Annotated in this window: 39 protein-coding genes and 2 tRNA genes (1 of these 41 running past the window's edge); 21 read left to right on the top strand and 20 right to left on the bottom strand. The window is 65.2% G+C overall.

All coding sequences use genetic code 11. From position 1 onward, the window contains the following. Nucleotides 1-72: 72 nt before the first annotated feature. Nucleotides 73-1,197, bottom strand: coding sequence for a CaiB/BaiF CoA-transferase family protein (locus D619_RS0106560; RefSeq protein ID WP_017667778.1), 1,125 nt, complete (start codon nucleotides 1,195-1,197; stop codon nucleotides 73-75). 175 nt (nucleotides 1,198-1,372) lie between these two features. On the opposite strand from D619_RS0106560, the gene D619_RS18310 reads away from it, so the two are divergent. Further along, complete coding sequence (locus tag D619_RS18310) at nucleotides 1,373-2,041, top strand: PEPxxWA-CTERM sorting domain-containing protein (RefSeq protein WP_017667779.1); 669 nt, start codon at nucleotides 1,373-1,375, stop codon at nucleotides 2,039-2,041. Nucleotides 2,042-2,062: 21 nt separating this feature from the next. Continuing rightward, complete coding sequence (locus tag D619_RS15875) at nucleotides 2,063-2,383, top strand: adenylate/guanylate cyclase domain-containing protein (RefSeq protein ID WP_017667780.1); 321 nt, start codon at nucleotides 2,063-2,065, stop codon at nucleotides 2,381-2,383. 10 nt (nucleotides 2,384-2,393) lie between these two features. Here the strand turns inward: D619_RS15875 and D619_RS0106575 are convergent, their stop codons facing one another. Together D619_RS0106575 and D619_RS0106580 are read right to left on the bottom strand one after the other, a co-directional pair. Continuing rightward, complete coding sequence (locus D619_RS0106575) at nucleotides 2,394-4,394, bottom strand: NAD(P)-binding protein (protein ID WP_017667781.1); 2,001 nt, start codon at nucleotides 4,392-4,394, stop codon at nucleotides 2,394-2,396. Between the two features lie 33 nt (nucleotides 4,395-4,427). Next, entirely contained in the window at nucleotides 4,428-4,970 is a 543-nt protein-coding gene (locus D619_RS0106580) for a hypothetical protein (RefSeq protein WP_017667782.1), read from the bottom strand. Nucleotides 4,971-5,073: 103 nt separating this feature from the next. Between D619_RS0106580 and D619_RS0106585 the strand changes: the two genes are divergently transcribed. The 3 genes from D619_RS0106585 (at nucleotide 5,074) to D619_RS0106595 (ending at nucleotide 7,885) form a co-directional block, all read left to right on the top strand. Continuing rightward, nucleotides 5,074-6,936 (top strand): NAD(P)-binding protein, encoded by a 1,863-nt coding sequence (locus tag D619_RS0106585; RefSeq protein ID WP_051033469.1) that lies wholly within the window; start codon nucleotides 5,074-5,076, stop codon nucleotides 6,934-6,936. 113 nt (nucleotides 6,937-7,049) lie between these two features. Next, complete coding sequence (locus D619_RS0106590) at nucleotides 7,050-7,391, top strand: arsenate reductase family protein (protein ID WP_017667784.1); 342 nt, start codon at nucleotides 7,050-7,052, stop codon at nucleotides 7,389-7,391. Beyond that, the gene (locus D619_RS0106595; protein WP_020480410.1) at nucleotides 7,388-7,885 is read left to right on the top strand and encodes a GNAT family N-acetyltransferase; all 498 of its coding nucleotides are present in this window, start codon (nucleotides 7,388-7,390) and stop codon (nucleotides 7,883-7,885) included. Before D619_RS0106590 ends, D619_RS0106595 begins: the two co-directional genes overlap by 4 nt. On the opposite strand, the gene D619_RS17595 is transcribed toward D619_RS0106595, so the two are convergent. Continuing rightward, nucleotides 7,886-9,061 carry a NosD domain-containing protein gene (locus tag D619_RS17595; protein WP_193743263.1) on the bottom strand — a complete coding sequence of 392 codons (1,176 nt, stop codon included), beginning with the start codon at nucleotides 9,059-9,061 and terminating at the stop codon, nucleotides 7,886-7,888. Nucleotides 9,062-9,221: 160 nt separating this feature from the next. Here D619_RS17595 and D619_RS0106600 point away from each other — a divergent pair, with 160 nt between their 5' ends. Beyond that, nucleotides 9,222-9,824, top strand: coding sequence for a TIGR02466 family protein (locus D619_RS0106600; protein ID WP_017667786.1), 603 nt, complete (start codon nucleotides 9,222-9,224; stop codon nucleotides 9,822-9,824). 43 nt (nucleotides 9,825-9,867) lie between these two features. Here the strand turns inward: D619_RS0106600 and D619_RS17195 are convergent, their stop codons facing one another. Further along, nucleotides 9,868-11,220 carry a hypothetical protein gene (locus D619_RS17195; RefSeq protein WP_017667787.1) on the bottom strand — a complete coding sequence of 451 codons (1,353 nt, stop codon included), beginning with the start codon at nucleotides 11,218-11,220 and terminating at the stop codon, nucleotides 9,868-9,870. A 565-nt stretch (nucleotides 11,221-11,785) separates the two neighbouring features. Next, nucleotides 11,786-14,419: a TonB-dependent receptor gene (locus D619_RS0106610; RefSeq protein ID WP_017667788.1), complete on the bottom strand. Its 2,634-nt coding sequence runs from the start codon at nucleotides 14,417-14,419 to the stop codon at nucleotides 11,786-11,788. A 144-nt stretch (nucleotides 14,420-14,563) separates the two neighbouring features. On the opposite strand from D619_RS0106610, the gene D619_RS0106615 reads away from it, so the two are divergent. Next, a complete protein-coding gene (locus D619_RS0106615; RefSeq protein WP_017667789.1) occupies nucleotides 14,564-15,241 on the top strand; it encodes a GntR family transcriptional regulator in 678 nt (225 codons plus the stop codon). Here D619_RS0106615 and D619_RS0106620 read toward each other — a convergent pair. After that, nucleotides 15,217-15,852: an isochorismatase family protein gene (locus tag D619_RS0106620; RefSeq protein ID WP_017667790.1), complete on the bottom strand. Its 636-nt coding sequence runs from the start codon at nucleotides 15,850-15,852 to the stop codon at nucleotides 15,217-15,219. The two genes, D619_RS0106615 and D619_RS0106620, sit on opposite strands and share 25 nt — an antisense overlap. 57 nt (nucleotides 15,853-15,909) lie before the next feature. Between D619_RS0106620 and D619_RS0106625 the strand changes: the two genes are divergently transcribed. Genes D619_RS0106625 through D619_RS0106645 form a run of 5 tightly spaced genes read left to right on the top strand, consistent with a single transcriptional unit; the run spans nucleotide 15,910 to nucleotide 22,548 of the window. Continuing rightward, nucleotides 15,910-16,869, top strand: a complete 960-nt coding sequence (locus tag D619_RS0106625) for a hydroxymethylglutaryl-CoA lyase (RefSeq protein ID WP_017667791.1) — start codon at nucleotides 15,910-15,912, stop codon at nucleotides 16,867-16,869. Then, nucleotides 16,866-18,905: a hydantoinase/oxoprolinase family protein gene (locus tag D619_RS0106630; RefSeq protein WP_017667792.1), complete on the top strand. Its 2,040-nt coding sequence runs from the start codon at nucleotides 16,866-16,868 to the stop codon at nucleotides 18,903-18,905. The genes D619_RS0106625 and D619_RS0106630 overlap by 4 nt, the downstream gene beginning before the upstream one ends. Then, the gene (locus tag D619_RS15890) at nucleotides 18,905-19,420 is read left to right on the top strand and encodes an SRPBCC domain-containing protein (RefSeq protein WP_017667793.1); all 516 of its coding nucleotides are present in this window, start codon (nucleotides 18,905-18,907) and stop codon (nucleotides 19,418-19,420) included. The genes D619_RS0106630 and D619_RS15890 overlap by 1 nt, the downstream gene beginning before the upstream one ends. A 12-nt stretch (nucleotides 19,421-19,432) precedes the next feature. After that, complete coding sequence (locus tag D619_RS0106640) at nucleotides 19,433-21,325, top strand: hydantoinase B/oxoprolinase family protein (protein WP_017667794.1); 1,893 nt, start codon at nucleotides 19,433-19,435, stop codon at nucleotides 21,323-21,325. An 11-nt stretch (nucleotides 21,326-21,336) separates the two neighbouring features. Beyond that, entirely contained in the window at nucleotides 21,337-22,548 is a 1,212-nt protein-coding gene (locus D619_RS0106645; RefSeq protein ID WP_017667795.1) for a CoA transferase, read from the top strand. On the opposite strand, the gene D619_RS0106650 is transcribed toward D619_RS0106645, so the two are convergent. Then, nucleotides 22,541-23,128, bottom strand: coding sequence for a TMEM165/GDT1 family protein (locus D619_RS0106650; RefSeq protein WP_017667796.1), 588 nt, complete (start codon nucleotides 23,126-23,128; stop codon nucleotides 22,541-22,543). The genes D619_RS0106645 and D619_RS0106650 overlap by 8 nt on opposite strands. A 77-nt stretch (nucleotides 23,129-23,205) precedes the next feature. On the opposite strand from D619_RS0106650, the gene D619_RS0106655 reads away from it, so the two are divergent. Next, a complete protein-coding gene (locus tag D619_RS0106655) occupies nucleotides 23,206-24,132 on the top strand; it encodes a retroviral-like aspartic protease family protein (protein ID WP_017667797.1) in 927 nt (308 codons plus the stop codon). Nucleotides 24,133-24,168: 36 nt separating this feature from the next. Here D619_RS0106655 and D619_RS15895 read toward each other — a convergent pair whose 3' ends face one another. From D619_RS15895 to D619_RS0106700, 9 genes are all read right to left on the bottom strand, one after another. After that, complete coding sequence (locus D619_RS15895; protein ID WP_017667798.1) at nucleotides 24,169-24,810, bottom strand: hypothetical protein; 642 nt, start codon at nucleotides 24,808-24,810, stop codon at nucleotides 24,169-24,171. Between the two features lie 43 nt (nucleotides 24,811-24,853). Further along, nucleotides 24,854-26,779 (bottom strand): adenylate/guanylate cyclase domain-containing protein, encoded by a 1,926-nt coding sequence (locus D619_RS0106665; RefSeq protein WP_193743264.1) that lies wholly within the window; start codon nucleotides 26,777-26,779, stop codon nucleotides 24,854-24,856. A 57-nt stretch (nucleotides 26,780-26,836) separates the two neighbouring features. After that, a complete protein-coding gene (locus D619_RS0106670; RefSeq protein WP_017667800.1) occupies nucleotides 26,837-30,025 on the bottom strand; it encodes a CHAT domain-containing protein in 3,189 nt (1,062 codons plus the stop codon). Next, entirely contained in the window at nucleotides 30,025-43,593 is a 13,569-nt protein-coding gene (locus D619_RS0106675) for a hypothetical protein (protein ID WP_017667801.1), read from the bottom strand. The genes D619_RS0106670 and D619_RS0106675 overlap by 1 nt, the downstream gene beginning before the upstream one ends. Further along, entirely contained in the window at nucleotides 43,593-45,311 is a 1,719-nt protein-coding gene (locus D619_RS0106680) for a ShlB/FhaC/HecB family hemolysin secretion/activation protein (RefSeq protein ID WP_243442630.1), read from the bottom strand. Before D619_RS0106680 ends, D619_RS0106675 begins: the two co-directional genes overlap by 1 nt. A 451-nt stretch (nucleotides 45,312-45,762) precedes the next feature. Next, nucleotides 45,763-47,637: a cobaltochelatase subunit CobT gene (gene cobT, locus D619_RS0106685; protein ID WP_017667803.1), complete on the bottom strand. Its 1,875-nt coding sequence runs from the start codon at nucleotides 47,635-47,637 to the stop codon at nucleotides 45,763-45,765. Further along, nucleotides 47,637-48,098 carry a DUF3291 domain-containing protein gene (locus tag D619_RS0106690; protein ID WP_017667804.1) on the bottom strand — a complete coding sequence of 154 codons (462 nt, stop codon included), beginning with the start codon at nucleotides 48,096-48,098 and terminating at the stop codon, nucleotides 47,637-47,639. Before D619_RS0106690 ends, cobT begins: the two co-directional genes overlap by 1 nt. Before the next feature lie 3 nt (nucleotides 48,099-48,101). After that, nucleotides 48,102-49,088: a cobaltochelatase subunit CobS gene (cobS, locus tag D619_RS0106695; RefSeq protein WP_033373168.1), complete on the bottom strand. Its 987-nt coding sequence runs from the start codon at nucleotides 49,086-49,088 to the stop codon at nucleotides 48,102-48,104. A 5-nt stretch (nucleotides 49,089-49,093) separates the two neighbouring features. After that, complete coding sequence (locus D619_RS0106700) at nucleotides 49,094-49,627, bottom strand: J domain-containing protein (RefSeq protein WP_243442614.1); 534 nt, start codon at nucleotides 49,625-49,627, stop codon at nucleotides 49,094-49,096. Nucleotides 49,628-49,726: 99 nt separating this feature from the next. Between D619_RS0106700 and D619_RS0106705 the strand changes: the two genes are divergently transcribed. From D619_RS0106705 to D619_RS0106715, 3 genes are all read left to right on the top strand, one after another. Continuing rightward, on the top strand, nucleotides 49,727-50,005 hold the full coding sequence (locus tag D619_RS0106705; protein WP_017667807.1) for a BolA family protein: 279 nt from the start codon (nucleotides 49,727-49,729) through the stop codon (nucleotides 50,003-50,005). Next, nucleotides 50,005-51,078, top strand: a complete 1,074-nt coding sequence (locus D619_RS0106710; protein ID WP_017667808.1) for a succinylglutamate desuccinylase/aspartoacylase family protein — start codon at nucleotides 50,005-50,007, stop codon at nucleotides 51,076-51,078. The genes D619_RS0106705 and D619_RS0106710 overlap by 1 nt, the downstream gene beginning before the upstream one ends. 59 nt (nucleotides 51,079-51,137) lie before the next feature. Next, nucleotides 51,138-51,212 (top strand) — tRNA-Thr (locus D619_RS0106715). On the opposite strand, the gene D619_RS17200 is transcribed toward D619_RS0106715, so the two are convergent. Then, entirely contained in the window at nucleotides 51,200-51,517 is a 318-nt protein-coding gene (locus D619_RS17200) for a hypothetical protein (protein WP_051033474.1), read from the bottom strand. The two genes, D619_RS0106715 and D619_RS17200, sit on opposite strands and share 13 nt — an antisense overlap. Before the next feature lie 175 nt (nucleotides 51,518-51,692). On the opposite strand from D619_RS17200, the gene D619_RS0106725 reads away from it, so the two are divergent. Further along, nucleotides 51,693-52,913 (top strand): acyl-CoA dehydrogenase family protein, encoded by a 1,221-nt coding sequence (locus D619_RS0106725; protein ID WP_017667809.1) that lies wholly within the window; start codon nucleotides 51,693-51,695, stop codon nucleotides 52,911-52,913. 97 nt (nucleotides 52,914-53,010) lie between these two features. Next, nucleotides 53,011-53,097 (top strand) — tRNA-Leu (locus D619_RS0106730). Between the two features lie 213 nt (nucleotides 53,098-53,310). Here the strand turns inward: D619_RS0106730 and D619_RS15900 are convergent. Beyond that, a complete protein-coding gene (locus D619_RS15900) occupies nucleotides 53,311-53,592 on the bottom strand; it encodes a hypothetical protein (RefSeq protein ID WP_017667810.1) in 282 nt (93 codons plus the stop codon). A gap of 106 nt (nucleotides 53,593-53,698) precedes the next feature. Here D619_RS15900 and D619_RS0106740 point away from each other — a divergent pair, with 106 nt between their 5' ends. Together D619_RS0106740 and D619_RS15905 are read left to right on the top strand one after the other, a co-directional pair. Next, nucleotides 53,699-54,766, top strand: coding sequence for an MBL fold metallo-hydrolase (locus D619_RS0106740; RefSeq protein ID WP_026090795.1), 1,068 nt, complete (start codon nucleotides 53,699-53,701; stop codon nucleotides 54,764-54,766). 24 nt (nucleotides 54,767-54,790) lie between these two features. Next, nucleotides 54,791-55,771 (top strand): glutathione S-transferase, encoded by a 981-nt coding sequence (locus tag D619_RS15905; protein WP_017667813.1) that lies wholly within the window; start codon nucleotides 54,791-54,793, stop codon nucleotides 55,769-55,771. Here the strand turns inward: D619_RS15905 and D619_RS0106750 are convergent. After that, entirely contained in the window at nucleotides 55,768-56,565 is a 798-nt protein-coding gene (locus D619_RS0106750) for a formylglycine-generating enzyme family protein (RefSeq protein ID WP_347574769.1), read from the bottom strand. The genes D619_RS15905 and D619_RS0106750 overlap by 4 nt on opposite strands. Nucleotides 56,566-56,816: 251 nt before the next feature. Between D619_RS0106750 and D619_RS0106755 the strand changes: the two genes are divergently transcribed. Continuing rightward, a protein-coding gene (locus D619_RS0106755; RefSeq protein WP_243442615.1) for an arylsulfatase crosses the window boundary here: on the top strand, nucleotides 56,817-57,671 show its 5' portion. Its footprint extends 999 nt past the window's final position; the window shows 855 of its 1,854 coding nt (coding positions 1-855); its start codon is at nucleotides 56,817-56,819; its stop codon lies beyond the right edge, outside the window.

Consider the following 57,671-nt stretch of genomic DNA (forward strand, 5'->3'; position numbering starts at 1 on the left):
CCCCTCTCCCGCCGCGCGTGCCGCGCGAGTCGACCTCTCCCCGGCGGGGAGAGGTGAAGTACAGGTCTCGCCTCACTTCACCACCCCACCCGCCTTCAACGCCTCCACACGGCCGCCGTCATAACCCAGCTCCGCCAAAATCGCGTCGGTATCGGCCGCCTTGGTCATCCGCGGTGCATCGCTCACCGTCGCCGAATAGCGCGGGGCCGGGGCTGGCTGCATCACGCCATCAGCTTCCACAAAGGTGCCGCGCGCGGCGTTGTGCGGATGATGCGGCGCTTCGCTCATGCTCAGTACGGGCGCAAAGCACACGTCGGTCATTTCCATGTCCGCACACCATTCGTCGCGCGTGCGGGTCTTGAACAGCGCGGTCAGCCGCTCTTTCAACGCCGGCCACTGCGCCGAATTCATCTGTGCCGCGAAATCTTCATCGTCCTTCAGCCCGGTCTTTTCCAGCAGCAGCGCATAGAATTGCGGTTCCAGGCTGCCGATGCTGATCCACTTGCCGTCGGCGCATTCATAGGTGTCATACATGTGGGCGCCGGTATCGAGCAGGTTCACCCCGCGCTCGTCCTTCCAGATGCCGTTGGCGCGGAAGCCCCAGATCATCGCCATCAGCGCCGCTGCGCCATCGGTCATGGCGCAATCGATCACCTGTCCCTGGCCGGTGGTCCTGGCGTGCAGCAGCGCCGAAACCATGCCAAACGCCAGCATCATGCCGCCGCCGCCGAAATCACCCACCATGTTGATCGGCGGCGTCGGCTTGTCGCCGGCGCGGCCATAGGCGTGCAGCGCGCCGGCCAGCGCGATATAGTTGATGTCGTGGCCCGCCGCCTGGGCATAAGGCCCGAACTGCCCCCAACCCGTCATCCGGCCATAAACCAGCTTCGGATTGACCGCATGGCACTCCGCCGGACCCAGCCCAAGCCGCTCGGTCACGCCGGGGCGGAAGCCTTCGAACAACGCATCGGCGCTCTTCACCAGATCGAGCACCAGCGCTTTGCCTTCCGCGCTCTTCAGATCAACGCCAATCACCCGCCGACCCCTCAAGAGCGGATCGCGCGCATCGATGCGCGCGCCCGGCCGATCGACCCGGATCACCTCCGCGCCATGATCGGCCAGCATCATGCCGGCAAACGGCCCCGGCCCGATCCCGGCCAGTTCGATGATCCTGATTCCCTGCAGCGGCCCGGCCATATTCGTCACTCCCCTTGGCTGTATGCCCCACCCGTGCCACGGCGGCACAGAAGGTCAAGCTGTCGGGGGTGGCAGGGGCCGCAGCCCGTCAGGCCGTCCGGCAGAGATCGCCGTTTGACGCAACCAAGATTAACGCTTAGCTGCCAATGAGTAAACGTTGCATCAGGGGGACATCATGCGCTTCACTCTTCTTGCCGCCGCCATCGGCATTGCCGCGGCGGCACCGGCCACCGCCACCGTCCACACGCTCACCTATTCCGCCGCGTCCTGCGACGGCGGCTGCGTCAACGATGGTGACCCGATCAGCGAATTGTTCGGCAGCAATACCGACGTCACGGTCCAAAATTTGCGTCTGGCACCCGGATATGTCCCCGCTGGTGGATTGAACTATTTCAATCGGGATTACAGCGGCAGTTCGGTGGCCTATGTCGAGGATTCGTCGGGGGGCACCCGCGGCGCGGTGGCGCTCTTCGTCAATCGCCCTGGCACCATCACCCTGCTGTCGGCCGATTTCGGCGGCTGGCCCAATGCCGCGGTCCCGATTGACTGGGAAGTGTTCGGTCGGTTCAATAATAGCGTCACCTTCGCCACGGGTACGGTCATCACACAAGTCTCGGGCCTGACGACGGTGAATTTCAACATCAGCGCCGGGTTTAACCAACCGATCGTCCTGATCTTTGGCCCGGATGCGTATAATGGCGGCGTTCAGAACGTGCGCTACAGCTTTGTTGGCGAAGGCGAAGGCACCGGCGTGCCCGAACCCGCCAGCTGGGCCATGCTGATCGTCGGATTCGGCCTGATCGGCGCTGCCAAACGCCGTCGGCGCGATCACATTACCGCCTGACATACCGGCAGCGCGGAACAGTTGCCGGCGTCCGCCGTGCGCTGCGCCCGCGAGATCCAGATCGCCCTCGCCCACCGCCGCGACGAACCGGGCGTTGATCCGTTGCAGGTGCGCATCGGTGCAGCTGCGGGAGAACCGGTGGAGCGCAACCAGGATCTGTTCGGATCAACAGTGCAACTGGCCGCCCGGCTATGCGCTCGCGCCGCGCCCGATGAAGTGCTGGTATCGGCGGTGCTGGCCGATTTGTGCATCGGCAAGGGCCTGCGCTTCGACGATCTGGGCGAAGACAATCTGAAAGGCTTCCCCGATCCGGTGCGCATGCGGCGCGTGCGGTTGGATTGAGCCGCCCCGCTCAGCCCGGCCGCTGTGCGGCGCTGATCATGCGCGGCACGAACGGGAAGGTCTGCCGCTCCACGATCTCGCTCACGGCGCGGTGGGCTTCCTCGAAGGCGGCATCGGTGTGCGGGCTGGCGGCGGCATCGGCGTTGGCGATGGCCACCAGGCCGAAGGGCTGGCGGCCGATCACGCACGGGCGGGTCGGGCTCTGGGCATAGACCCATTCCACCGGATCGGTGAGGCTGTTGTAGGTATAGCTGTAACCATGCGGCCAGCGGTTGACGGTGATGGCGGCAATGTCGCGCGCCGGATCAAAGCCGCCGGGGCCGAGCAGACGGGCGAGCTGCTTGCGCGTCTCGCGCTCGAAGGTTTCAAAGCTGGTGGCGAGCAGGCGGGCGCGTCCCACCTTGTGCTGATCGCGGCGTGGCAGGCCGGGTTCGGCGGGAAATTGCGTCAGGTGCAGCGCCACCGGTTCATCGGGGCTCTGGGCGTGCGCCACCCCGCCCAGGCTGGCAGCCTCGGTCAATGCCACCGTGTCGTGAAACATGGTCGGGCAGTAGAAGCTCGACACGCCCAGCCGCTGGAACGCCCGCCAGTTCCGCAGCACGACATTGGTGTAGACCAGCGGCCCCTTGGTGCCATAGCGCAGCGCCTCTTTCTGGGCGGCGGGCAATTCCGGCATGATGTGCGGGATCACCTCGTTCCAGCAGGCGAGCAGCACCGCCTTGGCCCGCACCGCTAGCAGCGTGCCATCCTTCACATAACGCACGGTGGCGCTGCTGGCGGTGGCTGCATCGCCATCGTGGCCGACGTTGAGGACGAGGCTCGAAAGGCGGATCCGCACAGCATTGGCCGGCCTGTCGAGCGCTGGATAATCGATGCGGGCGGTCGCCATGTCTTCCTGCGTGCGCGCGGGCGTCGCCCCAGGCACCAGGTGCGCCACCAGCAGCCGGGCCAGCGTGGCATTGCCGTCGGGGAAGTGGATGGACTCCTTGCCCTCGCGTTGGCGGCCATGGTGGCCACCGTGCAGATCGGCGAACAGGCCATCGGGCACCTCGCCGAGGCCGAGGCCCGAAAAGCCGGGATAATTCTGCACCCAGCCAAACAGCGCCGGCGTCGCATCGGCGCCGACGCAGAAGCTGGCACGGCCCATCGTCATGAAGAACCACATGGCTTCCGGCGCGATGCCAATGGTCTTCGTGTAATAATCCTGCAGCGACGTGCGGGCGAGGAAGGCCTTCTTCGCCGTCACGTCCATGCCGGCGAGATAATCGGGCTGATCGGCGCTGAGCAGCCGCGCCATGTCGGCCTTCGCCTTGGGCGAAAGCGGCGTGCGGGCGAGGAAATCGGCACCGAAGCGCGGCCCGCGCATGCCGCGCTGGGCCGGATCGGCGACCACCAGTTGATCCTTGCCCCAGCCCTCCTTGTCGAAGAAATAGCCGCGCCGCAGGCCCAGCCCGGCATAGAGGCGGCTGTTGGCATCATTGGCGCGCTTGTAGCGTTCCAGATCGATGCCGAGATCATCGAGGATGGATTGCGCCCACTTGTTGTAGCGTTCCGGCGATTCGATGTTGAGCGTGCCGCCATTGATGACGATCAGCTTGCCATCCACCACATATTCGTTGCGCTTGGCGTGGCCGCCGAAATCATCGTGATTGTCGAGGATCAGGATGCGCGCCTGTGGCCCGACCGCCTTCAAGTAGAAATGCGCCGCCGCCAGCCCGGAAAGGCCGCCACCAACGATCACCAGGTCATAGGCCTCGCCTGTATCCTGCGCATCGCCGGGCTTCATGCCGTCGCGCAGGGCGTGCGCCATCTCGAACGAACCGGGGTGGCTGCCGCGCATCCCGGTGCGGGACGGGGGGTAAGTCTCGTCCTGCGGGATCAGGCCCCCGGCTCGCGCTGCGCCCAGTGCCGGCACCCCGGCCCCGAGCGCGCCGACCGCCACCGCGACTCCGTTCACGAAATCGCGACGGCTGATGCGGGCGTTCATGCCCAGTGCGTCATCATCCAGCATCGGCCAGCCCCCGCCGTTTTGCATCCACCGTCGTTATTTCCGCCGCACCCACTTCAGATCATATTCGGTCGTCCAGGTCGTGCCGCCATCCTCGGTGCCCACCGAAAGTTCGCGGATGGTGCCATCGGGATTGGCAAACAATGTCCAGTGCCGCAGCCGCACCTTGCCGTTCGGCAGCGGCCGTTCGGTGACATAGCGCATCTCGCCGGGCTTGATCAGGCTGCCGCGGAAACTGGTGGTCGCCCCGGTATCCGTCGCCCAGTAATAGCCCCAGTTCTTCAAGAGCGGTGAATAGTTGAACAGGCCGACGCCATTGCCGCCGCGCGCCGCGTCGAGCACCGTCCAGCGTTCCTCGATCACGCAATCGTTCAGGATCAGCTTCATGGAGACTTCGGCGGTCTTCTTGTCGCCGGCAAACACATCCCATTCGCCCACGGTGAAATCCTGTTGGCGAAACAGGCTGTCGGCCCGGCAGGTTTCGGTGGGTTTGACTGAAGGCGGCGCTGCCGGGGTCTGGGCGGCAACCGGCACGGCGGCAGCCAGCATGATGGCGATCAACGGGATGGTCTGGCGCATCGGCCCCTCCTTGCACTGCGATGCCGGGATGCTAGCCTGTGTGCAGGGCCTTGTCTCGCTCGTCGGATGACGGAGGGGCAGCGCCGGCAGGGGGAACCAGGTGATGCGCGATTGGTCTGATCGGACGTTGGGGATGAACCGGCCGATTGCACGGCGGGATTTCATCAGCGGCGTGGCGGTTGGTGTCGCGGCGTCTGGCCTGTCGCTGCCGGCATGGGCGGCAGCGACACCCGACTATCCGCCACAGAAAACCGGCCTGCGCGGGCAATATCCCGGCAGTTTCGAAACCGCCCACATGGCCCGCGATGGCCAGTTTGGCGGCGCGATTGCGGCGGATGACAGCGGCGAACATTATGATCTGGTGATCGTGGGCGGCGGCATTTCCGGCCTGTCGGCGGCCCATTTCTACCGGCAGGCACTGGGCGACGACCGCAAGATCCTGATTCTCGACAATCACGATGATTTCGGCGGCCACGCCAAGCGCAACGAGTTCAACCACAACGGGCGCACCATCCTTGCCTATGGCGGCACGATGAGCATTGAATCGCCCTTTCCCTACAGCTTCACGTCGAAAAAGCTGCTGGCCGATTTGGGTGTCGATCTGACGAGTTACGAACGCTTCGAGACCAAGGCCTATGCCGGGCTGGGCAACGCCACCTTCTTCGACCGGCAACATTTCCTGAGCGACAAGCTGGTCACCGGCACCGGCAAGAAGCCGTGGGCGCAGTTCTTCGCCGAAGCGCCGCTGTCGCCGGCGGTGCGGGCTGACCTCACGCGCCTGCACACCGAGGTGAAGGATCATCTCCCCGGCCTTGATCCCGACGCCAAGGCCGCCGCGCTGAAGGCGATGAGCTATCAGGATTATCTGCTCAAACACGCCGGGATGCTGCCGGAAAGCCTGCCCTTCTTCACCGGCCAGGGCTATCGCAACAACAAGCGGGTGGACACGCTGCCGGCGTGGGAAGCGGCGCTTTCCAGGCGCGCGCCGGGCTTTGCCGGCATGGCCCTGCCCGGCCAGATCCATGCCGAGGCGCAGCATTTCCACTGGCCCGATGGCAATGCCTCCGTGGCACGGTTGCTGGTGTCGGCGCTGGTGCCGGGTGTGTTCCCGGGGCGTCTCGATCAGGAAAGCGTGGTGCTGGCCCCGGCCAATTATGCCGCGCTCGACAATGCGAAGAATGCGGTGCGCATCCGGCTGAACAGCATGGTGATCCGCGCCGAACATCTGGGGCCGGTGACGCGCAGCACCGAAAAGGCAGCGCGTGTCGTCTATGTGAAGGATGGCAAGCGCGTGAGCGTGACGGCGGCCAATGTGATCCTCGCCTGTTTCAACAACATCATTCCGTTCATCGTGCCCAGCCTGCCGCAGGCGCAGAAGGCGGCGTTGCTCTATCCGTCGAAGGTGCCGATGCAATATACCAACGTGCTGCTGCGCGACTGGCGGGCGTGGGCAAAGCTGGGCATCAAGGCCATCCACGCCCCCAATGGTTATCACACCACCACCGCGCTCGACACGCCGATGGCGATCGGCGGGTACAAGAGCGCGCAGAGCCCCGATGAGCCCGTGGTGCTGCACATGGTGCGCAATCCCAACAGCCCCGGCCTGCCGAGGAAGGAACAGAACCGCATCGGCCGCGCCGACATGCTGGCCACCGATTATGCCACCATCGAGCGCGAGATCAGGAGCCAGTTGCAGCGCATGCTGGGCCCGGCCGGCTTCGAAGCGGCGCGCGACATTGCCGGCATCACTGTCAACCGCTGGCCGCATGGGTACAGCTACACCTATGACACGCTGGGCGATCCGGATGTGCCCGATGAACAGCGCCCGCACATCCTCGGCCGGCAAAGCTTTGGCCGCATGGCCATCGCCAATGCCGATGCAGCGGCTTCGGCCTTCACCAACACCGCCATCGACATGGGCGCGCGGGCGGTGGACGAGTGCCTGATCAGCCGCGGGCTGATCTAGCAAAATTCACCGGCTCTGCCCGCTGGACTTCGCCCGCCACCCCATGTCAGACTATTGAAAACACGGCAGCCAATCCATGGCGGCCAAGGGGTTGGCAGCGGAAAACACGGCATATGTCCACGATCACCATCTGGCACAATCCCAAGTGCGGTACCTCGCGGGGCGCCTTGGCCCTGCTGCAGGATCAGGGCCATGATGTGCGCGTGATCGAATATCTGAAAAGCCCGCCCGATGCCGCTACGCTGGCCAGCGTGGCCACAGCCGTGGGCGGCGCCAAGGCCCTGCTGCGCACCCGCGGCACCGATGCGGAAGAACGCGGCCTGCCCGATGCCGATGACGCCACCATCCTGGCCGCCATGCTGGCCGATCCCATCCTGATCAACCGCCCGGTGGTGATCGGCCCCGGCGGCACCCTGCTCGCCCGCCCATCGGAACGGGCGCTGGAGGCGGCATGAGCATTCGCCCCGCCCGCATGGAGGACGCGCCGGCTCTGGCGGCCATCTATGCGCCCGCCGTGTTGACCGGCACCGCCAGTTACGAAGTCGAGCCGCCTTCGGCGGCCGAGATGGCGCAGCGACTGATGAAGGTGAAATCCCACGGCTGGCCGTGGCTGGTGCATGTCACGATGGGCACGGTGGACGGCTATGCCTATGTGACCCAGTTCCGGGATCGCCCGGCCTACCGATTCAGCGGCGAAACCAGCGTCTATGTGGCGCCCAACGCCCAGCGCACCGGCATCGGACAGGCGCTGCTGATGGCGGTGAGCAGCGCCGCGCGCACGGCCGGGTTCCGGCAATTGATCGCGGTGATCGGCGATTCCGGCAACAATGCCTCCATCAACCTGCATGCCGCCTGCGGCTTCGAACGCGCCGGCCTGCTGAAACAGATTGGCGAGAAATTTGGCAAGCCGCTCGATATCGTGATGATGCAGCGCAGCCTGATCGGCTGATCAGGCCGCCACCCACTTCGGCCCACTGCTCTGCCGCTGACGCAGGCGCAACTGACGACCCACTGCCAAGAAGCCCAACCACAGCATCAACCAACTGGCCGGTTCCGGAACGGCGGCACTGGACCCACCGCCTTCCCCCAGATCCAACCGGAAACCGAAACTACGATCATCCCATCTGCTGCCTACCAGCCCGGCGATATTCGGCACGAAAGAGGTCCAGGTTGGCGGTGGCAACCAGCCATCGGTACGTCCGCGGAGGTCGTAGGACATGTTGGTGCCAATGGTATTTGTTGGCGATGTACCAACCTTCAGAGTGCCGGCAGCACGAGCAGCGTCAGGCAGATTGGCCAGCACATTGTCAAAGAACGAACTGTGGGTGCAGTTCCCGCAAGATATCGTATGCGTGAACAACACGGCCGCATAGTTCCCGGCAAATGTAAGCTGCGTACCAGGCCCACCGAAGAACGCCTGCATGTTCCCGATCGCACTATTGTTCAGAACAAATATCTCAGATACCAATGGTCGGCCTCCAACACTCCAGAATTGAATACAGTCTGGGTGATTGTTACCTACGCGAACCGACCAATTGCAGGTGTTCGCAGATACAATCGAACGATGACTGTCAACGATCTGGATACCATCACTGGCAGATGCCGTCATATGATTCCGAGCGATAAGCGAATTTGTAGACGACAACAGCATGATCGCCCCAAGATGGCCCGAAAGATTGTTGTCCCGTACCGTAACATAGTCGGATCTCGCTATGCGTATGCCTGCGCCCAGCGAATTTCCATTGCCAACAACTGTCGCACCAGAAACGCTGACATGCGAACTATTATCGATTCGCAGCGTGCCCCAATCTCTCGTATCCCGGTCGGTGCGGCCAAAAACACCTCCGATAACGCTAATGTTCTGCACGTTCTGCAAGAAGGCACCTTCACGCATGACAGCATTGCGCCCATCAACAGTCACGCCACCAAAATCACGATTTCGAAACCGAACTGGTGTTTCGAACGTGCCTACCAGACGCAGCGTATCGCCTGGCCGCAGTGCTGCGATAACCGCGTCTTGATTGCTGGTCGGCAACAGATCGATCACGCGCTGCGCAGCTGCTGGCGCCGCGTTGACCAAGGAAGCCATTCCCAGCAGCATCAGGCGCGTCTTGATTGGCATCATTGTCATTCTCCCGATTGGCGAGCCGGAGGCGGGCTTCGCGTTCAGGAGCGATAACGGCGGTGGATTTGGCATTTTGCGCGCAGCAATCGCGTTGCTGCCAATTTGGATACTATTATCCCGACGCTTGCCGACGCCACATGAAGCCGGCATGGGGTGGCCCATGGCAATTCAATACCTGTTCCCTACTGCGCTGTGGAAAAGCCACCTCAATGATGCGGCCCTGCTGGCGGAACTGGCAGCCAGTTCTCACCAGTTGGCATTGGATGATGCCGCCGGCCGCAGATGGAGCCGGGCCCAGAATTATCGCGGGTATACCAGCTATGCTTCGTTGAATGATCTGCCGGTACGGGACCCTGCATTCGCCAGTCTCGCCCGGTGGCTGCAACGCCAGGCCACCACCTTTGCAGTCGCCGCCCATCTCGATCTGGATGGTCGCAAGCCAAGGCTGGACAGCCTGTGGGTCAACATCCTCAAACCTGGCGGCGGCCACAGCGGGCATATTCACCCGCACAGCATAATTTCTGGCACGCTCTACGTGGAGGTGCCCGCCGGCGCAGGCAACATCCGTTTTGAAGACCCGCGCCTACCGATGCTGATGCACGCCCCGCCCCGCAGCGCCGACGCCCCGGCCGAAAGCCGCAATTTCTTCCACATCGAACCGGCCGCTGGCGATCTTCTGCTCTGGGAAAGCTGGCTGCGCCACGAAGTCATGCCCAGCGCCGCCAAGTCGGAGCGGGTGTCGATCAGCTTCAACTTTGCTTGAGAATATGTAATGCCTCTGACGTGAATACCGCTTTTATCTGCGGTCAGGATGCAATCCACGCAACTGGCCAAACCTGAGGCGCCGAAGCACGCAGCAAGGCGGCGGCTTCGTCGATATGGCTGCCAGATGTGGCAACATCATCAATCAGGATCACTGGCTGCTGGACCCGCTGCTGCAACTTCATCGCCGGTCGGCGGATGTTACGGCGGGGATGCGAGGTGCCGCGAGGGGTTGCAATCGGGGCGAAGGCTTCGACCATGGCGATTCCCAACTGGGCAGCCACCGCAGCTGCCAGGCGGCATGCCAGACAATTAGGACCGGAACTGCCGCACGGGACAGGCACCACCACACAGGAATCAACCATGCCGTAAACCGAGCGGATAGCGCCGGCCATTTCGGCAGCAACTGTTGTGACAAAAGCATCTGTTGGTTCAGTTTTCAGCGCGCGCAATGCGGCGATTTGATGGGGCTTGATTGCAGTCCGCCACTTGCGCAAGCCAATATAGTTTGTCTCATAGTGTCGATAGAGACGTTGAGCACTGATCAATGTTTCCAGCAGGAACTGGCTTACCGGACCCACAGCGTCGGTTCCGGCCGGGGCTGCGACAGGCGGACCATCCCGAACCATGAAAACGCCTTGCTGCTCAGCCGCGGCAATGGCTTTGGCGCCGTCGTGGAACGCCAGAACGGCGAATTTGCCCAGTTCAGGGAACGTAAACGGGAACACGTCGAGCAATTGCCTGTCCCACTCAAGCTGCGCTACGGCCAACCATTGTTTGGGGATATCCGTCGCAAAGCCATCCCGAATTGATTGCCGCAATGCCGGCGTCAACCAGGGTCCAATCAAGGTCTGACCCGTGTGAAGGGTATCGCTGCCCAGTGTGGCGACCTTGCGGGCGAATGATTCTGAAAGTGCAACCAGTCTGAACTGGTCATCGATAATGCCCACGGGGATGTTGATCCGGGACAAGCCGGCCTGCAACACAGCCTTGATCACCCCGCTCGCATCGATTGTAACCGCAGCACGCTCGATTTGGCTGCTCAACCAGATCAGATCGCTGATCATGTCAGCATATCCACGCAGGATGCTCAGTACAGAGCCGCGCATCTCCCGCAGTTTCGTATCAGCACACGAAAGCGCGAGCACGCCATCATCATCCGGGAGTTGTTGCAGGCGAACCGGCACATTGGCGCCATAACGCCAGGATTTGGCGATCGGCACGATACTCAGCGCCGTCCATCCCGTCTGTTTCCGCAGATCGTCAACTTCTACTTCCCGGGCAAACAACGATGGCGCGAGCAATGTGGTTGGCACCCTATCCGTGTAGTGGGTCAGCGGAAATCCGTGAGTTGCGATGAACTCGTAGGTTTGGCCATATCTGATGCCCAGTACCATGAAGGGGATGCCGGTGGCATCTGCCGCACTCCTGACGATTCGATCGAGAATAGGCCGAATTGGTCCTGTTCGAAGGCTGGCTGCAAGTGACGCACTGCTCGTTCCGGCAGCACCCTGTTGAGGACCTTGTGAAAAGAACATTGGTCGAATTTGCCTCGCATCCGCGACCCTAGATTCGGCTCCTCTCCAGCCTCGTCAATATCGATGTAGCGCCCGATAACCGCCGTCAAGCGTTGGTTACAGCAATGCTGGGTTAATTTTACTATAGCGGCGATTTGTCCACACGAACGACATCGCACGGGAGGTGAACGCGCGCAATCAGAATGGCACACATATCTGACTGGCAGAGTCTTGGTGTAAGATTCGCGCTCGCTGGGTAAGCAGCGCCCTGTCAGGGCTTAGTTCGGAGACCATCGAGAAGCCGGCTGCTCGCGCCAAAAAATGACCGTCCACAGGAATCAAACGGCCCGTCGCTCCTGGGTGGGGGTGGAGCGACGGGCCGGGCGGGCCCTCCCCGCCAAGTGGGCCGACCCCGGGGGGAGGCGGCCCATGACTCGCGTTGATATCAGAACTTGAAGCTGACTTCACCGCCAATAATGCGACGTTGACCGGGCGAAATGAACGATCCACCGAACTCGATCGCCGGAATCACCTCGTTCAGCCACAATTTGTCGAGCAGATTATTGGCAAACACGGAAACCTGCCAGTTCTTGCCTTCGATGCCGGCACGCAGATTGACGACGCCGAACGCATCACGGCGTGTCACGTCATAGCGCGCGTTGCCCACCACCGCCGGCAGCGCCAGCGCCGAAATCGGCAGCAGGCCGCTGAACAGGGTCGGCTTTTCCTGATCCTGCACACTGTGGAACCAGGTCGGCCCGGTCAGGCGGTAATCGGCACGGAAATTGGCCTTCAGGCCATCGCTCACCGGGACGCTCACCTGCGTGCCAACGTTCAGCGTGTAATCGGCAGTATAAGGGCTCTTGTTGCCCAGCGTATCGGGCCGGCTGCGATTCGCCTTGATTTCGCTGTCGGTGATGTTGCCGCTGGCAAACACCGTCCAGCCATCGACGATCTTGGCATTCAGGTTCAATTCGGCGCCCCACAGATCGACCTTGTCGATGTTCGACACCACGCGCAACAAGCCGAAGCCGCCGACGAAGAATTCGAAGAACTGCATGTCGCGAACCTGGGTGTAATAACCCGCCAGATCATAGCTGATGCGGCCATCGAACAGATTGCCCTTGATGCCGGCTTCAAACGCCGAAGAGCGTTCCAGGCGATATTGATCGTTGATCGTCACCCCGGCGTTGATGGTGCCCGGCGTCACGCCATCGTTGAAATTGTTGTTCACGATCGCGGCCGAACCCTGGTTGTTGAAGCCACCGGCCTTGAAACCCACACCCCAGTTGGCGAACAGATTGGTATCGTCGTTCACCTTGTAGGACAGGGTGATCTTGGGCTGCAGCTGCTTGAAGGTGTTGGCCGACGGCGGGATAGGTCCGCCCACCTGGCCGGGGTTGATCTGCCCGCCGGTGATCGGATCGAGCACGAAGGGCACCAGATTCTCGGCGCGGCGGCGCTCGATGTCATACCGCAGGGCGAGACCCACGGTGAACTGCTCCACCGGCTTCCAGTCCAGCGAGCCGAAGGCGGCATAGACATCGGTGCGGAAGCGATCGTTGAACAACTGACTGGTCGGGTTCGACGAACCGGGCGCGTTGTACAGCGTGGGCGACACGCCGCGGCCGAGATCGGCGCCCAGGCTGATGCCGGTTTCGCGATCAATGTTGAGATAATAGAGGCCCACCGACCAGTTGATCGGGCCATCCAGCGTGGAGGCATAACGGATTTCCGCCGAGATGTCCTTCTGGCTGCGCGTCTGCAACTGGGTGCCGTCGCAGGTCGTCGGGCTATAGGCACCGAAGGTGGAGCCGTTGGCTGGCGCGAAGATGAACGGTGCCGGGATCTGGCCGATGAACGTGGGCGCCGCCAGCGGATAGCCGGTGAGGGCCGCCGTGGTGGAGAAGCACTGGTTCGACGCAGCCACACTGGTCGGCGTCGCGCCGGGGAAGGTGTAGCGGGCGAAATCGGCCGAGGTGCCATCGGCGGTCAGCGCCTGATCGACATCGGAATAGAGCGCCCAGGCCGAAAGCTTGCCGGGGCCGAAATCATGTTCGACGCGGGCCGAAAGCTCGAAGGTTTCCTGCTCGTTGGTGGGGCGGATATTGCCATAATAGCGGAACTGACGCTGGTTGACGTTCTCGTAGAAGGCCGGGTTGACGCCCGCGAAATTGGGCAGGTGGAAGCTGGCGTTGAAGTTGATCGAGGCGCCCGACAATTTGGCGTAACGGCTCTTCACGTCCAGCGTGGTGGCATCGCCGAGCTTGGCGACGACGCGGCCATCGATGCCATAATTTTCCTGATCATCGACCACCTTGGCATTGCCCAGGAACTCGTTGCGCCAGAAACCATCGGTGGTCTGGTAATTGGCCGACAGCACGAAGCCGACGCCATCCGTGACAGGCCCGGCGACATAGCCAAAGGCCTGGCCGGTGGCGAGCTCGCCGTAATTGGCGCGGAAGGCGCCTTCCAGCACATCACCCGGCTTCACCGTGGTCATCACGATGGCGCCGGCCGCAGCGTTGCGGCCATAGATGGCGCCCTGCGGCCCCTTCAGCACTTCCACCTGGCGCAGCGTGCCCTGCACCTGGTTCAGCTGCGCCGTGTTGGTTTTCAGGATGCCATCGACCACCAGCGCGACACTCGATTCGGCGTCGCGGGCGCCATTGAGGCCGCGGATGTTGATCTGGGTGTCGCCGGCTTCGGCCGAGCCCGAGACGATGGTCACACCTGGGGTGAGCTGCAATATTTCCTGGCTGCGGAAGGTGCCGGTGGCGGCCAGCGTTTCGGCGGTGACCACCGACACGGTGGCCGGCACATCAATCAGGCGTTCGCTGTTGCGGCGCGCCGTCACGAGGATTTCGCCGGCCTCGTCGTCAGCCGCGGCGGCCTGCTGGGCCATGGCCGGGGCGGTGGCCAGCATCAGGCCGGAAACGCCGATCAGCAGCTGCGCGAGGCGCGACGGCAGCCGATCGCCAGCGGGCGGCACCGCGCCGTCAGCCACCGGACCCGCACCGGCACGCACCGGCAGCGCCCGGATGCAATTGGCCTGCGTCTGGCTGCAAATCTGCGTCATGTTTCCCCGCTCCCGCCCGCTATGGCATCAGTTTCGTGACAAATGCGTTGCTGCTAATGTATACAAAATCGTCCATATGCAAGCGGGCTTTCGTCCGTTTCGCCGCAATCACCGAGGGCGCGACCATTTTGCCACAGGGGGATCATGCCGGGTAACGCCACCAGTGCCAGCCATGCCGCGGCCAGCGCTGCCGATCGCGCCTATGCCGAGATCCGCGGCCTGATTCTGGCCGGCGACGCCAGCCCTGGCACGCCGCTCAGGGAAGAGGCGCTGGCTGATATCGTTGGCGTGTCGCGCACGCCGATACGCGATGCCTTGCGCAGGCTGGAAGCCGAACTCTACGCCGTGCGCACGCCAGGAGGCCGCCTGGTGGTGGCGGATTGGAATATAGACGATGTCGTTGAAATATTTGCCTTGCGCGCCATGCTGGAAGGCCATGCCGCCGCCCGCGCCGCACGCCGCATAACAGCGTCGCAACTGGCCGAGCTGAGGAGTTGCAACGCGGCGATCGAGGCCGCGGTGGCCAATCCGGAGCCAGACATCGCCGGCTTCCTGGCGGGAAATCGCCGCTTTCATGACCTGGTGCTCGCCGCATCGGCATCGGTGCGCCTTGCCACGATGCTGACGGGACTGGTGGAACAGCCGATCGTGCGCCGTACGGCCACCCGCTATGATCGATCCGATCTGGCAAGATCAGCGCACGAGCATGGCCAATTGATTCAAGCCTTTGCCGCCCGCGATGAAGATTGGGCCCGCGCCGTGATGACCGCCCACATCCGCCGCGCCCTGCATGCCTTTCAGGACGCAAGCCCTTCGAAATAAGACATTATTTCGTCCACCCCGCGCAGCTCCGCCGATTTGGCCGCAAGGTCGAACAGATTGGCTTCATGCACGGCGGCCAAACGATCCCCAACGCCTTCGCGCACGATCACCGGAATGAAGCCGTGGCAGATGGCGTCCACAGCCGAAGCCCGCACGCAACCCGACGTGGACAGGCCGCAGATCACCAGCGTGTCGATGCCTGCGCTGTTCAGTCGCACCGCCAGATCCGTGCCAAAAAACGCCGACGGGAATTTCTTGGTGATCACCGTTTCGCCCGAAGCCGGCTCCAGCGGCGGCTCGAAATCCCCCATCGGGCTGCCAGCATCAAACAGCTTCAGCGCCGCGATCTTGCGGTAGAACATGCCGCCATCGGCGCCGCCGGGCTGATATTCCACCCTTGTGTGGAACACCGGCACGCCATGGGCGCGGGCTGCGACCAGCACCTGCGCGGCGGCATCGCGCGCCGATTCAACGCCGGCATAGAGCGGCGACCCCGCCGCGAAATAGGCACGGGCAAAATCGATCATCAACAGGGCCGGCCGCGGCCCCGGCTGCAGGCCCTGGCCGAACCCGGCGGCTGCATAGTCGCTATCCGCGCTGTGGTGATTCACGATTGTCCTCCGCGCGGCCGTCTATACAGACAGCAGGCATATTTGTATACAAAACCCATGATCCCTTTCCGCCCTTCCTGCACCGATCCGGTGTCCATCGTCGAGGTTTCGCCCCGCGACGGCCTCCAGAACGAGTCCGTGCTGGTCTCCAGTGACCACAAGCTGGCATTGATTGACCATCTGGTGACAATGGGTGCCAAACGTGTCGAAGTGGTGTCCTTCGTCAATCCGCGCCGCGTGCCCCAGATGGGCGACGCCGAACAAGTGGCACTTGGCCTGCCAGAAGCGCCCGGTGTGCGCTTCATCGGCCTGTGCCTGAACGAACGCGGTGTCACCCGTGCCATCGCCACGCAGGACAATCCACGCCCGCTGGATGAAGCCGGCTGCGTGCTCGTCGCCAGCGACACGTTCGGCGTCGTCAACCAGGGCCAGACCATCGCCGACGGCGTCACCGCCAACAGCACCATGCTGAAGATGGCCCGGGATGCCGGCCTGTTCGCGCAGGTGACGATCAGCGCCGCCTTTGGCTGCCCTTATGAAGGCCCGGTGCCGGCCGACCGTGTGGTCGATCTGGCCAAGCGCATGGCGGATGCCGGTGCACAGGAGATTGCACTGGCTGATACCATCGGCGTTGGCGTTCCGGCCCAGGTTGGCGATCTCACCGCCCGCGTGATCGAAGCCATCGCGCCCATCCCGATCCGCCTGCACCTGCACGATACCCGCGGTCTGGCCCCGGCCAACGCCTGGGCCGCATACCAGGCTGGCTGCCGCACCTTCGATTCGGCGCTTGGCGGCCTCGGTGGTTGCCCGTTCGCGCCGGGCGCGGCCGGCAATGTCGGCACGGAGGAGCTTCTCTATCTTTTTGGCCGGTCGGGCATTGCCACCGGCTATGATCTTGAAACGACCTTGGACGCCAATCGCTGGTTTGCCACCATCATGGGCCGGGCCCTGCCCAGCCGGGCCGGCAAGGCCGGGGACTTCGTGGCGCGGCCCATTCCCACCGGAGCAAACACGTGAGCTATCGCCTTGGAGTTGATGTCGGTGGGACCTTCACCGATCTGATCGTCATTGACGAAGCCACGGGCCGCGCCGTGCGCGACAAGGTGCCATCAACCCCGCATGATCCGTCCGAAGCGGTGATCGCCGGCGCCCGCCAGCTGTGCGAGAAGGCCGGGATTTCGGCGGCTGACCTTTCACTGTTCCTGCACGGCACCACGGTCGCCACCAATGCCGTGCTGGAGCACAAGATCGCCCGCGTCGGCCTGATCGTCACCGAAGGCTATCGCCACATCTTGCAGATCGCCCGCAGCCTCGTGCCGGGCGGCCTCGCTGCCTGGATCGTCTGGCCCAAGCCCACCCCGATGGCACCGCTGGAAGCCACGATCGAAGCCCCGGAACGCATCGGCGCCGATGGTGCGATCGTGCGCCCGCTCGATGAAGCCGCGCTGCGCAAGAACCTCAAGCAGCTGGCTGACGAGAAGGTGGAGGCCATCACCATCTGCCTGATCAACAGCTACATGAACGACGCGCACGAACGACGCGTCGCCGCAATCTGTGCCGAGGAACTGCCCGGCATCCCGGTCTCGCTGTCGGCCGACATCCTGCCCGAAATGCAGGAGTATGAGCGGGCGCTGACCACTGTGGCCAACAGCGCCGTGCGACCGACCGTGTCGCGCTATGTCGGCAATCTGGAAGCCGCGCTCAACGATTGGGGCACGCCGGCCAAACTCTCCCTGCTGCGTTCCGATGGCGGGCTGATGTCGGCCGAAAAGAGCCGCACCGCGCCGGTGAACCTGCTGATGTCCGGCCCGGCCGGCGGCGTGGCGGGCGCCGTGTGGATCGCCAAGAATGCCGGGCTGCCCAACGTGCTGACGCTCGACATGGGCGGCACCTCCACCGATGTCGCCCTGATCGAGGATTATCAGGCCCGCCTGCGCCGCGAAACCAGCGTGGGGCACCTCACGGTGCGCGCCTCCTCGCTCGACGTTAAGACAGTGGGCGCCGGCGGCGGCTCGATCGCTTCGGTGCCCGAACTTACCAAGGCGCTGCGCGTCGGCCCGCAATCCGCCGGTGCCGTGCCCGGCCCGGCCGCTTATGGCCGCGGCGGCGAACTGCCGACGGTGACCGATGCCAATGTGGTGCTCGGCTATCTGCCCGAAAACCTGCTCGGCGGCGCGTTCAAGCTCGACCGCGAAGCCTCCAGGCGCGCCGTGCAGACCGTGGCCGATGCGCTGGGCCTTTCGTTGCTGGAAGCCGCCGCCGGCATCATCGCCATCGTCAACGAAACCATGTTTGGCGCGCTGCGGCTGGTTTCGGTGCAGCAGGGTTATGACCCGCGCGATTTCGCGCTGATGGCCTTTGGGGGCGCTGGCCCGCTGCATGGCAATGCCATGGGCATGCTGATGGGATCGTGGCCGGTGGTCATTCCGCCCTCGCCCGGCGTTCTGTGCGCCTATGGCGATGCCACCACCCGCCTGCGCATTGATGCCCAGCGCAGCTTCAACAAATTGGTGACGCAGACCAATGATGCCGAGGTTGGCGCGGTGATCGAGGAGCTGATTGCCCAGACCAGCGCCGAACTGGCCGCCGAGGGCGTTACCGCCAGCGATATCGAGATCCGCGTCGAGATCGACGTGCGCTATGCCGGCCAGGCCTTCGAGGTACCGCTCTTCTCACCGCCCGGCTCCACCATCGCCAGCCTCGCCGCACGCTTCGATGCCGAGCACAAGCGGCTGTTCACCTTCAACCTCCGTGTGCCGCAGGAACTGGTCAACATCCGCGTCGTCGCGCTGGGCAAGGCCGCCAATGTGTCGGCCGAACGCATCGCCAGGGGTGATGGCAACCCCGCCTCCGCCCGCGTGCGCGATCATGAAGTGTGGATGGACGGCCAGGCCCGCGCCGCCGGCATCTACGACCGCGCGAAGCTGCGCGCCGGCGATATCGTGGCGGGCCCGGCGGTGATCACCGAAATGGACTCCACCACCCTCGTCCACAATGGCCACATCGCCACCGTCGATGATTTCGGCAATCTGCTGATCACGCCGGAGGGGTGATGCGCGCCATCGCCCTTGCCTTGCTGCTCGCCGCCGCACCGGCCGGCGCCGCTGTCACCAGCAGCGCGCCCGATGGCTTCGTCTCGCGCAGCGAAGCGGTGGTGCCGCAGCCGCCGGCCGCGATGTGGGCGGCGCTGGTCAACTGGGGCGCCTGGTGGGACCCGGCGCACAGCTACAGCGGCAAGCCGGGTGTGCTGACGCTGGAAATCAAGCCCGGCGGGCTGCTCCATGAACAATGGCCGGGCGGCAATGTCTGGCATGCCCAGGTCGTCAATGCGCTGCCGCCGGCATTGCTGCGCCTGCAGGGCGGCTTTGGCCCGCTGCAGGCGCTGCCGGTCAACGCTGTTCTGGATTTCACCCTGAAACCCGAAGGCAGCGGCACCCGCCTGACCATGACCTACCGCGTTGCCGGCTCGTCAGCATCGAAGCTCGACACGCTGGCTGCCCCGGTCGACGCCGTGATGAGCGCCGGCTTCGCCCGGCTCGTGAATTTTGCCACCACTGGCAAGCCCTGAAGGACCCTCCATATGCCCGCCCGCATCATCGAGACCAATCCGCGCCCGTTCGAGTCCAGGGCCATCGATCCGGTCACGCTCGACATCATCGAGAATGCGCTGCGCAACGCCCGCATCGAGATGGACGCCACGCTGGTGCGCACCGCCATGTCGCCCGGCATCCGCGAGCAGGGCGACGCCTTCCCGATGATCGCCAACCCGGCGGGCAAGATGATCGTCGGCCAGTTCGGCAGCTTCATCGATGGCTTCCTGAAGGGCTGGGACGGCAGCATCGAGGAAGGCGACATGATCTTCCTGTCTGACCCCTACAGCTGCGAGGGCGCCATCAGCCATAGCAACGACTGGCTGGTGCTGCTGCCGGTCTATCGCTCCGGGCGCCTGGTGGCCTGGACCGCCATGTTTGGCCACCAGAGCGATATCGGCGGCAAGGTCGCCGGCTCGATGCCGATCGATGCCCGCGCCATCTTCGAGGAAGGCGTGCGCATCCCGCCGGTGAAGATCTGGCGCAAGGGCGAGTATAACGAAGATCTGATCAAGCTGGTGATGCACCAGACCCGCAAGCCGGACTGGTGCGCGGCCGATCTGAATGCGCTGATCGCCTCGTGCCGGGTGGCGGCGCGGCGCATCGACGAGATGTGCGGCCGCTTTGGCGAGGACGAAGTGGTGGCCGCCATGGACGCGCTGCTGGCCCGCAACCACCGTGCCATGAAGGCGCTGATCGCCTCGTCGGTGTCGACCGACCAGGTGAGCTTTGAGGATTTCGTCTGCGACGACGGCGTGGGCTATGGCCCCTACAAGATCAAGTGCACGATGCAGCGCGTTGGCGACAAGGTGGTGCTGGATTTCGACGGCACCGATCCGCAGAGCGACGCCGCCATCAATTTCTATCTCAACGAGAACATGTTCAAGATGTTCTTCGGCATCTACATGATCATGGTCTTCGATCCGCAGATCATGTTCAACGATGGCTTCTACGATCTGATCGAGGTGAAGATCCCGGAAGGCTCGCTGTTGAAGCCGCGCTATCCCGCCGCCTTGTCGGGCCGCACCCATGCGCTGGGCCGCATCTTCGATCTGCTCGGCGCACTGCTCGGCCAGCGTACGCCGGAATTCCTCTGCGCCGCCGGTTTCTCGTCCAGCCCGCACCTGATGTACTCCGGCCGCGATCAACGCCCCGGCAAGAACGGTGAATGGTTCCAGCTGTTCCAGATCGGCTTTGGCGGCATCCCCGGCAAGCCGTTCGGCGACGGGCCCGATGGCCACTCGCTGTGGCCGGGTTTCACCAACGTCCCCAACGAGTTTCTGGAACGCTATTTCCCGCTGCGCATCGAACGCTATGAGGCGCTGGCCGATACTGGCGGCGCCGGCAAGTTCCGCGGCGGCAATGGTATCCTGATGACCTATCGCTTCCTGTCGGCCGGCACGGTTTCGATCCACGATGATCGCTGGTTCACCTATCCGTGGGGCGTGAACGGCGGCGCGCCCGGCAGCCGCGCCCGCAAGATCCTCGAAAAGGCCGATGGCACCCAGACCATTGTTGCCAACAAGCTCGACAGCCTCGATGTCGAAGCCGGTGATCAGCTGCACTTCATCACCTGGGGTGGCGGCGGCTGGGGCAACCCGCTGGAGCGTGATCCGGCGCTGGTGGGCCTGGAAATCCGCCAGGGGCTGGTGAGTGCGGCCGGTGCCCGCGCCTATGGTGTCGTCGCGGATGGCCATGGCGTGGTGGACGCGGCTGCAACGGCTGCCCTGCGCGCCGAACTGGCGGCGGCCCAGCCGGCACAAGCGGTGATCTTCAATCGCGGTGGCACCGTCGAGGAATTGCGCGCGGCCTGCGAAGCCGAAACCGGCCTGCCGGCGCCCAAGCCGCCCGTGTGGCACCACATGGCCATCGCGGCCGAATAAGGACGCCAGCGATGAATATCGAAGCCACCGGGCCGCTTGCCGGCATCAAAGTCGTGGAAATGGGCCAGCTGATTGCCGGGCCATTTTGCGGACAATTGCTGGGCGACATGGGCGCCGACGTGATCAAGCTGGAGCCGCCCGGCGAAGTCGGAAAGGGTGGGGGTGACCCAATGCGCGTCTGGGGCCGCGGCGATTTCCCGCTGTGGTGGGAAGTTGTCGCCCGCAACAAGCGCGCCGTATCCTGCAACCTGCGCCTTCCCGAAGGCCAGGCGCTGGCCCGCAGCCTGATTGCCAAGGCCGATATCCTGATCGAGAATTTCCGCCCCGGCACGCTGGAAAAGTGGGGCCTCTCACCTGAAACGCTGCTGGCCGCAAACCCTGGCCTGATCATCGTGCGTGTATCGGGCTATGGCCAGTCTGGCCCCTATTCGGAACGCGCCGGCTTTGGCGGCATCGGCGAAGCCATGGGCGGCTGGCGGGCGATTGTCGGCGATCCTGACCGCCCGGCGAGCCGCATGGGCGTCTCGATCGGCGACACGCTGGCAGCAACCTATGGCGCGATGGGCGCGCTGGCGGCGCTCAATCACCGCCACGCCACGGGCAAGGGCCAGGTGGTCGATTCCGCCCTGTATGAAGCCGTGCTGCAGGTGATGGAATCGCTGGTGCCGGAATATGTTGCATCTGGCTATGTGCGCGAACGCTCAGGCTCCGTGCTGCCCGGCATTGCACCGTCCAACGTCTATCCCTGCAAGGACGGTGAGTATCTGATCGGCGCCAATCAGGACACGGTGTTCGGCCGCCTGTGCGAAGCCATGGGCCGCCCGGAACTGGCAAGGGACCCGCGCTATGTGAACCATGTCGCGCGCGGCAAGCATCAGGAAGAGCTGGACAATCTGATCGGCGAATGGACCAGGACACTGACCATCGACGAACTGGAAGCCAAGATGGTGGCCGCCGGCGTGCCCGCCGGCAGATTGTACCGCCCGGCCGACATGCTGGCCGATCCGCATTTCCAGGCGCGCGAGGCCATCATCGGCGTGCCGCACCCGCGCTGGGGCGAAGTGAAGATGCAGAATGTCTTCCCCAAGCTGTCGGCCACGCCCGGCAATGTTCGCCGCCGCGCGCCCGAAACCATCGGGCAGGACAATGACGCGGTTTACGGCGAAATGCTGGGGCTGGACGCCGCCGCGCTGGCCGACCTGAAGGCGCGCAATATCATCTGAACAGCTGCGGCCATACGGCCACAAGTGCTGCCACCCCCACAGCGGCCAGCAGCACCGCCGCGCCGATGCGCACCGCCTTCAAAGGCACGCGCGCCAGCAATTTGTCGCCCAGCAGCACGGCCGGCACATTGGCCATCAACATGCCCAGCGTGGTGCCGATGGTGACGGCCAGCACATCATGATAGCGCGCGCCTAGTCCGATGGTGGCGATCTGCGTCTTGTCGCCGATTTCCGCCATGAAAAAGGCCACGCTGGTTGCCGCGAACGCCTGCGCGCTGCTGGCCACGGAGGGCAACTCGTCCATCTTGTCAGGCACGAGGGTCCACGCCGCCATGGCGATGAAGCCCAGCGCCACCGCCAGTTGAAACCACGGTCCGTCAAGCCAACCCGCGAGCGCTGCACCGGCCCAGGCGGCCAGCGCATGATTGGCCAGGGTTGCCACCAATATGCCGGCAATCACGGCGCCCGGCTGGCGAAACCGCGCGCTGAGCAGCAGCGCCAGCAGCATGGTCTTGTCGCCAATCTCGGCAAGCGCAACGACGCCGGTGGCGGTGGCGATGATGGCAAGACTGCTGGTCACCGCGCCGGCATAGGCTCCCAGCGGGGCGATGCAAGCTGCCTCTTGCGCCCGCCGTCCATCAGGCAGACAATGAAGCCATGCCCCTGTTTCCCCTTTTGCTGGCGGCTGCTGCTGCCAGCGTGACACCGCCAGCCATTGCCGTGCCCGGCCAGCCCCTGATCGCCCCGGCCACCATCGACAATGGTCTCGAGATTATTGGCGATCCGCTCGAAGCCGAGCAGCTGAAAAAGCGCATGTTTGTCGATGTGAAGGTGAACGGCGTCGGCCCGCACCGTTTCCTCGTCGATTCCGGCGCGGATCGCTCGGTGGTGAGCGATGGCCTGGCGACCCGGCTCAATCTGCCCGCCGGCGAATCGGTGCGGCTGCAGGGCATGGCGGGCTCCGTCAGCGTCGGCACGGTCGAGGTGGCCATGCTGACCATCGGCAAATCCGAGATCGGGCCGATCACGGCGCCGGCGCTATCGGCCAAGCATCTGGGTGCCGATGGCCTGATCGGCATCGACGCGCTGGCCGATCAGCGCCTGCTGCTGGATTTCGACAAGCGCACCATCACCGTGCAGGATTCGCGCAGCCCGTTTCTGGCCAGTGGTCAGGAAATCGTGGTCACCGCCCGCCGTCGCAAGGGCCAGCTGATCATCACCCAGGCATCGATCAACGATCGCGGCGTATCGGCCGTGATCGATACCGGCAGCGAAATCACCTTGGGCAACCGCGCCTTGCGCGAGCGCCTGTTTGGCAAGGGCCGGCCGGCCAAGATGATCGATATCGAGCTGATGTCGGTGACGGGCCAGGTGCTGAAGGCCGAAGCCATGGTTCTGAACAATGTGCGGGTCGGTGGCCTGATCCTCAACAATGTCGTGGTGGCCTTTGCCGATGCGCCGCCGTTCGCACTGTTCGGCCTGAGCAAGCAGCCGGCGATCTTCCTGGGATCCGATCTGCTGGCCAGTTTCCGCCGCGTTGCGCTGGATTTCGGCAACCGCAGGGTGCGCTTCACCATGAGGTGAAGATTGGGCGGTGAAGCGCTGCCCTGCCCGTCCGCCTCAATCCTGAAGCGTGTTGACCGCCAGCCGCTGGAACTGGCTCTGGCAACCGGCGTCAACCAGGGCCATGCCAAGGGCTTCGACATTGGTTGGTGCGGCCACCTGCTTGATGGTGAGTGTCACCGGCGCCTTGCCGCCCATGATCTTCAGTGCCCCTGCCTTGCCGGCCACTTCGGCGGGCAGATTGGCCAGCGCCTGGCCCGGGCCAAAGGTGAGCGAAGCCGTGGCGCCATCTTCGCGCGTGATGTTGTAGGTCTGTGCGGCCGTCGTATCGGCCCGCCACAGGGCAATGTTTGCCGGATCGATGGCGCACACCGTGTCGGACTGGCGGGTATCCAGCGCCCACACGCCGGGCGGCGTCGGCGGGCCCTGATCCTGACCAGCCGATCGCACGGCCCCGATGCGGGCACGGCGGGCGGGCTTCTGCACCAGCAGATCGGAGAAGGCGACTTGCGCTGCTTCGGCGCTGGCCGCCGTCAGGCTGAAGGTGCCGGGGCCGGAGAAGCTGCGCGTGCCCTTGGCATCCAGCACCACGATCGAATCGCCAGCCTTCAGCGTGACCGGCGCATCGGCAAGACGCTGGCCGGGCTTGAACTGGGCAGCAGAGGGGCCAGCGGCGCGCACCACCAGCGGGCCAGCCATGGCTGTGGTGGCGGCAAGCGCCAAAAATGCGGCTGCTATGGGCTTAATCGAGATCATAAACGCCTCCGGGTCCAATCTGTTCCAATCGCTTTACCAGATACGCAAGTGCGATGTCTTGCGGTGCAGCAGCTGAACGCGCCCTGAGCGAATCCAGTGCGCCGACATCGCCGCGATCAAACGCAGCATAGTCCGCTGCCAGTTCCTTGTCGTCCACTGCTGTGCCGGCACCGATCGGTTCAAACACCTCGATCGGCTTTTGCCGGCCACGCACGCGCACGCGGCCCATCGCGCGGAAGTTTTCCAGCCCCATTTGCGACGCCGCTTCATGGCTGACCAACGCTGCGGTCTTCAACGTCTTGTTGGCGCCTTCCAGTCGGGCAGCAACATTCATCGAATCGCCCAGTGCCGTATATTGAATGCGGCCTTCGCCGCCGAAATTGCCCACGACCACGTCGCCCCAGTGCATGCCGACACGGGTGCGGCCCATCGCCGGGCGCTCGGGCGTTGCCACCTTGAAGCGTTCGCCGGCCTGGGCCATTTCCACCGCGCAGGCCAGCGCGCGTGCCGCATCATCGGGCCGGGCCAGCGGTGCGCCCCAGAAGGCAACGACGGCATCAGCGACGAACTTGTCGATGGTGCCGCCGTGTTTCAGCACCACGTCGCTCATCGTGTCGAGATATTCGTTGAGCGTGGAGGCCACCACTTCCGGCGGCTGGCTCTGGCACATCGAGGTGAAGCCCTCGATATCGGTGAACAGCGCGAAGATCGGACGGCGCTCACCCTGCAGGGCCAGACGTTCGGGATTGGCCAAAATCTGCTCGGCCACATCACGCGGCAGATATTTGCCCAATGCGCCTTGCGCAAACTTGCGTTGCTCGGCGCCCACAATACGGGCCAGAGTCCCCGACGACATCAGCGACAACAGCCAGGCCACGCCCAGGCCGGCACAAGGCAGGCCATAGGTATCAAAGCCTTGCCCCTGCAGGCCGTAAGGCAACCAACCGAGCAGGAAAATCTCGCCAACCACCAACGGGCCGAGCAAACGTGCGCCGGAATCAAGTCCGCCGGTGACGGCTCCCATTGCGACCGCCAGCAGGGCCAGCAGCCACAGCACGATGGGCGGCAGCAGATCCAGCCGCTTGCCGTCCAATGCCTGCGCGATCAGCACGGCGTGCAGTTCCACCCCAGGGGTCGTGACGCCCGAAATACGCGTGAACGGCGTGATGAAACGGTCGACTTCTGGCAGATCGGCGCCAACCAACACGATCTTGCCGGCAATGGCGTCCTTCAACGCCGCCGCCGTATCGGGATCGCCAAACAGATCAACCGGTAGCGAGGCAAAGACCGGCCGATCGGCCAGCTGCGGTTTGCGGAACATCGCCGAGCCGCGATAACGCTCATACCCGGTTACGCCCGTGATGGCGTTGACCAGCAATTTGGGCGCGCTGCGGGCCGGGTTGGGCCATTGCCGCCACGTGTTGTCGTTGTCCACGTCCAGCCGGATATTGGCGGTGCGCACCGGCGCGCTGGCCACGCTGCCGAAAAATTCGCGCATGTGCGCTTCCTGCCACGGCATCACGAACTCGCCGTTTTCGGCATTGCTGGAAAAGCCGAAATAGGTCGGCGTCTTCATGCTCAGCAGGGCCTGCTTCAGCACCGGGTCTTCCGGTTGCGGCTGATCGATCAGGATGTCGACGCCGATGGCGCGCGGCCCCAAACTGTCGAGATTGGTCAGCGCGCGCGCCAGCATGGTGCGATCGAGGGGTGATCGCTTGCCGGTGGCGGCCAAAGTCTCCTCGGTAAATACCACCAGCACGATGCGACCATCCTGATCGATGCGTGGCGCCGTCAGATCAACCCGCACGTCATACAGGCCGCGTTCTGCCGCCAGGGCAAAGGGCATGTTCCAACTGTAACGGCCAACCAGCAATGCCAGCACCAGCACCATGCCGGTGACCAGCAGACGCATCGGGCCGGCAAGGCCGATGGCACGCTTCAGATTGGCAAGACCAGCGCCCACGAGCCTTCAGCGACCTGGACGCCCGCCGGGCACCTTGCCCATCAACGGCTTCGCCGCATCGCCGATGATGGCAAAGCCCGACCAGTAATAAGGATGCGACGTCTCGGCGACATCCATCATCTTGACCTGGCTGCGCCGCAACGCTTCGCCCACGCTGAGTTGCCCGGCATCAGCAAACAGCCCGGTGATCAGCGTCTTGGTGGCATCGAAACTGTCGGGCACCGGCCAGTGGCTGGCAATCACCGCACGGGCACCGGCGCCAACGAAGGCACGCACCAGCCCGTCGAGGGCGAAATTGCCCCCCGTGGTGATGCCGGCTTCCCGCGTGGCCGACGCCGTGGCGGCGCCAGCCGTATCGCAGGCCGACAGGATAATGGTGTCGGCATCAAGGCTGAGATCGAAGATGTCGCGGAAGCTGAGCAGGCCATCGGTCTGCGGGCCGCCAAAGCTGGTCAGCAAGGCAGGACGGGCCGGGCACTCCGGACGCGGTGCCGTGACCAGGCCATGGGTGGCGAAGTGGATGACGCGATAATCCTTCAGGTCGCGGCGTTCCATCAGTGCGGTATCGGTGAATTCCGCACCGGTGCTGACCTTTGAGCCGCCCGCCTTGAGGAGATCGGCGGCCAGCTTGAGCTCGGCCGACGAAATCGGACGGCTCCATTCCGCCAGCGGCCAGTCGCAATCGCTGCGCACGGGCAGGCTGCTGGCCGGAATCGGCGAGGCCGGCGCAGCGAGGCCAAAGCCACCGCCGCTATCGGCACCAGCGCCACGGACGGTGCCGGTTTGCGCCATCTTGTTGCCTTTTCCGCGCGATGCTGCCGGGATCGGCGGCGGTAGTGGCGGCAGGCTGGGCGGCACGGCTTCGGCTGGCACGGCATTTTCGCCGAGGCCCAGATAGGCATTGGCAGCGCGGCTGCCGGCCAGGCTGCGCACGTCCATGAACGCCCGCGCCGATGTGGCGGTGGAGATCATGCGTTCGCGGCCCAGCCAGGCAATGCCGCGGGCATCGAAGGGGTCTGCGTTCGGATCATCCTGGCGCGCCTGATATTCGGCCAGCCGGTCATCCGTGGTAACCAGCAGGTTGAACGGCAATTGCAGCAGTGCGCCATCGGGTTCCACGACTAGATGGCGGCTGGCCAGCACCAGCTTGGCTGCCGTGCCATCGGCGGGGCCGGCGAGCAGCGTGTACAGCCGGCGCGCCGCAGCAACATCAAAGGGATAGGTGGTGGGCCGGCCATTTTCAAACAGCACCACGGAATCGCGGATGGTCTTCACCATCTGGCCAAGGTCGCTGGCTGTAGCGGCCACCTTGACGACCGCCGCGCTGTCGCGGCTCACCGTCAGGGCATAGGCTTCTTCACCGAGCAGGATGAGCTTGAAATAGGCTTCATCGGGCTTCAGCGCCTGCTGCAGGTTGGCCAGCGTGACCGTGCTGTTGCTGATGCTGCGATAACGCGGGAACTCGGCCAGCTTGGCCAGCACCGCGGTCTGGTCACGGCCGAGCTGCGCCAATTTTTCGCGCAGGGCAGCAGCCTGCTCCTGTTCGATCGACGTTGGCGATTCGATCTGCGCCAGCCGCGCGACATCGCCTTCGGTGCGCACGATATCGCGGGACAGGGTGATCGACTGGCGGAACAGCGCCGCCGATTCGTCGCTGCCGCCCGACAGTTCACGCGCCAGCACGGCCTGGGTCTGCGCGACGCCGGGGCGCACCAGGATCTGCGACGCATCAAACACGTCGGAGGCCGCCGCAGCGTCGCCCTGCTGGGCCAATTGCGCAAACCAGGCGCCCATCAAGGGCCGCAGCACCTGGCCCGCACCCGGCGTTTCCGGAGCGGCCTTGATGATCGCGCGGAACAGGGTGGCCGAACCCGCCGCATCGCCCTGACGGGCCAGCAACGCTGCCAGTTGCGCCCTGGCCGCCAGCAGCGCCGCGCTCTGCGGGAACTGCGCTTCGGTCAGCGTGACCGCCTGTTCCAGCGCCGCACGGGCGCCAGCCGCCTTGCCCAGCCGCTCGCCCACCCGGGCCAGTTCATTGGCGACGGAGGCCCGCAACCACAGAATGGAGAGCACCCGGCCACCGCGCAGCCGTGCCAGCTGATTGTCGGCAGCGATCAGCGCCGATTCCGCAGCCGCCAGTTCGCCCAGCCCGGCGCGAGCCGCAGCGGCCAGATATTGTGCCTGGGCATCCAGAATCGTCACCCGTTCTTCAAGCGTCAGCGCCGCACTGCCAGCGCCCAGCGCCCGCATGGCGGCATCATCGGTGTTCAACCGTTGCGACAAGGGCGTATCGATGAAGCCACTGGACAGGCGGCTGACGTCGGTGGTGCCGACATTGCCGCTGACCGAGCGACCCAGCATTTCCAGCGCCTCGGTGTTGCGGCGCTGGTTGAGCAAATGTTGGGCGCGGTGGTTGCGCAGCAGGCGGCTGGCGACCGGGTCGCTGCTGTCCAGCACCTGGGCGGCACGGGCAAACAGGCGATCCGCATCGGCAAATTGCATCAGGTTGGATTGCTGCAGGCCCTGGTTGGTCAGATATTCGGCGCTGCGGGTGAAGCCCGGCGCGCCCTGCCGGCTGCGTTCCACCAGCAGATCGAAAAACTCGGCCGATTCAGCAAAGCTGGCGCTGTTGTTGCGGATATAGGCTTCGGCCAGCGCCTGGCCCGGCTCCAGGCTGCCGGCCTGCAGGCGAGCAAAGGCCACCGGATCGCCGGCTTCGGTTGCCGCCACTTCCACCGTGCCCACCACTGCGCTATCCGCCAGCAACGATTGCAGCCCCAGTTCCAGCGCCGAACCATAGCCGGCAAGACCATCGGCCACATACAGGGTGCGCCCGCGCATCACCTGATAACGCACATGGCCAAGCCCATCGATCGTGCAGCGCGAGACTTGCACACCGGGCAGCCCCTTCACGCTGGCCGCCGCCGGCACCGGGCAGCCGGCCGGCAACGCAGGCGCACCGCTGCGCAGCGCATAGATATTGCCCACCGGCGCCGCCGCATCGCGGCAAATGATGCGATAACCGCGATCGAACAGGCCCTTCAGCGCCGGATCGGCAGCCTGGCTTTGCGCGGTGCACAGCACGCCGGCATTGCCGATGCGGAAACTGTCGACCAGCGACAGGCCATCGGCAGCAAGAGCCGGCGGCGCGGTCGCAGCACTGGCCAACAACATCAGGGAGAGGATCCGGCGCATCAGTTCAGCCCTCCCGGCGTACGCACGCCTCTTGGCATCGGGTCCATCCACAAGGCGGGGTTGCCGCCGCTGGTCACCGGATCGGTGGCATCGGGATCGACAAACAGCGGGCTGAAATCGATCAGCCGCTGCAGCAGCACGATCGGCAGCTTCTCGGCGGCCTCTTGGGCGGCCTCGCGCTGTTCTTCCTGCTCCGGTGTCAGTTCCTCGACGTTGTTGATGATGGTCACCACCGGCTGGAACAGTTCGTCCAGCAGCAGGCCCGGGCAAGTCGCCGTGGTGATGATGCAGCCGTTCACCGTGCTGCCAGCGGTCACCAGGCTGATGCCCGGATCCAGCTGCACCAGCGACAGCGTGTCGGCATTGACAGCGAAGCTGTTGTCGGCACGCTGGATGCGGCCGTTGATGACCACCTCCATGGGGTTGTTGCCTTCGAAGGCGCGGCGGATGCGCAGGCCGCCGCTGCCCGCGGTGAAGCCAGCCTTCAGCTGATCGGTGCCACTGTTCTGGATCAGCACCTCGCGGTCGGCGCCAATCAGGATGGTGCCGGCGCCGATGGAGCCGCCCACCACAGCCGGCGCGCCAGCAGCATTCACTGCATCAATGCGAGCCTGCCCAACCAGCGTGCTGCCGGCCAGTTCGGTGAGCAGGCTGTCGCTCGCCACCCAGACGCGCGGTGCCGTGATGGCCAAAGTGCCCGCCGGCGTGTCCACGCCCGCTCCCAGCCGCACGCTGCCGCTGCCCTGCACCACTTCAATGCGGTTGCCGGCGATCAGGTTCAGGCGGTTGTCTGCCCCCGCCTGCGCCATGGTAACTGCACCCGTTACCCGCAACGTGCCGTCGGTCCGCAGCGTCACGCCCGGATTGGCGGCCTGGCCCGGCGCAACCGCCGGCAACGCCAGCTGATCGACGGTCATGCCAGCTGCAAAACTTCTGACCGTGATGCTGCTGGCCCGCAGCGCGCCGAACTCGCCATTAGACAGGCGGTAGGTGCCTGGCACCGCTGCCGCGCTGGCGCCGCCGACGATGACCGTGGTGGCCCCCGTGGTGTTGAAGACGATGCTGCCGCCAGCCGCGCCGACCGCCGCCAGCGGGTCGATCCCGATGTCGCTGGAGGTGACCGTGAGGCTGGGCGTGTTGATGTTGAAATCAAGCGTGGCGAAGCCGCCCACATCCACCAGCATGCTGGTGGCCGCAGTGGCGTTGTTGACAAAGAAATTGCCAGTGGCCGCCGCGATGAAGCGTCCGGTCGTCGCGTCGCCCAAATTGATGTCGCCCACCAGCCGAATCGGCGTCGAGGCCAGCAGCTGGGCAAACAGCGGATTGCCGGCCTGATCGAACGTGATCTGCGGCAACAGATCATGCGCTGCGATGTAGACGAAACCGCTCGGCGAAGTGGTGAGATTGCGCGCATCGATGCCGCCGGTGTCGAGCAGCACGATGCCGCCCGGCGCCGCGATATTGCCTGTCGTCACGCCCAGCACGCCGGACAGCGTGGCGCTGCCCGAAACGTTGATCGGCCCGGTACGGATGGTGGCCGGCGAGGTGGCAAACAGCACACCCGAAGCGCCCGCCTGTGGATTGACCGTGCCGGCATCGATGGCGCCAGACAGGATCGCGCCGCCCGCCGTGAGGAAGATGCGATTGCCCGAAGACAAGATGCCGGTGGTCAACGTGGTGTTGGACGACAGGCGGATTTCGCCATCGGCGCGCACATTGCCGGTAGTAAGCGTCGCGCCCGGCCGGTTGGCGGCGAGCACCAGCGACTGGCCAGTGGTGACATTGCCGGCTGTGATGCTGCCATCGCTGGCCAGGCTGATCTGGCCTTGTGCATCAAGATCGGCGAGCACCAGGCTATCCACAGCGGACAGATCGAGGAAACCCTGGCTTGCCGTGCTGCCGATCTGCAGCGAGCCGACCCCCAGCCGCGCGCCGATGGCGGCGTTGATGGTGCCCGTGACCCGCAGCAGGCCGGTGGACCGCGCCTCGAACAGGCCAGTCGTCAGATTGCCATTGATGACGGTGTCGCCCGCCCGCGCCGTGGCCGCAGCGGCAAACAGCGCCGTATAATCCGCCACGCCACCCGGGAAGGTGACCAGGCTGCGCTGGGCGAAATCATCGATGCGGATGCGCCCGGTGGCCGGCGTCGCGAGCGCGCCGGTGGTGATGGTGCCACCCGACAGCAGCACCAGATCGCGACCGCTGGTGAGCGCGCCGCTGCTGATCGCACCCGGCGCCAGCAGGCCGACATTGCGCGTGGCTTCGATATTGCCCACCTGCACGCCGCCATTGGCGCTGTCCATCAGCACATCGCCGCTGCCGGCGATGTTGGTCGTCAGATCGATCCCGGTAGCGGCTGCAACCGCCAGCGTATTGGCCGTGACGGTGCCGGTCGCGCCGGGCGTGGGTGTGCCAAAGCTGGACAGCACCTGCTGCCCCGACGAAACAGCCAGAAGGCCGCCGGCGGTGATGGTACCGCCATCGTTCAGACCAAGGCTGTGTGGCGACACCACACTGGCACTGCCGGCAATGGCAATGGTGGAACCGACATCGGCCACCAGGCCACCCCGTTCAGGCGAGGCCGACGGCGTTGTGCCGTTGGCGAAAGATTCCAGACTCGCCATGGCGAGGCGGCTGCCATCCAGCGCGAACACGCGCACCGCGCCAGCCTGGGTGGTGGCACCAGTGGTGCGGCTTTCAGCAACCACATTGCCGGTGATGGCGAAATCACCGCCGACGCCGCTACCGCCGCCTTCGCTGCTCAATTCAATCACGCCGCCACGCGCGGTTCCAAGCGAGATGGCATCGGCAACCAGATCAACATTGCCGGCAACACTGCCGCTGGCGCCGCGGACCGCCAACTGTACCGATCCAGCCGTGGCGTCACCACTGACGCCCGGCGTCTGCTGGCCGCTGCCGCCATTGCCACTGCGGGCGCTGGCATCAAGATCGGCGCTGGCCATGGTGAAATCGCCCGCCGGGCCCTGGGTGTTGCCAGCCATGCCGACAGACAAGAACCCGCCCTGCGCCGAGCCGCCGTTGCCGCCATCCAGGCCATTGCCGCCCGTGCCGCCTTCGGCAAAGACGCTGGCCTGAAGATTGCCCAGGGCAATCGTGCCGGTGCTGCCGATGGCACCCAGTTCGATGGTGCCGCCGGTGGCCGCACCGCCGGCGCCGCCGCCTTCACCGCCGCCGCCAGTGCCGCCTCTGGAAATCGCGTTGATCTCGACTGAGCCTGAAGATGACAGCTGCAGGCGGCTGTTGTTGTCCGGCCCGGTCAGCTGCAAGCGGACATCGGCGCCGCCGGCGCTGCCGCCGCTGCCACCCTGGCCGTTGCTACCGGCACCAAAGCCGCCGTTGCTATCCGCCCTGATCGCGGTGTTGCCGTCGATGACGAGTGCGCCGCTGTCAACGAACAGATCAAATTGCCCCCCGAACGCCGCACCGCCGCCAAGACCGCTTCCGCCGCGGCTGTCCATGGCCACATTGAGGCCAGCGCCTCCGATATTGACCGTGGAGGCATTGACCGTGGTGACAAAGCGCGCACCCGTACCAGCGCCGCCACCGCCGCTGGAGCTTGAGCCGCCATTTGCATTCATGGTCAGCGCTGCGCCGCCCACCAGATCGATCGCGGCGCCCGCTGTCGCATTCAGGGTCAGGTTCGTACCGTTGGCACTGCCGCCTCCGCCCTGCGCCTGCGGATCGACATTGCCGCCAGCGGCATTGGCCACCACCGAGAATATGCCGTCAACGGTGATCAGACCGCCGCCCAGATTGGGATCGGCGATCGCCCTGATCCCGATACTGCCGCCCGTGGCCGAACCGCCGTTACCCGTTCCGCTCAGGAAATTCCCGCCACTGCGCGACTGCCGGATCGCCAGATCGCTGCGCACGCGGATCGAGCCGCCATCGGTCGAAACGCTGAACGTCCCGCCGCTGGCATTGCCGGCTCGCGCCAAACCCTGCGGCGGCACCACGCCGCCATTGCCGGCAGCCGCGTTGCCAAGGATATCCAGCCCACCCACGTCTATCGATGAGCCCGGCTGGGTCGTAATCAGCCTTATGCTGGCGCCAGTGGCGTCGCCGCCAGATGCACCATTGCCCCCTGCAACATCGGCCGCAATTCCAACAAAGTCCGCAATGCGCATGGCTTCGCCATTGGCTGCCAGCAACTCCGCCGAACCCCCGGTGACCCGACCACCGGCGCCGCTGGCCAGGGCATTGCCGCCCGCTGCCGTGATGAAGCCGTCGAGATTGGCCTGCAGATCAAGGTTGCCGCGCAAGTCGATGCGACCGCCAAAGGCCTCACCGCCGCCGCTTTCGCCGTTGCCGCCTGCCGTGCCGGCATCCATCAGCACGCTGCCGGCAACGGTGATATTGCCGAGCAGGCCAAAGCCACCGCCAGCTGCCAATCCGCCAATGCCGGCAAATGATTCACCACCAATGGCAGTCGCCGACCAGCCAATCTGGCCGTTGATCAACGACACGCCTTCCAGCGAGCGCAATTCGATGCCGCCAGCACGGCCCTCGCCGCCGATCGCGCCTGAACCGCCTTCGCCATCAACCGAAACCTGCTGGCGACCGCTTTCAAACTGGCCCAGCTGACCGCCGGCCTGCAGATTGGCGAAACTGCCCATATTGGCTTCGCCGCCAAAGCCGCCGCCGCCATTGCCGCCGATCAGGCCGCTGCCGCCGGCGCCGCCGCGGCCACTGACTGTGGCGATCAACCCCGGTTGAATGGTGCTGGCCGGGGCCACACGCAACGTGCCGCCAAAGGCGAAAACATTGACGCCGCCGGCCGACGCCTGACCGCCGTTGCCACCCGCGCCATCCACGCTGCTGCCGGCACCGCCGTCGCCGCCAACGGCGCTGGCATTGGCATCGACGATCCCGGTGGTGATGGTGCCAGCATCCGGCCCGCCGAAATCGGAGTTCAGAAAGCCAATGCGGATGCCGCCGGCAATGGCATCACCACCCCTGCCGCCATCGGTGGTCAGGCCATCGCCGCCGCGCCCGCCCGTGGCCGCCACGGTGGCGGTGATGGTGCCGGTGGTCATGGTGCCGCGATTGTTGGTCGAACCGATGAACACGCCCGACGCCAGCGCCAGATCGGCACTGCCGCCGCGGCCCTGAAGGCCGCCGCCATTGCCGCCATTGCCAGCCGTTGCCGCCGCCAGCACGGTGATATCCCCTGCCGTGATCGCCGTCGTCGCGACCGCCTGTTTCATGGAGAGCGTGACTTGGCCGGCCAGCGCATTGCCGCCCAGCACTTGCGAAGCATTGCCGCCAACGCCTTCGCCGACCAGTTCCACCTGGCCCAGCAGGCTGAGCTGGGCATCGCCCGATGTACCGGCGCGCACCTGGCCGCCAGTGCCGGTGCCGCCACTGGCCCCGGTGCCACCAATACCGCGGGCGCGCAGCGACACCTGGATATTGCTGGCCGCCTGGCCATCCAGCGTGATCTGGCTGCCGCCGCTGGCATCAACCGTGACGGTGCCGCCAAGGCCATTGCCGCCGCGCCCATCCACCGCGTTGCCACCAGCGCCGGCCGCTGTTAGGCTGACGCCAACCGTGCCGCCAGTGGCAACGATGTTGATGCTGCTGCCGTTGCTGGCCAGCACGCTGGGCGATCCGGCAAAGGCATCGCCGCCATTGCCGCTGCCCGCCGCGTTGCCGCCCACGGCCGAAGCTGTGAACAATTCGATGCCGGCAATATCGATGGTGCCATTGTCGGCCGAAATCTGCAGCGTACCCGATTGCGCCACACCGCCATTGCCCGCCCCAGCGGCGTTGCCGCCCGTCGCCCCGGCAGCCACAAGCCGCATCCGGCCCAGCGCCAGGCTGCCGCCGGTTTCAGCACGGACCAGAACGGTGCCGCCGTCCGCACGACCGCCGTCGCCATCCGCGCCATTGCCGCCAAGCCCGCCAGCAACCAGATTATCGACAAAAGCATTGCCGAGCAGTTGCCCGCCAGACCGGGTGATGATCGTGGTGCTGCCGCCGATGCCTTGCCCGCCAATCAGGCCAGCGCCGCCGGTGCCAGAGGCCCGTTGCGCCAGAGTGCCCGTGATCGTGGCCTGCGCGCCGGTTCGCAATTCGAACAGGGCGGCTCCGCCCTCGCCAATGCCGCCGGCCCCGCCAATGCCCTGGCCCCCAGTCCCTTGCGTGTTGAAGGTCAGATTCGTCGCCGTCAGGCTGGTGCCCGCTGCTTCGAGATCGAGCGTGGCACTGCCGCCGGTTGCAGCGCCGCCAGCACCGGCATTGCCAACGCCGCCCGTGGCAACGGCACTCAGCAGCACGCCACCGGAGAAGGAGGCCGTTGCGCCCCGGAACAGGTCGATGGTGGCATCACCGCCCTGGGCAGAGCCGCCAACGCTGGCGCCATCAGCACCCGTGGCGTTGGCCAGGAAGCGGGCACTGGTCGCCACCAATGGACCACGATCCCCCGCGGCACTGACCGAACCACCGATGGCATCAATGCCGGTGGCCGATGCATCGAGCAGCAGCTCGCCCGCCAGTGTTACCGGCCCGATTTCCCAATCGAACGTGGCGTTGCCGCCTTCCGCCCCGCCGGTGCCAGCCGCGCCAACACCGCCGGTCGCGTTGACTCTCAGGCTCAGGCCTCCGGGCAAGGACAGGCTTCTGCCCTGCACCAGAACATCGGGAAACACGTCGATCGAACCGCCAGAGGCGAAACCGCCGACACCGCCGCTGGAGGCGCCACCCGTGGCAGTGGCTTCAAGGGCCGTTTCCACTGGAACCGTGGACGTGACGGTCAGGTCGCCTGGCCCGAAAATGATGTCGCCGCCAAAGCCGTCGCCGCCGGGACCCAAGGCGCCATCGCCACCAAGCCCATTGGCGGTGATCAGCAGGCGCTGGCCCAACTGATTGATGGAGCCGTTGTCAATGACGGCCAGGATGTCACCGCCAATGCCCTCGCCGCCGGTATCGCCAGCGCCGCCAAAACCGTTCGCCGCAATCGACAGCGGTGCGCTCAAGGTCAATACGGCCGGATCACCAATGCTCAGAGTGACGGTGCCGCCAAAGCCGAAACCGCCAATGCCGCCCGGATTGACGCCGCCCCCGGCGTTGGCCTCCATCGTGAGCGACGTGGTCTCGAACGTTCCATCGTCGGCAAACAGTTCGACCACGCCGCCCTGGGCACTCCCGCCCAGTCCACCAGACCCCGTCCAGAAGGCGTTGCCAAACATGGAGAGGCCGGTGCCACCAATCTGGACACGACCGTTCGACTGGAAGAAGACGACGCCGGCACTGGCTTCGACGCCAAACGCGGGGGCAGAGCCGGCGCCCGTAACATCGATTGTCATGCCCCCGGCACTGCGCAATTCGCCGGCAGCGCCAACATCGATCAGGACCGTCCCTGCCTCAATAACAGTGTTGGCATTTGCCGTGTCGTTGAAGCTGACGGCGGACAGCGTGGTGGAGCCGCCCACATCCAGCAGGCCGCTGCCGACATTCACGCCAATGGTGCCGCCAATGTTGGCCGTGCCATCGCCATCGGCCCGCATCGTCAGCGCGCCCGCCACGTTCAGCGTGCCGGCTGAAACGTCCACGTCCAGCAGCCCGCCTGTGCCATCCCCTTCCACGGAACCGCCAGCAACGACTGCATTGCCATCAAACAGCAGATCGCCGCCAATGCTCGTCAGACCGCCGCCCACGAACATCTCGGCCCGGCCCGCACTGGCATTGCCACTGATGGTGCCCAGCCCGCCTTCACCGCGTACATTGAGGGTGAGCGACGACGTGGCCATATTGCCACCGTCCGAACTGATGAAGATACCGCCACCCCTGCCTTCGCCGCCTTGGGGCTGGCCGTCACCGCCGATGCCGTTGGCCTTCAGCTCGATCACGGGCGTGATGGGATTGACGATGTTCAGCGTCCCGACGGCGCCCACGTTGAAATCGATGCCACCGCCGAAGCCGTTGCCAGCAAAATCACCGCTGAGGCTGGAGCCGCCATAGCCGATGGCTTCGGCAACAAACGTGCCGCTGCCACCCATGTCCAGTTCCAGCGTGCCATCGGCGCCCAGGCTGACAGTACCGGCCGCGCCGTCGCCGCCGGGGCCATCGTTGTTGGAGAAACCGCGGCCATTGGCAACCAGGCTGACACTGCCGCCAATGGAGCTGAAGCTGGCGCCGGCATCGGCGCGCAACAGGACAGCGCCGCCAAATGCCGAAGTGAGCACGCCGCCAGTCACGTCGCCACCTTCAGCCGAAGCCGAGAACGACAGACCGCCGGTCACGAAAGAGCCGGCCTCGGCTGTGACAGAGATATCGCCGCCGGTGGCATCGCCGCCCGCACCATCACCAAAAATGGCGCTGGCATCCAGTGACAGGACGCCGCCAATGCTGGTCGTGCCGCGATGGTTCACGGCAACCGAGCCACCCAGCATTTCCGCATTGGGCATCGGGCTGAAGGAATTGGCCGAGGCGCTGGCGCTCAGATCACCGGCGACGGTGAAACTGTTGCCATCATCCGTGTTGATCGTGACAGTGCCGCCCGCACTGGGAAGCCCGGGCAGGCCGCTGATCAATTCCGCAGAGGCGCTGAATTGCGCATCACCGCCCACCGTCAGGCTGCCGCTGCCAACCCCGGTAACGGTCACCTGGCCACCATTGGCGACGGGACCTCGGGCGTTGGCAATCAGCACCAGCTGATCGCTCACCCCAAGGCTGCTGGCATCATCAAAGCGCAGATCGAGCGTGCCGCCCGTCGCAGTGGCAAAAATACCATCAAAGCCGGTAAAGCCTTCGGCCACCATCACCAGATCGCCGTTCACCTGCAGGTTGGCGTTGCTCACCTCGGTCAGAATGCTGCCGGCAAAGCCGCTGTTGCCCAAGCCGCCATCAAAGGCGTCGCCGCCATAACCATCGGCCACCAATTGCACCGGCGCGATGCGCGTGCCCAGCGTGACATCAGCGCCATCAAGAATGCGGAACACAACGCTGCCGGCACGGCCGATGCCGCCCGTGCCGGAAATGGTATCGCCGCCCTGGCCGATGGCGCTCAGGCGGACATAACCCAGGCTGGTGGTGCCGCCGGAAATGACCAGCTCGGCCGAACCCGCCTGGGCATCGCCAGCCTGCGCATTGGAGCTGAACGCCCCATCAGCATCGGCCGAAAGATCGATCCCCGGCGCGGTGAGATTGGCGTTGAACAGCAAGACCTGAAGGTTCCCACCCGTGCCAAAGCCAGCGAAGGATTCAAAGCCGAACAGGCCAAAGCTACCATTGGCTCCCGGCGTGCCGGCCACACCGGGAGGCAAGCCAGCCGCGCCGCCGGCGCCGCCCAGACCCGGCGCACCGCCCTGCCCGCTGACACCACTGCTGCCGGCCGAAGCCGTCAGGATCGGGCTGATCAAGGGCACGTTCAGGCTCCAGGCGGTGCCTTGATCATTGCTCGTCGCACCGATCAGCACGCTGCCGCCGGTCGCGTTGCCGCCAGCACCAGCATTGCCGCCCTGGCCGCCGTTGCCGCCAGCGCCGCCATTGCCGCCGTTGATGTTGATGGAATCGCCATCGAGACCAGGCGCACCATTGGCCCCGGCGCCGCCGATGCCGCCGCCGCCGCCAACACCGGCCAGTGCATCGCTGCGCAGGCCCAGGCTGGTGATCGTTATGCTGCCGCCGCTGTTGGCCGCATCGGTGCCGATGGTGATATTGCCACCCAGCGCTTCCCCGCCGGTGCCGCCAGCGCCGCCCGCCTGGCCATTGCCGCCGGGGTTGCCATCGCGTTGCCCCGGCAGCGGAATGCCGGGAGGCGTGCCGGCCTGACCCGTACCGCCGTCGCCACCCAGACCGGCCAGCGCCGACACGTCCACGTTGAGGAACGGCATGGTCAGAATGCCGCCGGGCCGCACGATCACGCTGGCCGATCCACCTATGGCCGCACCGCCGTCGCCGCCGGAAAGGCCGGTATTGCCTGTTGTGCCAGACTGGCCTCTGCCAATGGCCGTCAACTGCGCACCGCCGGGCAGATCGAACGCGCCGCCTTCGGCAATCAGTTCGACATCGCCGCCAATGCCGTCACCGCCTCTCGCGCCATTGCCCATTGCTGCGCCGCCCACGCCGCCGGCATCGGCCGAAAGGCTGGCGATCGACATGCTGCCCACCAGCGTTACGGGGGCCGCGCCGGCTGCTTCATGGCGTTGCAGATAGGCCGCTGCCGTGCCGCCAATGCCTTCGCCGCCCTGCACATGCGAGCTGCCGCCGAGCGCCGATGCGATCAGCGTCACCGGCCCCGAGATAGTCACATCAACCGGCAGACCGGCCGTGAAATGCGGCGTCGCCAGAACAAGGGCCTCGCCACCAACGGCATCACCGCCGCCGAAATCGCTATTGCCGCCGCCACCGCCATTGCCGCCAGAGGCCGACGTGAGAATGCTGACCGCGCCTGCCGTGACCACGGCACCGCGCGCCAGCAGGGATGCACTGCCACCGGTCGCATCACCGCCGCGCCCACCGATGCCATCGCCATCGATACCGCCGCCATTGCCGCCCGTCACCCGGCCATCGACAAAGTAGATCGTGCCGAAATCGAAGCTTGAGCGGTTGGACACCGGTGTGACGGGGCCGCTGGTCGTGCCGACGTTGACCACGCCGCCCACCGCATTGCCGCCACGGCCGCCATTGGCCGTGCCAAGGCCACCACCGCCTTCGCCGCCGACAACGCTGTTGTCGATGGCGACCTGCGTGGCGATGAAGGTTGACCGCGCCGGCCGCGACGCGATCACCAACTGCGGTTCGGTCGCATTCGGATCAACGCCAAAGGCATCGCCGCCCGCTCCGGCCGTACCCGCCGTGGCGCCGCCACCAGCACCGCCTTGCGCTGCCGCCAGCATCAGGACAGAGCCGCCGTTGACGGTGGAGCCCGGCCCGGCTTCCAGAGACGACAGGACGAAGAATGCCTGGCCAACCGTGGCATTGCCGCCCCGGCCACCATTGCTGGCATCGCCGCCGGTGGCGTCCACATCCAGCGTCAATTGGCCCGTGGTGAGATTGGCATCATTAAAGCCGCCAAACAGCCGGCCTGAGCGGGCGGCACCGCCACCCACGCCCTGCCCGCCGGTAGCATCGGCCAGCAACGAGACCGACGGCGCCGTGATGGTGCCTGACTGCCCCAGCAGTACGACAAAGCCGCCGGTGGCATTGCCGCCAACGCCGGTGCTGCCATCGCCGCCGAACGCCCCGGCCGAACCGAACAGGCTGCCAGACACGCGGATGCCCTGATCGTTTACGCCAACATTGGGCCCCAGCCGCACGAACACCGCCGGCGCGTTGGCATCGCCCTCATCCCAACCCACGGCATTGCCGCCCACCGTGCCCGAGCCGCCGGTCGCATCGGCAATCACGTCGAGATTGGCACCGATCAGCAGGCTGCCGCCGTTCTGCATGTCGACATGGGCACGACCGCCATTGGCATTGCCGCCCACACCGCCGTCCCCATTGCCGCCGCGGGCCTCAGCCGCCACGCGGGTGCCATCCCCGCCCAGGGTGAGCAATGGATTGCCCAGGCCGAGCAGGATGGCAAAGCCGCCGGTGGCCGTGCCACCGTTGGTGTTACCCCCGGCAATACCGTTCGAGGCAAGCGCGGAGGCATCGATGGTGAGATCGCCGTTGACGGTGATGCTCACCGGACCGCCGCCGATCTGGGCATGGAGCCGCGCCGTACCGCCAACAAAGCTGTTGTTGCCAACCGTCAGGCCACCATCAGCAACAGCATTGATGGTGACGCTGGATGCCGTGAAGGCAGCGCCATTGTTGACGAACAGGCTGGCCGTGCCACCGGTCGCCGTGCCGCCGCCGGCATGGCCATCATCGCCAACTTCGGCATAGGCGGCATTGGTAGAGACCGTGACGATGCCGGACGTGGCGAACGTGCCGCCAGTGATATTGGCCGTCGCTGTCCCGCCCTGGGCATTGCCCGACGTTCGCCCGGCACTGCCAACGATACCAACGCCATTGGCCGAGATCACCAGATCGCCACTGATGGCCACGCTGCCCAATGCATCGGATTCGAAAAATGCCGTACCGCCGATGCCGCTGCCGCCGGTGCCGTCTATTGCTGCGCCGCCAAAGCCATCGGCACGGATAGACAGATTCGTGGCCTGCACGCTGCCACCGTTGGGGTTGACGGTCGCCGAGCCGCCGGTACCGGTGCCCCCAGCGACGCCCGGGCTGCTGGCATCGTCGCCAGCGCCATTTGCCCACGCCAGGATGTTGCCGCTCACCTGCACGCTGCCGGTGCCATTGGTGAAGATCTGGGCCGTGCCTGCCGTACGATTGGCGCCGGCGCTCTGGCCGGTGAATTGTGTGGAAGCATCAACGAGAAGATTGCCGGCCACCGTTATCGACAGGCCATCACCATTCACCACGGCCAAGCTGTCGGAATAGACCTCGAGGTCGCTGGCGAAGCTCAGCGCGCCCGCCGTCGAGGACACGCGCGCCTCATTCCTCGATCGCATCGTCAGGCTGGACGTGATGGTCTTGTTCTCCACCCGCACCAGCGCATCTGCATTGCTGCCCGCCACCGGCAGCAGGCCAAATTGCGACACACCCTGGCCCGCTGGCGTGCCGACGATGTCATACCCGCCCGACAGCACGACGGCATTGCCATCGACATCGGCGGCATTGGCAACGGCAAAGCCCAGTTGCGCGCCGCCAGTGATCAGCATCGTCATCGCGTTGTTGCGCGGCACCGCCATCGCGTAGATGCGGCTGTAGATGCCCTGGCCGCCGAGGCCACCCGGGCCGGTGATGCTGCCGCCCACCTGGCTGGTACCGCCAGCGGTGGTGCCGACATTGGCCGTGATGTCGAACAGGCCACCGTTGAGGGTGAAGCTGACATCTTCCGCTGCAACCAGCGCGGCCGAACGGCCCACCGTGGCCGCACCGTTCATGTCGAAGCGCGGCGCCACCATGATCATGTAATTGCTGGTATTGATGGTCGCACCGCTATTGACGACCACCCCGGCCGTGCTGCCGCTGGCGGCCCGCAGCTGGAACTGGTTGGCATTGAGATAGGTCTGGCCGGCAGCGGCACCCACCGGATCATTGGCGGTGAGCAACAGGCTGCCAACGTTGAACTGCGCGCCGGCATTGAGCAGCAGGCCGCCGGGTGCATAGAACCAGATGCTGCCCAGCGCATCGCTGCTCACGGTGCCGGAAAAGGCAATGGCGCGCGACTGATCGGCAGCGATGATGCGGTTGAGCACGGTGTAGGGCAGGCCGGCGCCGCTGGTGAAGCTGGCCGTGGCACCGGCCGGCAGGAAATCGATCGGCCCGCCACCAATCGCCGTGTCGGTGGGAGCCCAGTTGATGGTGTTCTGCGCCGCGTTGACAGTGAAGAAATCAGTGTTGCCACTGGTGCCGCGCGTCACGTTGCCCAGGATCACCGTTTCGGTGCCCTGGAAGGCCTGCGCCTGCGCCATTTGCGGCTGCAGCGCCAACATGGCCGCCAGCACGGTAGGCGAAGCGCCCAGCGACAGGCGGATGGCCGCTCGGGCAGCAGAACTGCGGGCCGGGGCGCTTTCGTCAAACAGGCGCATCAGCGGGTCCTCCAGGGCAGCAGGCGGGTGGTCAACGTCACCAGCATTCGCACATCACCGGCACGGGTGGGGCCGGCATCCTTCAGGGCAATCGCACCGCCGATATCCAGCCGGGCGCGATCGCTGATCACCAGTCGCGTCCCGCCGCCAATCGAGAACAGGCTGACCGGATTGGCAGCGCCCGCGCCTACTCCCCGCGACCAGGCCCAGCCGGCATCCACGAATGCATAGGGCTGCGCTGCCAGCTTCCAGTCTTCCGACAGGGTGATGGCGTCATGACGCACTTCGGTATTGAAGGCCGCGCCGTCATCACCGGTCAACACGCCGGGATCATAGCCGCGACCCACCGTGTAGTTGCCCAGCGCAAAGCGTTCGAAGCCGAACAGGGCGCCGCTGGCGATCTGGCCGCGTGGCTGCACCGCAACCGTGAGCTTCCTGGCGACCCGCAGTTCAGCTAGGCCCGTGAAGCGCAGCACGGTGGCCGTGGGGCTGCCGCTGATCAGGCTGGGCGGCACCACGCCGGCGCCGGCGCACAAGGCCGGATTGGCCAGGCAATCCGGGCTGGCGCCAAACACATCGAGGCCCTGCCGCAACTCCAGGCTGGCCCCCAGTCGCCAGGCCGTGGTACCGCCGGGGCCGCGGCCCCGCATGTCCTGCCATTCGCCATCGAAACGCGCATAAGCCACCCGCAGCCGATCGCGTGACAGCGGGTTGGCGTTGAACTCCACCCGCTGGTTGACCAGATCAAAGCCGGCACGGCCCACCAGCGTGGCGGCCTGGCTGCGCTTGAACGGATAGCTCGCCTCGATATTGGCAAAGAAGGTTTCGGCATCGATCGGCGGCACAGAAGCGCCGAGGCTGGGCCGGGTCCAGGCCTGGGTGACACGGCCGCCAAAGCGCAGCCCTTCGCCGCCGATGGCGAAATCATGCCCGGCCTGCAGCACCTGCTGCTCATCGAAATCAGATGTGGCGTAATAGGAAATGAAACTGTGGTCGCCAAGGCCAGTCAGGCCATGGGCCTGCACGCGCACCTGGCCGCCGTACGGCCCGGTCTGCGACGGCGCGAGGTTGCTCAGCACCAGATCGGCCTCGATCGGGCGACGGCGCACGCTGATTTCGCCCACCATGTCTCCCGCCACGCCGCCGGCCGGCTTCAGCGCCAGTCGTACATCCATGCCCGGCATGTCGCGCGCCAGCAGCAGATAGCGTTCGGCCTCGATGCGGTTGAACGGCTGGCCAGTGGCCAGTTTCTTCACATAGCGTGCCACCTGGCCTTCGTTGCGGCCCGCTTCGCCACGCAGCCGCACCGCCGTCAGCCGGGCATAGAGCACTTCAAAGCGCACCACGCCGCCTTCGATGCGCTGGGCCGGCACCTGCACGGCCGCCAGATAGCCCATGCGGCGCAAATGGGTGGCGGCCGCATCGCGAATCTCGCACAGCGCCGACACCGGCACTTCCTTGCCGGCCAGCGGTTTCCAATAAGCTTCCAGATCACCAGCCGGCACCGGGCCCAGATTGTTGAACTCGGCGCGGGTGATGGTCAGCTTGACATTGGCATAGGCCGGATCGGCGAGCGCGCACGGGCTACGCTCGATATCGCCATCCACGATCAGCCGGCTGGGCTGAGTGAATGTCTGACGCCGAGTCGGATCGATTTCTTCGCGTGTTGGCGCGCCCGTGCTGGCAACTTGCGCGACTGCGGTGCTGGCCGAGATCACAGCCAACGGCAACGCGAGCAGCGCCAATTGCAAACGCCCCGAACGCAAACGCACATGTCGCATCGGCGACAGCGGCGTCGCTGACGAGCCCCGGTCCATCATCACGCCATTCCCCCGGCAACGAGTGTGTTGCGACCTTTATCTTGCTACATACCATCTAAGCCGATTTTGAACCGATACGCCAGTCGCTTGTGCAACCAGTTACGAAGGTGAAATATTGCGGTTGCAGCCGCTTGGCTGACCCGGCGCATGCAGCAAGAAGGTGAGCCGCGCCGAAAGCGGACCAAACCAACGTGGGCAACATGGACTGGCAGACGAGCGGTCAATCGGATCGATGCTGGCCTTGGCACCCAACTGCCCGCCGGCGACAGACGACGGCTCGCCGTGAAGTCAATCTGATTTCAATCGAGAACAGGCGATTCGAAGCAGATTTCGCCGTCTTGCAGGCTGGTCAGCGGCGACTTCTGCCCTTGCGCGAGCCGCCGCCCGCTTTTCCGCCGCCCTCCTCGAACAGCGCGGCCAGGCTGTCGATGATGGTGCCGCCCAGCTGTTCGGCATCCATGATGGTGACGGCGCGGCGATAATAGCGCGTCACGTCGTGGCCGATGCCGATGGCAATCAGTTCGACCGGGCTCTTGGTTTCGATATGACGGATCACGGCGCGCAGGTGGCGTTCAAGATAATTGCCGCTGTTCACGCTCAGGGTGGAATCATCCACCGGCGCGCCATCGGAAATCACCATCAGGATGCGGCGGTCTTCGTTGCGCGCCACCAGCCGATCATGCGCCCACAGCAGCGCCTCGCCGTCGATATTTTCCTTCAGCAGGCCTTCGCGCATCATCAGGCCCAGATTCTTGCGCGCCCGCCGCCACGGCGCATCAGCCTGCTTGTACACGATGTGCCTGAGATCATTCAGCCGCCCCGGCTTGGCCGGACGGCCGGCCTGCAGCCAGGCTTCGCGGCTCTGCCCGCCTTTCCAGGCGCGGGTGGTGAAACCCAATATCTCGGTCTTCACGGCGCAGCGTTCCAGCGTGCGCGCCAAAATGTCGGCGCAGATCGCGGCGATGGAAATCGGCCGACCGCGCATCGATCCCGAATTGTCGATCAGCAGCGTCACCACCGTGTCGCGGAACTCGGTGTCGCGTTCGATCTTGTAGCTCAGCGCATGGGCCGGATTGGTGACGATGCGCACCAGCCGCGCGGCATCCAGAATCCCTTCTTCCTGATCGAAATCCCAACTGCGATTCTGTTGCGCCATCAGGCGGCGTTGCAGCCGGTTGGCCAGCTTGGTCACCGCCGATTGCAGCGGAATCAATTGCTGGTCGAGATAGTTGCGCAGCCGGGTCAGTTCCTCGTCGTCGCACAGTTCGGCGGCGCCAACCACTTCATCGTGCTTCGTCGTATAGGCCTTGTATTCGAAGTCGGGCGGCAGGTCCGAAAGCGGCAGGTTGGGCCGCCACGGCATCATGCCTTCCTCGCCCTCCTCCCCCATTTCGGCGTCCGAAACTTCGTCGGTGTCCATCTCGACTTCGCGCTGTTCGGAATCCTCGGGCGCGTCGCTGCTGTCTTCGGCACGGGTTTCAGTCGACTGCTCGGAGCCGCCGCCGTCGTCCTGCTCCTGGTCTTCGCTGTCCTCGCCGGGCTGTTCCTCTTCCTGGCCGTCAGCACCTTCCTCGGTTTCGTCGCTGGCTTCGTCGGGATCGGCGGCCAGGCCCAGATCGGCGAGCACGTGGCGAATCAGCTGCGCAAACTCGGCCTGATCTTCCATATTCGCGGCCAGCGCATCGAGATGCTTGCCGGCCTGGGCTTCGATATGGCCGCGCACCATGTCCACGGCTTGCTGCGCCGCGCGCGGCACATCGGCACCGGTCAACCGTTCGCGCACCAGCAGGCCCAGGGCCGTGGCCAGCGGCACTTCCTCGGCCGTGCGCGCCCGCACGATCGGATCGGTGCGCACGCGCATTTCGGTCATGCGATCGAGATTGCGTGCGACACCAGCCATTTCGGCGGCACCCAGCGATTCAAAGCGCGCCTGTTCCAGAGCATTCCAGATATCGCGGGCAAGGCCGGAATCCGGCTGATCCGCACCATGCAGTTTCGGATCGTGGAAGCGGCGTTTCAGCGCGAAACTGTCCGCCCAGCCGCGCACTTCGGCCACCTGTTCCGGCGGCAATGCGCGCGCCGGCTGCGGCACCCGCGCCTGATCACCGAAACAGCCCGGCTTGTCGGCCGTATAGGCCAGCTCCATATCCGGCGCATGGCCCAGCGCACGCATGGACGCGGCCACCGCCTGGCGGAAATCCTCGATGGGGCTCGTTTCAGCCATCAGCAGCCTTCCATCACTGGCGCCGGAAAGGCGGACTTGAACCCAAAAGCCTGCGGTGTGGGGCCATAGCGATCAAGCAGCCACAGCCGGCCAAAGCCTTCCACAGCATCGGGACGATGCCCGGCCGGCACCCACCAAAGCGCCTGAAAACTGCCCTTGAACGGCAGAAACCACTGTTTGCGCTGTCGCATTAAATCGCTGTGATTGCTGCGATAGACAAAGGCCGACAGGCTTTCGACATCGGCCCATACCGACATGTTGATCAGCAGATCCGGATCGGCTGTTGGCCGCAGGTCGGTGGCGTTGCCGCTTTCATCCTGCAGCCGCCAGACAAAGCCCGGGCTGGAATCGGCAATGGCGTTGACGGCATCAAGCGCATCAAAGAACCCGGCCACCGCGGTGTCACCTTTCGGTGCCACCATGGTGCCGATATTGATCTGCGCCAGTTGCCATGTCGCCATGGCTTATTTCTTCGCCTTCACCGCCACGCTTTCCGGCAAATCCTCGCCGAACACGCGCTGATAATATTCGGCCACGATGCTGCGTTCGGCTTCGTCGCACTTGTTGAGGAACGACAGGCGAAAAGCGAAACCGACATTGTTGAAGATGACGGCATTCTGCGCCCAGGTTATGACCGTGCGCGGGCTCATCACCGTGGAGATGTCGCCACCCATGAAGCCGGCGCGGGTCATGTCGGCGACGCGCACCATGTTGGAAACCGTCTTGCGGCCGGCCTCGGTATCGAATTCCTTCACCTTGGCGGTGACGATGGCGCTTTCGGTGTGGTGCGGCAGGTAATTCAGCGTGGTGACGATGCTCCAGCGGTCCATCTGGCCCTGGTTGATCTGCTGCGTGCCATGATAGAGGCCGGTCGTATCGCCCAGGCCCACGGTGTTGGCGGTGGCAAACAGCCGGAACCACGGATTGGGCCGGATCACCCGGTTCTGATCCAGCAATGTCAGCTTGCCTTCCACTTCCAGCACGCGCTGGATCACGAACATCACGTCTGGCCGGCCGGCATCATATTCGTCGAACACCAGCGCCGTCGGCGTCTGCAGCGCCCACGGCAGCAGGCCTTCGCGGAATTCGGTCACCTGCGCGCCGTTGCGCAGCACGATGGCATCCTTGCCGATCAGATCGATGCGGCTGATGTGGCTATCAAGGTTGATGCGAACACATGGCCAATTGAGGCGGGCGGCGACCTGCTCGATATGGGTGGATTTGCCGGTGCCGTGATAGCCCTGCACCATCACGCGGCGATTGAAGGCAAAGCCGGCAAGGATGGCCAGCGTGGTATCGGGGTCGAACACATAGGCCGGATCCAGATCCGGCACGCGATCGTCCTTCACCGAAAAGGCCGGCACCTTCATGTCGATATCGACACCGAACACCTCGCGGGCGTCCACCGTCGTATCCGGGGCGTTCATCGCGACCGGCGGGGTTTCATGCATATCGCTCACGTGTTGTTCGACTCCGTCTTGTATCCGGCTGCTGACTTGAGGTGCGTAAAGGCGTTGACCACCGCCTGCAACTTCCCTTCGTGACTTCTGTCCCCCCCATTGCTGTCAGGGTGGTAGCGGCGCACGAGGCCGCGATAGGCGCGGCGGATGTCGGCCGGGGTGGCATTGCGGTCGAGCCCGAGCGCCCCCAGCGCCTGCGCATCGCCCTTTTCACCCCAGCGGCCTGGCGGCGCCTTTGCCCGCAGCGGCTCCTCGAACAGGCCGTGCGGATCGCCAAAGGTGAAGGCCATGCGGCCGCCGCGCACCACATCCTTCTCCCAACCGGCAATGGGCGACTGCGCGGCGTGGATCTCGTCGGGCGTCAGGCCGTCGAAATAATTGTAGCCGGCGTTGAAGGCGCGGACATGATCGAGGCACAGATATTGCCAGCCCCCGACGTCGCCCGGCACCCGGTTCGACCTTGGCGCGCGAAACTCGCCATGCGCGGCGCACCCCGGCCAGGCACAGGCCTGCTCGGCGGGGGTTTCCACCCGCCCATGCCACCGGCTGTGGCGAGGTTGGCTCTGGCTTGAAATTGCTGTCGTCCTTTGCTCTGGCTCCGGTCTATAAACGGCGCCAAAGGAGAAGATATGGGCAAGGTTGCCGCAGAAATCCAATCCCGTCTGGCCGAGGCCCTGCGCCCCACCAGCCTGGAAGTGATCGACGACAGTCATCACCACCGCGGCCATGCCGGCCATCGCGGCGACGATGCCGAATCGCATTTCACCGTCAGGATCAGCGCGGCCAGCTTTGCCGGCCAAAGCCGCATCGCCCGCCAGCGCGCGGTCTATGCGGCGCTTGGCGATCTGGTTGCGCCTGATCGCGTCCATGCCCTGCGCATCGTGGCTTCGGCGCCGGGCGAGGCCTGATGCGCGCCCTGCTTGCCGCCGCCGCCCTGCTGGCGGCCCAGCCGGCGCTGGCCGCCACCGAAGCCGCTGGCAGCCTGGATGGCGTCACCATCATCGATCGGCTGGATGTGAATGATCTGGCGGCGGGCGCGGCCCAGCGCTTCTGGTTTCGCGCCGGGGCCAGCCCCATCGGCCAGCCCTGGCTGGTGCCGGTGGTGGTGGTGAAGGGTGCGCAGCCCGGTCCACGTCTGCTGCTCACCGCCGGCATCCATGGCGATGAACTGAACGGCATCGCCGTGCTGCACCGGCTGGCTGCCACGGTGGACCCGGCGAAACTCGCCGGCACGCTCACGCTTGTCCCCGGGCTCAACCCGCCCGGCCTGCTGCAATCCACCCGGCAATGGACGCCGGACTGGTCGCGCAGCGCGCCCAATCTCAACCGCGAGTTGCCCGGCAAGGAAGGCGGCAGAGCCATCGCCGATTTCGCCGGTCGGCTGTGGAGCCGCCTCATCCGCCCCAATGCCGACAGTGCGGTAGACCTGCACACCCAGTCACGCGGCACCGCCTACATGATGTATGCCTTTGCCTCCACACCGCGCACCCGCCGCATGGCCGAACTGGTGGCGCCCGATATCATCAAGATGGACAAGGGCGAGCGTGGTACGTTGGAAAACACGCTGACCGACGATGGCGTGCCGGCCATCACCCTGGAACTTGGCCGGCCCGAAATGTTCGACGACACCATGATTGCCCGCGCCGAAGCCGGCCTGAACAACCTGATGCGCGAAATGAAGATGCTGCCCGGCAAGGTAACGCCGCCGCCCGCCAGCCTGACCGTGGCCAACGATATTGTCGCCGTGCGCGCGCGCCTGCCCGGCTGGGCCCGCCTGCTGCTGCCGATCGGCAGCGCGGTGAAGAAAGACCAGGCGATTGCGGAAGTGCGCGATGCCTTTGGCCGCAGCCTGGAAACGGTTATGGCGCCAGCCGATGGCCGTATCAACATGATCACCACCGATCCCCGCGTCGCCGCCGGCGACACCATTGCCCGCATCGTCTGGTGGTCTCCCGATCCGGCCTGCGTGAACGGCTGTTGAAACGCGGGTGTTGAGTTGGGCGGGCGCAGCGGCTATCCGCAGCGTCTCAGCACTTGGGGGCCGGATTAGCACAGCGGTAGTGCAGCGGTTTTGTAAACCGAAGGTCGGGGGTTCGATCCCCTCATCCGGCACCAGTTCCCGGTTTTCGTCGCCGGCTGATCACGACGGCCACCAGCATTGTCGCCAGGATTGGGCCAAGCCAGTCCGCCACTTGCGCCAGCTGGGTCCATAGCCGGGCATCGGCGGCGCCCCACCACGGCAGATTGGCCCGCAATCCATCGCCAAACTGTTCGATCCAGCGATATTCCGCCTGCGCCGCCTCTCGCCCGAGGAAATAACCGGAGGCAAGTGCTGCTCCGATCCACCAGTTGCGGCTGATGAGTGCGATCACGGCCTGAATTGCGACAGCGGCCAGTGCATGTTCGACAAGATTGATCATTGGCTCATCGGCTTCCTGTGCTGAACCGACAGTTTGCCCGATGCAACGCGCCATCGAAAGCGGCTGGTCCTACGCAATCGTCCGCTCTTTCCTTTTTGCCAGTGGCCAAGCAGGGTCAGGCGTGACAGCCTTTGTGCTGCACCATGCAATAGACCGCCAAAAGGGAAGCTCTGCCATGCATTTCGATCACAGCGACAAGACCAAGGCCCTGCTGGAAAAGCTGCGCGGCTTCATGGACGAGCATATCTACCCCAATGAAGAGCGCTACCACCGGGAAGTTCAGGAAGGCGATCGCTGGAAGGTGCTGCCGGTCATCGAGGAACTGAAGCCCAAGGCACGCGCCGCCGGCCTGTGGAACCTGTTCCTCAACATCTGCGATCACGACGTGGGCGAATGGAAGGGCCCCGGCCTTACCAACCTCGAATATGCCACGCTGGCCGAGGAAATGGGCCGCGCCGGCTGGTCGTCGGAAGTGTTCAACTGCTCCGCGCCCGATACCGGCAACATGGAAGTGCTGCGCACCTATGGCACCGAAGCGCAGAAGCAGACCTGGCTGAAGCCGCTGATGGCGGGCGAAATCCGTTCCGCCTTCCTGATGACCGAGCCAGCCGTGGCTTCGTCAGACGCGACCAACATCGAAACCTCCATTCGCCGCGAGGGCGATGAATATGTGATCAACGGCCGCAAATGGTGGTCGTCGGGCGTGGGCGATCCGCGCTGCAAGATCGCCATCGTGATGGGCAAGACCGACCCCGGCGCTCCGCGCCACCAGCAGCAGAGTCAGATCCTGGTGCCGCTTGACGCTCCCGGCATCACCAAGCTGCGGCCCTTGAACGTGTTCGGCTTCGACGATGCCCCGCACGGCCATTTCGAGGTGATCCTCGACAATGTCCGCGTGCCGGTCTCCAACATGATCCTGGGCGAAGGCCGCGGCTTTGAAATCGCGCAGGGGCGCCTGGGGCCGGGCCGCATCCACCATTGCATGCGCTCCATCGGCGCTGCCGAGCGCGCGCTGGAAAAGATGGTGAAGCGCCTGAAGAGCCGCGTTGCCTTTGGCAAGCCGATTTCCGAACACAGCCTGTGGCATGAGCGTATCGCCGATTCGCGCATCGCCATCGAACAGGCCCGCCTGCTCACGCTGAAGGCCGCCTACATGATGGACACGGTGGGCAACAAGGCGGCGGCCAACGAGATCGCGATGATCAAGGTGGTGGCGCCCAACATGAGCTGCCTGATCCACGATCACGCCATCCAGGCCCATGGCGGCGGCGGCGTGTGCCAGGATTATGGCCTGGCCAGCGGCTATGCCGGCCAGCGCACCCTGCGTCTTGCCGACGGCCCGGATGAAGTGCACCGTCAGGCGATCGCCAAGAACGAACTGCGCAAATACAACTGAGGCGGGTGAATTGCGGGGAAGGGCTTGCACGTGCAGCCCTCCCCTGCTACCCGCGCCACCTGCCGATCGGGCGCGCAAGCGCCCACTTCCCTGGTGTGCGGCCATGGCGGAATTGGTAGACGCGCAACGTTGAGGTCGTTGTGGCCGAAAGGCCGTGGAAGTTCGAGTCTTCTTGGCCGCACCACCCAGTTAAGTGGTTCAAATTGAACGACTTTTTTGATTTTCGGATTGCCATTTTTAAGGCCGGAAAAATTCCTTCGAGAAGCTGGAAACCTGGCCCGATTTCGGGGCCGCCGAGCCCGGTTGTCCAAAAGTTATCCACGCCGATCATGAAATGACAAAGCTGTGGCCAATTTTGTCACTTTGTTCGAGTCTTGTTGCGAAGCACCACGCAGTTTCAGGGTTGACCGTTTATCGGAGCCCGGGCTGCGCTCTTTCCAAAAACTGCCCATTCTCCGTGGGTTTGCGGCAAGGCCGCGCCCGGCTTGTGGTCAGAGACCCTGTTCTTAGCTGACGTGCTCCCCTGAAATGTGACCGCTTTTTGCCAGACCTCGCCGATGCCCGTCCCATCCTCCGCCTGCTTCAGCACAAAGGCAATCTGCGCCTCCGACAACTTCGATCGCTTCATCGCCTCCTGCGTCTCCCGGCCATCATCCTGAACTGGAATCTTCCAGCTCAAAACGGTCCGGGAAACAGGAAGCCGGTCAAACGCCCAAACGGCAGCTTGAAAACGCAGCCGTTTAATGGAAGTAATTAGACCAATGGATCGGAAAGGGGAAGCAGCGATGAAGCGAATCGCCGTTGGGCTTTTGGCGGTTGTGGCGATCGGCGTGGCTGCGGCCGTTACGTTTCAGAAGCAGATCGGCGCGGCCATATTCGAGCGCGCGGCGCAGGGGGGGCAGGGGCGCGATGAATTGGCGAGCCTGCCAGACGGGCTTCATGTCGGATTGTGCGGCACCGGCTCGCCGATGCCCAATCCCCGGCGCGCCGGGCCCTGCAATGTCGTCATCGCCGGCCGGCAGGTGTTCGTGGTCGACATGGGCGAGAACGGCAATCGCAACCTCAACCTCATGGGCATCAGCGCCGGCGATGTCGATGCCTTGCTGCTCACCCACTTCCATTCGGACCATATCGACGGCATTGGCCCGCTGATGCTGTACCACTGGACCCGCGGCACACGCACCGCGCCGCTGCCGGTCCATGGCCCCGAAGGGGTCGAGCAGGTCGTGGCGGGCTTCAACGCCGCCTACGCGCTCGATCACAGCTACCGGATTGCGCATCACGGTGAACAGGTCGTACCGCGCAGCGGCGGAGGGGCGGCGGCACGGCCCTTCGCAATTCCGGACAACTCGGCCACCGTGATGCAGGGCGGCGGCCTCACCGTGACGGCGTTCAAGGTCGATCACGATCCGATCAAGCCCGCGGTCGGCTATCGCTTCGACTACAAGGGGCGCGCGCTGTGCATCAGCGGCGACGCCGCCAAATCGGCCAACCTGATTGCCACCTGCAAGGGCGCTGACCTGATTGTTCATGATGCCTTGCAGCCGCGGTTGCTCGCGCATGTGGAGGCGGCCTTCGCCGCGCAAGGCAGTGCCAACACTGCCAAGATCTTCCGCGACATCCAGGATTATCACGCCTCCCCCGAACAGGCGGCAGAGAGCGCGCAGGAGGCAGGGGCGCGGATGCTGGTGCTTTCGCACCTGGTGCCGCCGCTGCCGTTCGCCTATCTCTACCCTGCTTTCCTCGGCGATGCGCCGGCGCGGTTTGATGGCACGGTCGTGGTGGGCGAGGATGGCATGCTGTTCTCGCTCCCGCCGCAGAGCACAGCTATTGATCGCCGCACGCTGATGTGAGGTGCCGTTGTGAGGCAAGATGCAATGTACAAGCTCCACGGCGCGCTGGCGTCACCCTATTCGATGAAGATGCGGGCGATCCTGCGCTATCGCCGGATCCCGCATATCTGGTCGCAAGGCCCGGCGGTACGCGCGGCGCAGGCACATGTGAAGGCACCGGTCATCCCGGTGCTGGAATATCCCGAAGGGCATTTCGCCAACGACAGCACGCCGCTGATCCACGATCTCGAAGCCCGGCACGCCGAGCGTTCGATCGTCCCCGAGGATCCGGCGCAGGCCTTCATCGCGCAGCTGATCGAGGATTTTGCCGATGAATGGCTGACCAAGGCGATGTTCGGCTATCGCTGGCTTGAGGCCGTGGATCAGGACCAGATGAGCCACTGGCTCGCCTTCGATCTGTTCCAGGGCGGCGGCTTGGCGCAGATCGATGCCTTTGCCAACGTCTTCCGCGACCGGCAGGTCGGACGCATGGCGCTGGTTGGCTGCACCGCTGAAAATTTTCCGCTGATCGAGGCCTCGACCCGCCGGGTGCTCGCCGCGCTGGAAGCGCATGTGACGACGGGCCACTGGCTGTTCGGCACCCGTCCGTCGCTGGCGGAGTTCGGGATCTACGGACAGGTCTCGCAGCTCGGCGTCGATCCGACCGCGCAAGCGATGATGCGCCGCGATTATCCCTACACCTATCGCTGGCTGGCCCATGTCGACGATGCCTCGGGCGTAGAGGGCGACTGGGCGCCGGGCTGGCCGGCCGTGGTCGAGGCGCTGGTCGGCGAAGTGGGCCGCATCTACGCGCCGTTTCTGCTCGCCAACGAAGCTGCCCTGGCGGCAGGGCAGAGCCGCTTCCGGATCAAGATTGACGGGTTGCCCTACGAACAGGGAAGCTTTGGCTATCAGGTGAAGTGCCTGCTCGCCTTGCGCCGCAGCCATGCCGAGCTGCCCCCGGCGGCGCGCGCCGAGGTCGATGCGTTGCTGGCGCGCTGCGATTGCCTGGCGCTGTTCGCCTAGCCCGGCGCAGGCCGCTGATTGTCGACAAGGCGGAAGCCGATATGATCGGTGCCGAGATCGCGTTCCTGGTACTGGCGGGCGGCGGGGCGGTAGCGGGCGCAATAATTGGCCGCACACAGATAGGAACCGCCCTTGATCACATTGGCCGGCTGGCCCGGGCGGGCGGCATTGCTGGTCCATTCCCAGACATTGCCGATCATGTCGTGCAAGCCGAAGCCATTGGCAGGGAAGCAGCCGACCGGCGCGCGCGCCGTATAGCCATCATCGCCCATGTCGCGAACCGGGAAGACGCCCTGATACGTGTTGGCCGTCGGTTTTCCCGCCGCATCCACAGGCTCCGGCACGGCAGCCGCGCCGGCGCGCGCCGCATATTCCCATTGCGCCTCGCTCGGCAGGTTCAGCCCCGCCCAGCGGGCATAGGCACGTGCGTCATCATAGGTGACCTGCACCACTGGATCATGGTCGCGCCCGGTGATCGTGCTCTGCGGGCCTGACGGGTGTCGCCAGTTGGCACCGGGCACCCAACCCCACCAGTTGAGATTGTCGGGCGTGGGCACACGGAACACCGCCGAGCCCGGCTGGCGCATGGCGGGCGGGGCACCAGCCAGCGCGGGCGGATCGCGCTCGGCTTCGGTGTGATAGCCAGTGGCGGCGACGAAGGCGGCAAACTGGGCATTGGTGACTTCGGTCCGGCTCATCCAGAAGCCGGCGACCTCGACCACGCGCGCCGGTCCTTCCTCGGGGTAGCGGGCGCCCTCGCCCATCGTGAAGCGGCCACCGGGGATCCAGACCATGTCGGGCCTGGCAAGCCCCGTGCAGGCCGCGGCGGCCGGTCCGGGCGCGCGCTGCTGGGGAGCCTCGCCGCAGGCGGAGACAGCCAGCAGCCCCGCTGCCAGGAAAACGCGCCTGATGTCCGCCGCCGATTGGATCATGCCTGCTGGTCCCGCCTTTCATCGCCCATTGCAATCGACAACAATGGCCTGCCAATTCGTTGACAACAACCTTGCGTGTAATATAGCCGATTAACGCCATGGAGGTCGAGCAGATGCAATTGGGTCGATCGATGCTGCCGGGCCCCTCTCCGGCCGCGCCCTCCCCGGCGCCGCCGATGCCGGCTCGGCGCAAGCGACTGCTGCTGTCTCTCCTGGCCTTCACCGCACTGGTGGGCGCCGGCCGGCCGGCGGACACCGCCGATCAGCGCCCCAATGTCGTCATCATCCTCGCCGACGATGTCGGATTGATGGATTTCGGCGTCTATGGCGGCGAGGCGCGCACGCCGAACATCGACGCGCTGGCGGCGCGCGGGGCCTTGTTCACCCAGTATCGCGCCTCGCCGCTGTGTTCGCCGTCACGGGCGATGCTGCTGACCGGGATGGATGCGCACCAGACCGGTATCGCGACCATTCCCGAAGTTCTGCCCGGCGAACAGCGCGGCCGGCCGGGCTATGCAATGGCGCTGGAGCCAGGCGTGCTGACGCTGGCCGACCGCTTGCGCGCGCAAGGCTATCGCACGGTGATGGCGGGCAAGTGGCACATGGGCGAAGCGGCCGGTGAGATGCCGCAAGCGCACGGGTTTGATCGCAGTTTTGCACTGGCCGCTTCGGGTGCGGACAATTGGGACGACCGTTCCTACATGCCCTATTACAAGGATGCGCCCTGGTATGAGGATGGGGTCGAGGCCAGCCTGCCCGAGGATCATTATTCCTCGCGCTTCATCGTCGACAAGGTCATCGCCTATCTCGGCAAGACCGATCCGGGCAAGCCGTTCCTGGCCTACCTGCCCTTTCAGGCCGTCCATATTCCCGTGCAGGCCCCGCGGTCGTTCATCGACCACTACAAGGGCCGCTATGACAAGGGCTGGGAGGCGCTGCGCGCCGAGCGCCACCGCCGGGCGCAGGCG

Source organism: Sandarakinorhabdus sp. AAP62 (assembly GCF_000331225.1).
Taxonomy (GTDB): Bacteria; Pseudomonadota; Alphaproteobacteria; order Sphingomonadales; family Sphingomonadaceae; genus Sandarakinorhabdus.

Coding starts and splice junctions, on each gene's coding strand:
- D619_RS0106560 (WP_017667778.1), bottom strand. CDS start 1,197: ATGGCCGGGCCGCTGCAGGGAATCAGGATCATCGAACTGGCCGGGATC.
- D619_RS18310 (WP_017667779.1), top strand. CDS start 1,373: ATGCGCTTCACTCTTCTTGCCGCCGCCATCGGCATTGCCGCGGCGGCA.
- D619_RS0106575 (WP_017667781.1), bottom strand. CDS start 4,394: ATGCTGGATGATGACGCACTGGGCATGAACGCCCGCATCAGCCGTCGC.
- D619_RS0106580 (WP_017667782.1), bottom strand. CDS start 4,970: ATGCGCCAGACCATCCCGTTGATCGCCATCATGCTGGCTGCCGCCGTG.
- D619_RS0106585 (WP_051033469.1), top strand. CDS start 5,074: ATGCGCGATTGGTCTGATCGGACGTTGGGGATGAACCGGCCGATTGCA.
- D619_RS0106590 (WP_017667784.1), top strand. CDS start 7,050: ATGTCCACGATCACCATCTGGCACAATCCCAAGTGCGGTACCTCGCGG.
- D619_RS0106595 (WP_020480410.1), top strand. CDS start 7,388: ATGAGCATTCGCCCCGCCCGCATGGAGGACGCGCCGGCTCTGGCGGCC.
- D619_RS17595 (WP_193743263.1), bottom strand. CDS start 9,061: ATGATGCCAATCAAGACGCGCCTGATGCTGCTGGGAATGGCTTCCTTG.
- D619_RS0106600 (WP_017667786.1), top strand. CDS start 9,222: ATGGCAATTCAATACCTGTTCCCTACTGCGCTGTGGAAAAGCCACCTC.
- D619_RS17195 (WP_017667787.1), bottom strand. CDS start 11,220: ATGGTACTGGGCATCAGATATGGCCAAACCTACGAGTTCATCGCAACT.
- D619_RS0106610 (WP_017667788.1), bottom strand. CDS start 14,419: ATGACGCAGATTTGCAGCCAGACGCAGGCCAATTGCATCCGGGCGCTG.
- D619_RS0106615 (WP_017667789.1), top strand. CDS start 14,564: ATGCCGGGTAACGCCACCAGTGCCAGCCATGCCGCGGCCAGCGCTGCC.
- D619_RS0106625 (WP_017667791.1), top strand. CDS start 15,910: ATGATCCCTTTCCGCCCTTCCTGCACCGATCCGGTGTCCATCGTCGAG.
- D619_RS15890 (WP_017667793.1), top strand. CDS start 18,905: ATGCGCGCCATCGCCCTTGCCTTGCTGCTCGCCGCCGCACCGGCCGGC.
- D619_RS0106640 (WP_017667794.1), top strand. CDS start 19,433: ATGCCCGCCCGCATCATCGAGACCAATCCGCGCCCGTTCGAGTCCAGG.
- D619_RS0106645 (WP_017667795.1), top strand. CDS start 21,337: ATGAATATCGAAGCCACCGGGCCGCTTGCCGGCATCAAAGTCGTGGAA.
- D619_RS0106655 (WP_017667797.1), top strand. CDS start 23,206: ATGCCCCTGTTTCCCCTTTTGCTGGCGGCTGCTGCTGCCAGCGTGACA.
- D619_RS15895 (WP_017667798.1), bottom strand. CDS start 24,810: ATGGCTGGCCCGCTGGTGGTGCGCGCCGCTGGCCCCTCTGCTGCCCAG.
- D619_RS0106665 (WP_193743264.1), bottom strand. CDS start 26,779: ATGCGTCTGCTGGTCACCGGCATGGTGCTGGTGCTGGCATTGCTGGTT.
- D619_RS0106670 (WP_017667800.1), bottom strand. CDS start 30,025: ATGCGCCGGATCCTCTCCCTGATGTTGTTGGCCAGTGCTGCGACCGCG.
- D619_RS0106675 (WP_017667801.1), bottom strand. CDS start 43,593: ATGCGCCTGTTTGACGAAAGCGCCCCGGCCCGCAGTTCTGCTGCCCGA.
- cobT (WP_017667803.1), bottom strand. CDS start 47,637: ATGGCTGAAACGAGCCCCATCGAGGATTTCCGCCAGGCGGTGGCCGCG.
- D619_RS0106690 (WP_017667804.1), bottom strand. CDS start 48,098: ATGGCGACATGGCAACTGGCGCAGATCAATATCGGCACCATGGTGGCA.
- cobS (WP_033373168.1), bottom strand. CDS start 49,088: ATGCATGAAACCCCGCCGGTCGCGATGAACGCCCCGGATACGACGGTG.
- D619_RS0106705 (WP_017667807.1), top strand. CDS start 49,727: ATGGGCAAGGTTGCCGCAGAAATCCAATCCCGTCTGGCCGAGGCCCTG.
- D619_RS0106710 (WP_017667808.1), top strand. CDS start 50,005: ATGCGCGCCCTGCTTGCCGCCGCCGCCCTGCTGGCGGCCCAGCCGGCG.
- D619_RS17200 (WP_051033474.1), bottom strand. CDS start 51,517: ATGATCAATCTTGTCGAACATGCACTGGCCGCTGTCGCAATTCAGGCC.
- D619_RS0106725 (WP_017667809.1), top strand. CDS start 51,693: ATGCATTTCGATCACAGCGACAAGACCAAGGCCCTGCTGGAAAAGCTG.
- D619_RS0106740 (WP_026090795.1), top strand. CDS start 53,699: ATGAAGCGAATCGCCGTTGGGCTTTTGGCGGTTGTGGCGATCGGCGTG.
- D619_RS15905 (WP_017667813.1), top strand. CDS start 54,791: ATGTACAAGCTCCACGGCGCGCTGGCGTCACCCTATTCGATGAAGATG.
- D619_RS0106750 (WP_347574769.1), bottom strand. CDS start 56,565: ATGGTCTGGATCCCCGGTGGCCGCTTCACGATGGGCGAGGGCGCCCGC.